Raw genomic sequence first — 56,743 nt, forward strand, 5'->3', positions numbered from 1 at the left:
GAACTGCGCCCAGAAAGCAGGCTCAAGATTGGTGTCTTCGCGCACCGCAATCGCGCCGGTGTCCGCCAGAGCAGCGCCGCAAGCTGCGGTCGCATCATCAAGCCGGTCGAGCGAGCGCTCGCGGACCAGAACAGTGAGGTGGTGATCGCCAAAGCCGACCGCGCCATTGCCCAGCGCATCGCGGGCCGCCATCATGTCTGCCCGCTCAGCCGCCGCCTCCTCATCGACCGAACGCGACCGGCGCAGCGCCAGGTCGATCCGCTCGCGCGCTGTGGTGCGCTCGTTGGGAGCATAGCTCTCGGTGACAATCATCTCATATGGCAAACGCAGCAAGCCATCGAGCAGGCCAGGAGATGTCGCTTCGGGGTAGTCTTTGAGGCCGAGGATCGCGGAGAAATCGGGCTCACCCGAACCGCGCTGCTCCATCGCATCAATGCCAAAGCTCGCGCGGCGATAAGGCAGCATGTGGCCGATGTCGGTGTCTTCGGCGGGCCGTCGAACGGGGCGCATCTCGCCATTGTAGAGCGCAGAAAGCAACTCAAGCATTTCCGAATTGGTGCCATCGCTGCCCGACGCTTCGTAATCGCCGAGGATGCTCGCGCCATAGGCGGAAAGCGAGGCAACCAAGCCCGTGACCGCCGCCTTCAGACTGCGCACATCTTTCGGATCGGCTTCAAGCTCTCGCCCTGCGCGGCTGAACACTTTGGAGAACCGCTCGGCCAGACCAGCCTTGCCGCGCGCGGGGCGCCGGATCAGCGTTACGAATTGGTCGTTGATGAAGATCGAGCCGCCCGCAAGCCGCTCTTTCCAGCGCGCATCGATGTGGCGCGACAGCGCATCGTCAAACTCCGCATCCAGCTCCACCTCGACCCGCCGCCGGATCACGTGATGATACAGCACAAAGCGCGCATCAAGCGTTGAACGCAGCATCACTTCACGCGTTGCCGCATGAGCGTTGAGCGCGTCGGAATCCTCGGTCTCGAACAGCAGGCCGGGCACCTGGATCGCGGTCATGACCGAGCCATCGCGCAGCAGCACGGTGCTTTCGTCGATCAGCCGCTCATAGGGCAGGCGATCGCCAGCCAGCGCTTCTTTCGCGCTCCAGCTCGCTGCTCCAATCCATTTGACCATACCTGGCCCTCCTTATCAGGCCTGCTCGAAATTCTTACGGGGCGTAGCTGTTGCAGCCCCAATGTTTGTAATTCTTGATCCGGGGGCACTTCGACACCTTGGTGATCCAGAGATCGAAGATCCGCGGCTCTCTCAGCGAGGAGAAATATCCGATCACATGCACCACCACGGGCACGATCATGATCCACCAGTTTTTCAGAATCAGGAACGCAATCGTCGTCACCATCAAATTGATGATGAAGAAGTTCATCGTCACGCCGGCGAACATTTGCGGGCGGGTCAATGCGCGGTGAACAGGATGGCGAACGAGATTGCTCATTGCATCTGCTCTATGCCGAAGCCGCCTGAATTCCGGCGACGATTGTCGATGCGCCGAACAGGATGAAGACACCGATGATGACAGTCGCGCCAAAGCGCCAGTTCATCCGCCCTGTTAGCATCATGAAGCCGACAGCCGCCACAGCCATAACAGCGATTGCGGTCGCGACATTACCCAGCAAAGTGCCCTGCAGCCAGCCCAATGCGGCAACGATTGGACCCGAACCTTGCGGGTCGGCAACCTGTTGCTGTGCCCAAGCTGCGCTCGGCGCCATCAGCAGCGCAAAAGCGGCTGCAATGCGAGCGGTAAGGCGAGATAACGAAAGGTTGGATTTGTTCATCAAGTCTCTGCTTTTGTCCGATGATGTTTGTGAATTACTGCCCGTAGGCGATTGTTTCTACGCGTGAATGACTGGCAAGCCGCCCCATGATGGCCGCGACGTAATTGCGGGTCTCACGAATGTTGGGAATTCCGTTTGCACGAATCACGCGGCCCGGCCCGGCATTGTAGGCAGCGAGCGCTTTTTCCAAGTCGCCATCAAAGCGGTCGAGTTGCTCGCGAAGATAGCGCGCTCCCCCTTCGAGATTTTGGAACGGATCGTCGGGATCGACACCCAGGTAGCGCGCCGTTCCCGGCATCAATTGCGCAAGGCCGCGCGCGCCAGCATGGGAAACAGCGTTGGGGCGCCAGCGACTTTCCTGCCAAACGAGGGCTTCAAGCAAGGCAGGGCTGAGATCATAACGCGCGGCAAGTTCGTGCACCTTCCCGGCATAGACGGCCGGAATGGCGGCAGCATGTTGCTGAGTGTTTGCAATGATCACCTCAGGCACGACCATGCCATCAAGGTTCGCGGCCTCGCCCGAAGCCGCGATGCTTGGCGCACCCGCGACCACCGCTGCGCGATCACCTGCGATCCAGCGCGCTCCGCCATCAGCGTCGATTTCCATCACATCTGCTCTCGCCGGAGCAGCCATCAGGATCAGGGCAGACATCAAGCCAACCGATCCCGTACGTACAGTGATCATCATCCCTCCAGTAACGTCGCCAAACCAGTCAACCTGCGGCAGGCTAGTGGCGAACGCCAAATGCTACGCCAATTAACCCCAATTATTACGTAGCAGTGACGGTATAGCACTATGGTTAACCGGAAGATAACACTTGCCGCAATCCCGTATAGCTCCGGTCGGAAGGAATCAGGCTCATATCGCCGAATTGTGCGGCCAAACGTTGCCTTGGCACGCCATTAGGCCTCTACACGGCATGACTTTTCCGAACAGATGCCGCCCTTAAAGGCGCTCTGGCGCGGCATATTAGGAGAGCGTCAGCCCGCCATCCACTTTCAGCGTTTGCCCAGTCATGTAAGCGGATAGCGGCGAGGCGAGGAATAGGGCCGCGCCGGCCATTTCCTCCGGCGTGCCGAAGCGGCGCATGGGAATCATCTTCAGCGCCCCCTCGCGGCGCTCGGGATGTTCGGTAGTCACCGTGGTCATTTTCGTGGGCACAAAGCCGGGCGCGATGCCGTTCACCCGGATCCCATCGCGCGCCCATGCCTGACCGAGTGATTTCACCAGATGCGCAGCGCCCGCTTTCGAGGCGCCATAGGCCGGGTTACCAGGCGCGGCGATAAAGGCCATGACAGATGAGACGACGATCATCATTCCGTCAGTTTCAGAAAGCCCCGCATGAAACGCGCGGGAGATATCCATCAGCGAGTTGAGATTGACGTCGATCACATCATCCCATCCCTCGCGGTACGAATTCCTGCGAGTTGTAACGCACGATACCCTGACACTGGACCAACACATTAAGCGCGCCGATCTCTTGCGCAAACGCGTCCGCCGCCTCGCGATCCGTTACGTCGATCTGGTGATAGGTCAGTCCGGTAAAGTCGCTGTCTTCGGCCTCAAGATAGTCGCCCTCGTCAGGCCGGGTTCCGGTGACAATCACCTCCGCCCCGCGCTCTTTAAATCCGTGCGCGATGCCGTTGCCGATACCGCTCGATCCGCCGATGACGACGACGCGCTTGCCGGAAAAATCGAGTGGGTCGGTCATCGCAATGGGCTCCTTCAAATCGCGCGGCTGATCACTTCTTTCATGATCTCGCTGGTGCCGCCATAGATGCGCTGCACACGTGCATCACGCCAAAGCCGGGCAATCGCATATTCGTTCATATAGCCCGCCCCGCCGTGCAATTGCAGACAGGCATCGACCATCTCCCATTGCATTTCGGTGTGCCATAGCTTGGCGGCGCTGGCCTCATCCGTGGTCAACTCACCGCGCAAATGGAGGGCAATCGCCCAATCGAGATGCGCCCAGCCAACCTGCAATTTCGCCTGTAAATCTGCGAGCGTAAACTTTGTGTTCTGAAACTCAAAAATGGTAGTGCCGAAGGCCTTGCGATCTTTGGTGAATTTCACCGCTTCATCGAAGGCGCGCTGCGCACCGCCCTGCGCGGAAACCGCGATGCTCAGGCGTTCCTGCGGTAGCTCTTCCATCAAGTGCACAAAGCCGCTGCCCTCACCGCCGAGGATATTGGTCTTGGGCACGCGGCAATCGGCGAAGAACAGCTCGGAGGTATCGGCCGAATGCTGGCCGATCTTGTCGAGATTGCGCCCCCGCTCAAAGCCAGGCGTGTCGGCATCGACCAGCACCAGCGAAGTGCCTTTCGCGCCCATGCTCGGATCGGTTTTGGCGACGACGATCACGACATCGGCATTTTGCCCGTTGGTAATGTAGGTCTTCGAGCCGTTGACGACGAGATGATTGCCATCTTCGACCGCCGTGGTGCGGATGCCCTGCAAGTCGCTGCCCGTGCCCGGCTCAGTCATCGCGATGGCGGTGATGATATCGCCGCTGATCATGCCGGGCAGATATTTCGCCTTCTGCTCGGGGCTGCCGAGCCGCTCGAAATAATTGACCGTGATGTCATTCTGGAGCGTGAAACCGGCTGACGTGCCGATATAGGCAAGTTCTTCTGCTAGCACGCAGTTGAACCCGAAATCGAGGCCCAGCCCGCCATTCTCTTCCTTCACGGTAGGACACAACATGCCCGCCTCGCCCAAGGCCTTCCACGCCTTGCGCGGCACGATGCCCTCGGCCTCATGCTCATCGAGGTAGGGCACCATATGCTCACCAAGAACCTTGCGTACCGTGTCGCGAAACGCCTCGTGATCTTCATTGTAGGCGGTGCGATGGGATGTATCGAGCATTCGGGGTCTCTCCGGGAAGAAGTGTGCAATCAGGTCTTCATTTGCAATTCATGGCCAGTGCGCGCGTTTTGTAAAGCCCGTGAATGCGGTCAACGCGTAAGAAATTCGCTTGGGACGCCTGCAATGCTTGCAAATTGGCCGGGTGAGACGCACATGCGCATCACACATGCGTTCACCCAATCACACCGAATACCGCTCCGGCTCTGACCCGCGCATTTTGCGCGATGCGATGGGCATGTTCGCGACCGGAGTAACGGTGGTAACGTCGCTGGGTGAAAATGGTGAGCCGGTGGGGCTTACTGCCAACAGCTTTACCTCGGTCAGTCTGGACCCGCCTTTGCTGCTGGTCTGCCCGGCGCGCAGCGCGTCAACGACGGCAGCGCTAGAGACATGCGAGCACTTCGCCGTCAACGTCCTGCGCAGCGATCAGGAAGGCATCTCGACCCTGTTCGCGACCAAAGGTACAGACCGCTTTTCGGAAATCGCGTTCGACACATGCGAGAATGGCATTCCGATCCTGCACGATGCGCTCGCCAATTTCGAATGCCGGACGCACGGCGTGCACGATGGCGGTGATCATCTGATCCTGATTGGTGAGATCACCCGCGCGCGCTTCACGCAGGATCACAAGCCGCTGCTCTATTACCAAGGGCAGTATCGCGACATCTCGCCGCAGAGCTGACCCAAGCGTCGTAACTTATCCGACGAATGCGCGTTCAATCACAAACTGGTTGGGCTGTGAATTGCTGCCTTCGGTAAAGCCGCGTTCCTCGAGGTCGGCGGCGTGATCCTTGATCATCGCCATGCTGCCGCACAGCATCACGCGATCTTCATCGGGCACGAAATGCTGCGGGCCTTTGCTCTTCTCGAACAATTTGCCGCTTTCGATCAACGTCCCGATCCGGCCCGTGGTGTGAAAGTCTTCGCGGGTGACAGTCGGCACGTAGTGGAAGCGCGCGCGGTCTTCATCCTCGATCAGCGGATCGCCTTCAAGCTGGCTTTCGAGCAATTCGCGATAGGCAAGCTCTTCGACCTGACGCACCGAATGCACGATGAAAATCTCGTCATAGAGATTGTAAATTTCAGGGTCGCGAACGAGGCTCATAAACGGAGCAAGACCAGTGCCGGTCGACAGCATAAACAGGCGCTTGCCTGGCAACAGCGCGTCAGTGACGAGCGTGCCGGTCGGCTTCTTGCCGAGATAGATCGGATCGCCCACCTTGATGTGTTGTAGCCGCGAGGTGAGCGGGCCGTCCTGCACCTTGATCGAGAGGAATTCGAGCTCTTCGGCATAGCTGGGGCTCGCCATCGAATAGGCGCGCAGCAGCGGCTTTCCATTATCGCCCGGCAGGCCGATCATGATGAACTCGCCCGAACGGAAACGGAAAGAAGACGGGCGCGTGATGCGCAGCGTGAAGAGGCTGTCAGTCCAGTGATGGACATAGGTGACCGTCTCGACTGAGAGAGCGCCGCTCTCGGTAAACTGGTCGCGATCAAGTACTAGCTCGGTCAAATCGTGCCTCGGTCAATTCATCTGGAATGGCCCAATCGCCGGATTGGCTGAGCCTTTGTCTATCGCGGCGCATGTGGCGGTTTGGCGCATTTTCTTCAAGACAGTTTCGCGTTTGCGTTTGAAAGCGCGCCTTGGGCAAAGACAGCAGGGCTTGCGTCGTGATGCGCGCTGCGCCAGTCACTGCGCCCATGATTTTGACCATTGCAGCCATCACCGACCAAACCGTTCTTGCGGGCCTTGCCGGCCAGATCCAAGCCTTATCCTGGAAGGATGGGCGCCAGACGGCAGGCGCGACTGCCAAAGCTGTGAAAGACAATCAGCAGGCGGTGATGAACGACGCCGCGGGACAAGCCTTGCGTGACACGATTATGCCTTCGATCGCTCAAAATCCGGTCATCAACAGCGCCGCGCGGCCTCGCCGTTTCTCGCACATAATGGTGAGCAAGACCGCAGATGGCGGGCATTATGGCACACATGTCGACAATGCACTGATGGGCGCTGGCGATGGGCGGATGCGCAGCGACCTCTCCTTTACGCTCTTTCTCTCGCCGCGCGACGGCTATGAAGGCGGCGAGCTCGTGATCCACGGCGCGGGCGGCACGCAGGAAATCGCGGGCGGACAGGGGCAGTTGGTGCTCTACCCGTCGACCAGCATCCACGAGGTTCGTCCTGTCACTTCAGGGGAGCGTCATGTCGCGGTCGGCTGGATCGAGAGCCTGATCCCGGACGGTGGAAAGCGCGAAGTGCTGTTCGATCTCGATAACACCCGCAGCACCTTGCGCGCTTCAGGCAATGTCGATCCGGCGGCGATGCTCACGTTGGACAAGAGCATCGCCAATCTGCTGCGGATGTGGGCCCAGATCTAGTTCCAGCCGGCGCGGTCGAAGATCCGCACCGCTTCTGCCTGGTTCTTGCCAATTTCCGCTGCGTTGAGCGTGTCGGGGATGAATTCTCCGAGGCTCTCCACCGCTGAGGATGCCTTCACACCGCTGACAGCCGGGTATTCATTGTTGCCATTGGCGAAATATTGCTGAGCCAGTTCCTCGGTCAGATATTCGAGGAAGCGGATCGCGTTTTCACGATTGGGAGCTGTTTTGAGCAAGCCCGCACCGCTAATATTGATATGTGTGCCATTGCCGTCCTGATCGGGAAAGATGATGCCGATTGCATCGAGCAATTCTGGGTTCTCGGCATCCTCCTTCGCATAGCGCGCAAGATAATAGGAATTGACGATTGAGATGCGGCACTCGCCAGCGGCGACCGCCTCAATCTGCGCGGTGTCATTGCCCTGTGGTGTCCGAGCGAAGTTGCGCACGATGCCGCGCGCCCAGCTTTCCGCAGCATCCGCGCCCTGATTGGCGATGATGCTGGAAAGCAGCGAAATGTTGTAGATGTTAGACGAGGACCGGACACAGATTGCGCCGCGCAGGCTTGGATCGGTCAGGTCGGCATAGGTGGTGAGACCTTCCGGCTCGCCCGCTGCCTTATTGTAAATGATGACGCGCGCACGGGTCGACAGTCCGAACCACAAGCCGTCAGGATGGCGCAGATAGTCAGGCAGACGCGCTGTTAGCAATTCGGATTCGACCGGAGCGAGAATGCCCGCCTCCTCTGCTCGCCATAACCGCCCCGCATCAACCGTGATCAGCAAGTCAGCGGGCGAGAACTCGCCTTCACTCTGAATGCGTTCGATCAACGCGTCAGCGTCGGCCTCGATCCGATTGACCCGAATGCCGGTTTCGCGAGTGAAATCTTCGTAGAGCGCCAGGTCGGTGTCGTAGTGCCGCGAGGAATAGAGGTTCACCTCGCCGATGATTTCTACGCCGTCTGTGCCTTCGCCGCTTTCGCCCGCAGGAGAACATGAGGCTAGCACGCCAGCCATTACCGCAGCGATGGCGCTGCGTGCAAAATTCAATGTCATTACGATTCCTTGAAATGTCTTATTGCGAATGATTAGCATTATTATTGGATGGCGCAAGCACTGCGTCTTTCACGCTGAAAAGGCGCGCTATTTTCAGTTCAATCGGCTGCAGACGCGGCAGGGAAAGCAAGGATACTGGCAGGGCGCGGCATTATTGCGATTCGTGTGCCAATGTCCAAAGCCTTTGCCGAGGCGCTTTCGACCACCAGCTCTTCGCCCGCGTCATTGGCGAGCACGATCTGCGCCTTCGCGCCGGTCCGACGAACATCGCGCACTGTCAGACCATTCTCTGCCGGAGAGATTTCAAACGCGTCTGCGCGCAGCAGCAATTCGAGATGCAGACTATGGGGCGGATCACCAGCGATAGCTTCGAGCGGGAATACTCCGAATGCGGTCTGCAATCCCCCCTCAACCCGCTCAGCCGCGATAACCTTAACCCCGCCGAAAATCGCACCCACAGATGCGCTGCTTGGCATATCGTAGAGCTCTTGCGGTGTGCCGTATTGCGCAATCCGGTCGCGATCCATCACCGCAATCCGATCGGCGATATCGAGCGCTTCTTCCGGATCGTGGGTGACGAGGATCACCGTTGCCCCGCGCGCCTTCAACACCGCACGGCACTCTCGGCGCAGGCTCCGGCGAAGCACGATGTCGACGCTAGCGAAGGGCTCATCCATCAACAGGACTTGCGGCTCAGGTGCCATCGCCCGCGCCAAGGCTGCGCGCTGCTGCTGACCGCCTGAAAGCTCGTGCGGATAGCGTCCACCCAGTCCGGATAAGCCGACGCGCTCCAGCCATTCCTCAACCAGCGCATCACGCCCGCCACCCTTAGCCAGGCCAAAGGCGACGTTCTGCGCAATCGTCATATGCGGAAACAGCGCTCCGTCCTGAAACACTAGCCCCACCGGGCGTTTCTCCGGCGGCGGTGATTGCGCTTGATCAGCGAGCAGTTCGCCGCCCAGATAAACGCTGCCCTGCTGCACTGGCAGCAATCCAGCGGTGAGGTTCAACAGGGTTGACTTGCCACACCCTGACGAACCAAGCAGACAGGTGATCTCTCCTTGGGGCGCGATGAAGCTAATGTCATTCAACGCCCTGTTGGTACCGTAAGCATGGGCGATATGGCGAAATTCGAGGCTCAAATCTCAGTTCCGGGCCAATTGTGTTGAGCCGCCTTAGGCTCAATGCTTTGCCGCGCGCAACCGGCAAAACTCGCGTAAGCGCGCCGGGGCTTGCGGCGCGCGGTCTGGATCGCTGGACGATTGCCGCCTGGCTAATCGCGGCATTGGCCGCCGTGCCGATTATCGCGATTGTGGTCTCCGCACCTAGCGGAGGATTGGCATCGCTCGCAGAGATGGCGCGCAGCATCCTGCCGCAATATGTGCTTAATACAAGCGTACTTATGCTGATGGCCGGAGCGCTCGCGAGCGTGATCGGCATTGGAACAGCATGGATGGTGAGTGCGGCTCGCTTTCCCGGCAGGCGCGTGCTGGCATGGGCGCTGGTGCTGCCGCTCGCCGTGCCCGCCTATATCGCAGCCTATATCTATGCCGACCTGTTGAGCGTCACCGGACCAGTGCAGGAAGGGCTGCGTAGCGTAACTGGCTGGGCCATCGGTAGCTATTATTTCCCGCAAGTCCGTTCACTACCCGGTGCAGCGCTAATCCTCGCCCTTGTGCTCTATCCCTACATCTATTTGCTCGCCCGCGGGGCGTTTGCCGCGCAGAGTCTCGGCCAGTTTCGCGCCGCGCGCAGTCTGGGAGCAACGCCTTCCCGCGCCTTCACCCGTGTCGCTCTGCCCGCTGCGCGCCCAGCAATTGCAGGAGGATTGGCGCTGGTTCTGATGGAGACGCTCGCCGATTTCGGCGTCGCTGAATACTTCGCCATTCCCACTTTCAGCACAGGCATTTTCCGCAGTTGGCTGGCGATGGGTGACAAGCAATTGGCACTGAAGCTTGCAGCGTTCATGCTGATTTTCGTGATTGCGCTGGTCGCGCTCGAGGCGACGAGCCGCAAAGGGCGGACTGAGAGCAAAGACGCGGTCACCGGCGATGCCGCACTGATCGAATTGTCGCCCGCGCAGCAATGGGGCGCGACGATCCTGTGCGCGCTGCCGGTATTGCTCGGCTTTGGCATTCCGGCGCTGCACTTGGGATTGCTCGCAATTGAGACCGGCGATGGACAAAGCGCCGCAAACCTCTGGAGCTATACGACCAACAGCTTGTGGCTAGGTCTGGCGGCAGCCGCCGTGTGCATCGTCGCTGCGCTAGTGCTTGCCTTTGCGCAGCGCCGCTCATCGAGCACAGCGACCCGCGCAGCCATCCGCGTCGCAACCTTGGGTTATGCTTTGCCCGGCGCGCTTCTGGCGGTCGGACTGCTCGCGCCACTCGGCGCGTTCGACCAAGCAATCACGCGCTTCTCCCGCGACACCCTTGGCGGCACGCATGGCCTCCTGCTCACCGGCACGGCCGCGATCCTGATCTACGCGCTGTCGGTGCGCTTCCTCACGGTCGCGTTCAATTCGGTGAGCGGAGGCTTCGCCAAAGTGCCGCCTTCCCTGGATGCCGCCGCGCGCTCGCTCGGCGCCGGACCGGGCGCTGTCATGCGGCGCATCCATATCCCGCTGCTCACGCCCAGCATTGCCGCCGCCGCAGCGCTTGTCTTCATCGACACTTTGCGCGAACTGCCCGCGACTCTCATCTTGCGCCCGTTCAACCTCGAGACTTTGGCAACGCGCGTTTATCGGCTCGCAAGCGATGAGAAGCTGGCCGAAGCCTCGACCGCGGGCCTCATGATCCTCGCCGCCGGGCTGATCCCGGTATTGATGCTGAACCGCGCGGCCAAGCGCTAATCGCCTAACTGTCAGGCAAAATTGTCACTTTTACTTGTCCAAGCCGTCCGGCTCGTCCACAACGCGCGGTAATGGCACGCTTTCCCTTTTCAGCCATCGTCGGCCAAGACGAAATGAAGCAGGCGCTGTTGATCGCTGCCATTGAGCCAGCGATTGGCGGGGTGATGGTGTTCGGCGACCGGGGGACCGGCAAATCGACCGCTGCGCGCGCGCTGGCGAGCCTGTTGCCGCCCATATCTGCGGTCGAGGACTGCCGCTATGGCTGCACCGGCGATCAGCGCGGCACGTGCCCTGACCCGTGCACATCGGGACGCGTGCGCAAACGCGCCGTGCCGTTCGTCGACCTGCCTTTGGGCGCAACCGAGGACCGCGTGATCGGCGCGCTTGACCTGGAAAAAGCATTGCGTGCAGGCGAAAAGAGCTTCGAACCCGGCTTGCTGGCCAAGGCACATCGCGGGTTCCTCTACATCGACGAGATCAACCTGCTCGAAGATCATCTGGTCGACCTGCTGCTTGACGTCGCTGCATCGGGCGAAAACGTGGTCGAGCGTGAGGGACTGTCTGTCCGCCACCGCGCCAAATTCGTGCTGATCGGCAGCGGCAATCCCGAAGAGGGCGAATTGCGTCCGCAATTGCTTGACCGGTTCGGCCTATCGGTCGAAGTCTCAACGCCAACCGCGATTGATGAGCGCGTCGAGATCATGCGCCGCTGCGCTGACCAAGAACGTGATGCTGAGGCCTTCGCCGAAAGCTGGGCCGACGAAGAAGCGAAGATCCTGCGCAAAGTCGCGCGCGGCAAGACCAAGCTTGCGAAGATGGAAACGCCCGACAGCGTTATGCAGGACGCTGCGGAATTGTGCCTCGCAGTGGGCGCGGATGGCCTGCGCGGAGAGCTTACCTTGATGCGCGCCGCGCGGGCGCAAGCGGCGCTGGCGGGCGCCAAGAAGGTCGGGCGCAACCACCTGATCGAAGTCGCGCCCTCGTCCCTGCGGCACCGGCTGCGGCGCGACGTGCTCGATGAAACCGGATCGACCGTGCGGATCGCCCGCGCGATTGACGAACTCTTCGGATGACCAGCGCGGGTCTGGATCATGACCCGCTGGCTGATGCGCTGCTCGCCGCCCGGCTGTTCCTGATTGCACCTGAGACGCTTGGCGGCTTGCGATTGCGTGGCGGTGGACCGGCGCGCGATGCGGTGATCGCCGCGCTCGAAGTGGATGGCGCGCGGCTCAGACGATTGCCCAGCCACATCGATGATGAGAGGTTGCTTGGCGGTGTTGATATCGCCGCGAGCCTTGCCGCTGGACGCGCGATCAGCCAGCGCGGCATTCTTGCCGAAGCAGCAGAGGCAGGCGCGATTCTGCAGATCCCGATGGCCGAGCGCATGAGCGACGCGTTGGCCGGCAGAGCTGGTCCAGGCAAGCGAAGGTGAAACCGGCAAGCGATGTGGGTGGATCTTGCTGGATGACGGGATTGAGGCGGAAGAGGAACCGCCAAAGGCGCTGTTAGAGCGCAGCGCGTTGCACTGCGATCTTTCGAGCGCCCTGAGCGCCGATGAGGCGATCCTGCCAAAACCGCGCAAGGCGGTCACGATTAATAAGGTTCATGCGCTCGACGAGGACGCCCTCGCTGCGCTTGCCCATACCGCAGCAGCGCTCGGAATTCACGGCCTGCGTCCGCTGCTCTTCGCTCAAAACGCATCGCGCGCGCATGCCGCGCTCAAAGGTCGGACGCGCGTCACCGACGAGGACCTGACCATTGCGGCACGTCTGGTTCTGGCACCGCGCGCAACGCAATTGCCACAAATGGAAGAGGACGCCGCGCACCCACCTCCGCCGCCGGACAACACCAGTTCCGACGACCAAAATGATGACAGCACCAATCCCAGTGACCGTCCGCTGGAGGATGTGCTGGTTGACGCAGCGCAGGCCGCGATCCCGGCTGATCTGCTCGCGCAGCTTTCAAGCGGGAAGGCCAAGCGCCAAGCACAAGGCAGTGGCACAGGGCAAAAGCGCAAGTCGGCGCTTCGGGGCAAACCGCTCGGCACTCGGCCTGGCCTTCCGCGCGGAGGCGCACGCCTCGCGCTGATCGACAGCCTACGCGCCGCCGTCCCATGGCAGGCTTTGCGCCGCAAGGAACTCGCCGAGGCCGCGCCCGGCTCATCCATCATCATGCGCAAGGAAGACTTGCGCGTGAAGCGCTTTGAGGAGCGCACCGGACGCGTCACGATCTTTTGCGTCGATGCTTCGGGGTCAGCCGCCGCCGCGCGCCTTGCTGAAGCAAAAGGCGCGGTCGAGCTTATGCTGGCGCAGGTCTATGTCACCCGCAGCGAGGTCGCGCTGATCGCGTTTCGCGGCGAAGGCGCAGAATTGCTGTTGCCGCCCACGCGCTCGCTCACCCGCGCACGTCGTTCTCTCGCTGAACTTCCGGGTGGAGGCGGCACCCCTCTCGCAAGCGGGCTCAACATGGCGCTCGAACTGGCTGACATGATCGCCGCACGCGGGCGCACGCCCAGCCTTGTGGTGCTGACCGACGGGCGCGGCAATATCGCCGCCGACGGCACGCCGGGACGCAAGCAGGCGGGCGAAGACGCGGAAGCAGCCGCGAAGCGGGTTGCCCGCGCTGGCTATGAAGCATTGGTGGTCGATATCGCCGCACGTCCTGGCCCGCATGCACCCGATCTCGCCGCCATGATGGGCGCGCGCTTCCTAGCGCTGCCGATGGCCGATGCAAAAATGCTGCACGCCGCAGTCGCCGCCGCGACCTCCGCCAAACCCGCCCAAGCCGCAGCATGAGCCGTCCGCTCGATTGGCAGCGCGAGGGCCTGATCTGGCCGCACCGCGATGCGAGCGAATTTGTCCACGTGGGAGCGGCGCGTTGGCATGTGCAGCGCATGGGGAGCGGGCCTGCTCTGCTCTTGCTCCACGGCACAGGCGCCTCGTGCCATTCCTGGCGCGACGTCATGCCGCCGCTAGCTGACCGATTCACCGTGATCGCGCCCGACCTGCCGCGCCACGCTTTCACCAGCGGTCATCCGCCCGAAGCGATGTCGCTGCCCGCGATGGCGCGCGCACTGGTGCAATTGCTCGATACGCTGGAAGCGGAGCCGGCAATGATTGTCGGGCACTCTGCGGGCGTCGCGCTCGCGCTGCAAACTGCGCTTGAACGAAGGCTCAGCGTGCCGATTGTCGGGTTCAATGCGGCCCTGCGCCCCTTTCCCGGCCTCGCCGCGCAGCTCTTCCCCGCCTTTGCCAAGATGCTGTTCGTCAATCCACTTGTCCCGCGGTTCTTTTCAAAGAGCGTTGCACGGCCTGAAGACGCAGAGAGGTTCCTGAAACGCGCGACAAACTCGGCAATCGATGCCGCCGGAATGCGGTGTTACGCGGCGCTGCTCGCAAACAGCCGCCATACGAAGGGCGCACTGGCGATGATGGCGAATTGGGATTTGCCCGCGCTGCAATCGCGGCTCCGCTCGGTCAGCAATCCGGTGCAATTGGTGCATTCCGCGCGCGACAACGCCGTGCCGCTTACCGCGGCGCGAGAAGCCGCTGAGGCACTTCCCAATGCCAGCCTTCAGGAATGGCCATCGCTTGGTCACCTCGCGCATGAAGAGGACCCGGCGGCGGCTGCTCGCGTGATTGCCGCCTTTGCCGATGCGCATGTTATAGGTGCCTAGGCAATCCAGACGAGGCGGCGATGGACGGACACAATTTTGGCTGGATCGAGATCGTGTTTTTCTACGGGATCGCGCTCGGCTTTGCCGGTTGGCAATATTGGTCGGTCAGCAAATCGCTCGAAGAAGATCGCGCGAAACGCCGCGCCAAAGAGGCGGAAAAAGCAGAAAAAAATTCTGCCGATGAAGGCGACTAGAACGCGCGGCGCGGCATCCGGAACGGCAACATAAACTGCACCACCGGCGAGGCAAAGCGCCGCAGATCGAGACTTTCCTGCACCGCTATCACCGGCTCGCCGTATATTCGCGAAGAGACTGTCGAGCGCGCGTAGAATGGGGTGTCCTCCCATGTCTTCGCCACCTTCGCTTCGCCGCTATCCGCGCGCGTTCGGCGCGCAACGCACCATTTGCTGCGCGGCAGTTTAGCCATCATCGGCAAGTCGTGGTGCTCGGGAACGCCCGCATGATCAAAGCGGATGGCGCTAGCAAAGCGCGACCCATCGCCGCGCTCGCCTTCATAAGACACCACCGCCCCATCGGAGAGATGCGCGCGCGACCAATGCCATGAGCGAAAGCCGTTTTCGAGCGGTTCGCCGCCGCGATTGTGATCGATATATCCGCTGCCGCTCCACGAAACATCAGGCTCATTCATTTCGACCACAACACGGGCGCGCGGCGCCAGGCAATGCCAGATGTGCTTCTCCTCCGGATCGAGCGCAAAGCCGACAGGATTGAGCATTTCCGGAACGATCCGGACCCGGCCTCGCACAGGCCTGCGCCAGGGGATGCCGAGCCTTTTGTCGCGCTCGACAATGTCGATCTCCAAAGCCTCACTAGTCCAGCGAACCGCGCTCGGACCGATCGACAGCGTTTTAGCATCGCGGGTCACATTCTCCGCCGGGCGCTCGGTCATCGCCCAGCGCGCATCGGGACCATAAAGCGCGACATTAAGCGATGCGTGATCCTCGGGATCGCCCCGCCCGCTCGCCTTGTAATAGGGTGAGAAAACGCTCCCCAAAAACGCGATGATCGTCAGGCCGTGCCTTCCGTCGTCGCTGATCGCGTCGATGTACCACCACGTATACCCACCCGGTGGAATCGCCGCATCGAAGCGAGGTCCGAGCACAGTGTGTTCGCAGCCAGTTGCCCGCTTAATGCGGCCATCGGCACGCCCGCGCCCGGATGGGTCGCTCCGCCCGTGCAGTAAAGCCCCGGTATCCGCGTTTTGGGCCCCTGCCGCTGAAACGAGGCCGCCCATCCGTGCGATGCCCGACCGTAGAGCGCCCCGCCCGTCGACGGGAACAGCTTCGCCCAGTCCTGCGGGGTTGCCAGCTGATGCGGCATCTCGTGTTCCAGTTGAAGTCCGCAGCGCGTCAGGCTGTTCCTCATCTGATCGGTGCATTGCGCGATCTCCTCTTGGGTATAGCTGTAGGTGTCACCATTGGCGGGCGCGTTTACGATAATCTGAATGCGCTCTCGTCCCTCTGGCGGTGGGCCGGATTGGGCAGCGGCGCTGCGGTCCTGCGCGCAGACATAGGTGGTGGGATCTGTGGGCACTTCGCCGCGCGCGATCTGGCCGAATTCGCGCTCGTAATCGGGCGAGAAAAAGACGTTGTGATGCTGCAACGGAAAGCCAGAAGCCCTAGCATGCGCAAACCAGACAAAAGCCGATAGCGAGCGCTTGTTTGCAGGCATCTTCGGCACAGCATGCGCTGCCTGCGCGCCAAACTTTCCATAGGCGAGCGCCGCCGGATCAGCGTTGCAGATCACCCGGTCCGCTTCGATCTTTTCACCACAGACGAGCCGCACACCGCTCACCGCGTGCCTCTCGGTCAGGATCTCCGCCACGGGCGTCTCAAAGCGATAGGTCGCGCCCTTGCTCTCACCCAGCTTTCGCAGGGCGTTGGCGAGCGCGTTCATCCCGCCGTCGATCAGCCACACGCCGGTCGCCTCGACATGCGCGATCAGCATTAGGGTCGCAGGCGCCTCGAACGGCGAAGAACCGCAATAGGTCGCGTAGCGGCCAAACAATTGCCTGAGACGTGGATCGTCGAAATGTTTGCCGAGCGCGTGCCACATCGTCTCGAACGGCTTCATCGCGGCCATTTCCGGTAGGCGGGTAAGCCCGATCCTCGCCATCATCGGCAGCGGTGTGCTCGCCTTGGGTCCGCGCATAAAGGGTTCGTTGAGCACATCATAGATGCGCGCAGCCTCGGTGCGAAAAGCGCGATAGCCATAAGCTGCCTCCAGCCCGGCGAAATCACCGATTGCCTCTTCGCTGCGAAGCGGATCGGCAAACAGATCGAGATGCGTCTCGTCATCCCAGGCATGGCGCGCGAGGACTTCTGCCCGGCGCGCGTCGACGTGATCGTCAAGCTTCGCGCCGCATTCGTGGAAGATGCCATCGAAGACATCGCGCATCGTGAAAACGGTCGGCCCTGCGTCGATCGGCTGTCCATCAACCTCGACCCGCCGCGCCTTGCCGCCGGTCCATGACTCTTTCTCAAAAACCGTAACCTCGTGCCCGCGCGAAGCCAGCAAGGCGGCGCTGGCCAGCCCGCCGATCCCGCTTCCGATAATGGCGACTCGCGCACTCAAAGGCATATCTCCCACCCAAGATGATTGACCTTTACAAACAAGATGTCCAATCTTTTGGACAGATGCATCGCGATAGACACCCGAACTGATGGTCAAACCCACCTTGAAAGAGCGATGGGTGACGCGCCGCAATGCGGTGATTGGCAGCCCCAAATTTCAGGCATGGGCCGCGCGGGTTCCGATAATGCGAGGGGTGGCCCGCAGACGGGCTACAGGCATGCTCGATCTGATGGTCGGCTTTGCTTATTCAAAAGTGCTCTACGCCATGGTCGAGAGCGATCTGATCGACTTTATCAGTGCTGGTGCGCGCGAGCCTCCCGAAATCGCTGAGGCAGCGCAACTTGATCCCGTCGCGACGGAAAGGCTGCTACGCGCGGCGGCAGCGCTAGACCTGGTTGAAGAGGTTGCACCTGCGCGCTGGATGTTGGGCGAACAAGGCGCAGCGCTGCATTCCAATCGCGGGGCGAAGGCGATGATCCGACATCACCGACTGCTCTATCGCGACCTTGATGATCCGATGGGACTGTTGAGACGCAATCGCGCCGAGCCAACCGAGCTTTCGAAGTATTGGTCTTATGCGGGTGCGCTGCGCGGCCATGCCGAGCGGGGATCAGAAACAGCGGAATATTCCGAGCTGATGGCGACATCGCAGCACTTTGTCGCTGAACAGGTACTCGCCTCGTTCAATTTCAAAGGGGTGGACGCGCTGCTCGATGTTGGTGGCGGAAGCGGAGCGTTTGTCCGGGCAATTGGAGCGCAGCATACGATCTCAAGACTTGCCGTGTTCGATCTGCCTGAAGTCGCGCAGCGAGCCGAGGAAGCTCTGAAAGCAGCCCTCGGCGAAACCCGCGCAAAAACACATGGCGGCAATTTCTTCAGCGACTCGATCCCCTCTGGATACGATCTCATCACGCTCAGCCGCATCCTGCATGATCATGATGACGGACCAGCGCTCGACCTGCTCAAGAATATCCACAAGTCGCTCGCGCCAGGAAAACGCCTCCTGATCGCAGAACCCATGGCCGGCATTTCCGGCGCTGAACGCATGGGGGATACATTTTTCGGCCTGTATTTGTGGGCGATGGGCTCCGGCAGGCCGCGCACCGTGGATGAGATCAAGGCGATGCTAGGCGCAGCCGGATTCTCCCAGTCGCGCACGGTTGCCACACCGCAGCCGGTGGTCGCCAGCCTAATTGTCGCGACTGCCTGACAACTAACTGTCCGATTTATTTGACACCTCTATTTGTTAGGCGTAGCTGACATGTGGGGAATGACCCCCTGACCAGGGACCGCATCAAAGCGGCGGAGGGGCAGAGGACACGAGATGGATGCATTGGCCGTAATCCTTAGGGGGCCTGAGCGCTTGGCGCTGGGGCAGCTTGAATTACGCGCGCCAGAAGCTTCCGATGTCCTTGTCGAAACGGCCTTCAGTGGGATCAGCAGCGGCACGGAAAAGCTGCTTTGGACCGGGCAAATGCCTGAATTTCCTGGGATGGGTTACCCATTAGTGCCCGGATACGAATCGGTTGGTCGCGTGGTTGACGCTGGCCTTGAAGCCAGAAATCGCATCGGCGATTGGGTCTTCGTTCCTGGCGCGAATTGCTACAAGGACGCGCGCGGATTGTTCGGTGGAACATCGCAGCGATTGCTCGTGCCATCGGAGCGTGCGCTGCCCGTTTCCGAGTCGCTTGGCGAGTCGGGAGTGCTGTTCGCACTCGCCGCTACGGCACTGCATGCAATCAATGGCGGGAAAGCACCTGAACTGATTGTCGGTCACGGCGTATTGGGCCGTTTGCTCGCACGAATCACGATAGCATTGGGTGCGCCCGCTCCTACTGTCTGGGAAACACAGGCAAGCAGGCGCCATGGTGCGCAAGGCTATAACGTGATCGCGCCTAGCGGCGATGAGCGCCGCGATTACACGGCAATCTACGATGCGAGCGGCGATGCAGACCTGATCGACGCGCTGGTCCCGCACCTTGCCAAAGGCGGAGAGATCACGCTCGCTGGCTTCTATTCCAAGCGCTTGGGCTTTGACTTCGCGCCTGCCTTCATGGCCGAGGCGCGGCTGCGCATCGCGGCTGAATGGCAGCCCGATGATCTCGCGCAGACCAGCGCCCTGATTGAAAGCGGCAAGCTCGATCTGTCTGGGCTCATCACCGACCGGCGCTCAGCCGAAGAGGCTGGCTCTGCCTATCCCCGTGCTTTCGGCGATCCCGATTGCCTCAAAATGGTACTCGATTGGAGAGGCTGCGCATGACGATGCTTGACGTAGACGCACTACGCGATGAAGCGAGCCAGGAGCCTGATCCGGTTCACACCGGAGAAGTGACCAAGGAAACGCAGGTCATCGCGATCTATGGCAAAGGTGGTTCGGGCAAGAGCTTTGCGCTCTCCAACCTCAGCTACATGATGGCGCAGCAAGGCAAGCGCGTGCTGCTGATCGGCTGCGATCCGAAGTCCGATACGACCAGCCTGCTGTTCGGCGGCAAATCTTGCCCGACGATCATCGAAACCTCTTCGAAGAAGAAGCTCGCGGGCGAGGAAGTCACGATCGAAGACGTGTGCTTCCAGCGTGACGGCGTGTTCGCGATGGAGCTTGGCGGACCCGAAGTCGGTCGCGGCTGCGGTGGACGCGGGATCATCCACGGCTTCGAGCTGCTCGAAAAGCTAGGCTTCCACGAATGGGGCTTCGATTACGTCCTGCTGGATTTCCTCGGCGACGTGGTCTGCGGCGGGTTCGGCCTGCCGATCGCGCGCGACATGTGCCAGAAAGTGATCGTGGTCGGATCGAACGACCTGCAATCGCTCTATGTCGCCAACAATGTCTGCCACGCGGTTGAATACTTCCGCAAGATGGGCGGCAATGTCGGCGTTGCTGGCATGATCGTGAACAAAGATGACAGCACCGGCGAAGCTCAGGCCTTTGCCAAAGCCGTCGATATTCCTGTGCTCACGGCGATCCCTGCGAATGAGGACATTCGCCGCAAATCGGCCAACTACCAGATCATCGGAACGCCCGGCGGTGAATGGGCAAGCCTGTTTGAAGAGCTTGCGGTGAATGTCGCCGAAGCCCCCCGTCAGCCAACACCGCTCGATCAGGATGGCCTGCTCGATCTGTTCAGCCCCGAAGATACGGGCGGCAACGTCGAGCTCGTGCCTGCAACGCAAGCCGATATGCGCGGCGGTGTTTATGAAGAGAAGCCTTCATTGGAGGTCATTTACGACGACGCCTGATGACCGATTTGCACACCTCTGACGCGGCACGCACCCCGGATACGCTGGACCTCGATTCTAGCGAAGGCGGCTGCTCGAGTGGAGAGACCTTAAAGGATGCAGCTCGCGCAGCGGGCAAGAGCGAGATCCTCGATCAATATGCGGCTGATTATCCGGTCGGACCACACGACCAGCCGCAAAGCATGTGTCCAGCCTTTGGTTCGCTTCGGGTCGGCTTGCGGATGCGGCGCACCGCAACGGTGCTGTCAGGCAGCGCATGCTGCGTTTACGGCCTCACCTTCACCTCGCATTTCTACGGTGCGCGGCGCACAGTCGGCTACGTACCCTTCTCTTCTGAAACGCTTGTCACCGGCAAACTATTCGAAGACATCAAGGAGGCGGTCGAAGGACTCGCCGACCCAGAGAAATACGACACAATAATCGTCACAAATCTGTGCGTGCCGACCGCGAGCGGCGTGCCGCTGCGGCTATTGCCCGACCAGATCAACGGCGTTCGCATCATCGGCATCGACGTGCCAGGCTTTGGCATTCCCACGCATGCCGAGGCGAAAGACGTGCTCGCTGGCGCGATGCTCAAATATGCGCGCGAGGAAGTGGCCGCTGGCCCCGTTGCTGCGCCTGCTGAGCGATCAGACAAGCCGACAGTCACCTTGCTCGGCGAGATGTTCCCGGCTGACCCTGTGGTGATCGGTCAAATGCTGGAGCCGCTTGGCCTTGCCGCTGGACCGGTTGTTCCGACGCGCGAATGGCGCGAACTTTATTCCGCGCTCGATTGCTCAATCGCCGCAGCGATCCACCCATTCTACACCGCCAGCATTCGCGAATTCGAGGCCGCCGGAAGGCCGGTGATCGGCTCCGCTCCGGTCGGAGCGGACGGAACTGCCGCATGGCTCCAATCGATCGGCGACACGCTCGGCCTACCGCAAGCGCAAGTCGACGGCGTTAAGAACGCCATGATCGGCGCAATCCAAGGCGCGCTCGCGTCGCAGCCGATTTCAGGCCGCATCACCGTCTCCGGCTATGAAGGCTCAGAGCTGTTGGTTGCCCGCCTTCTGGTCGAAAGCGGCGCGGAAGTGCCCTATGTCGGCAGCGCCTGCCCCAAAACCCGCTGGTCTGATCCGGACCGCGAATGGCTTGAAGCGCGCGGTGTCAAAGTGAACTTCCGCGCGAGCCTTGAAGAAGACATCGCGGCGGTCGAAGAATACGGGCCTGATCTAGCGATTGGCACGACTCCAGTTGTGCAGCACGCCAAGGCCAAGGCAATCCCGGCGCTCTACTTCACCAACCTCATTTCAGCGCGCCCCCTGATGGGGCCAGCCGGGGCAGGAAGCCTCGCAACTGTAATCAACGCGGCTATGAGCAACAAAGCGCGCTTCGACAGAATGCGCGACTTTTTCGAAGGTGTCGGCGCAGAGCACACCGCTGGCGTGTGGGAAGACACTCCCGTCGACCGGCCCAAATTCCGCAAGAAATATGCGGCCTTGAACGAAGCGGCGCGCAAGGCGAGTCGAGGCGGTGGGCACATGACCCTGATCCTCGATCATGATCGGGCCGGTGGCTATTGGGGTGCGACCTACGTCTTCACCGCGGTCAAAGGGCTTCAAGTCATCATCGATGGTCCGGTGGGCTGTGAAAACCTGCCTGTGACCAGCGTGCTGCACTACACTGACGGCCTGCCCCCGCATGAATTACCCATAGTGGTGACGGGCCTAGGCGAAGAAGAGCTCGGTAAGACAGGCACCGAGGGCGCAATGAAGCGCGCTTGGGAAACGCTCGATCCGGAACTGCCCGCCGTGGTGGTGACCGGTTCTATCGCGGAGATGATCGGCGGCGGTGTCACGCCAGAAGGCACGAACATCAAACGCTTCCTGCCGCGCACGATCGATGAGGATCAGTGGGAAAGCGCCGACCGCGCGCTGACCTGGCTGTGGACCGAATTCGGGCCGAAAAAGATGCCCAAACCGCGCGAGCGCAAAGAAGGCGAAAAGCCGCGAGTCAATATCATCGGCCCCAGCTATGGCATGTTCAACATGGCGAGCGACTTGGCGGAGATCCGCCGGCTGGTCGAAGGGATCGGCGCAGAAGTAGGCGTGGTCTTCCCGCTCGGCTGTCACCTGGCCGATATTCGCCAGCTCGGTATGTCGGACGCCAATGTCTGCATGTACCGCGAGTTCGGTCGCAATCTGTGTGAGACGCTGGAGCGCCCCTATTTCCAAGCGCCGGTCGGGCTCAATTCCACCACCAAGTTCCTGCGCGCACTTGGCGAAGAGCTGGGCCTTGATCCAGAGCCGTTCATCGAGCGCGAGAAGCACACCACGATCAAGCCGCTATGGGACCTATGGCGCTCCGTCACGCAGGACTTCTTTGGCACGGCGAATTTCGGCATTGTCGCGAACGAAACCTATGCGCGCGGCGTGCGCGCTTTCCTCGAGGGCGATCTGGGCCTGCCTTGCGCCTTTGCGCATTCGCGCAGCGCAGGCGTGAAGCCCGATAACGAGCAAGTGCGCGCCGACATTGCCGAAAAAGCACCGCTGGTCGTGTTCGGCAGCTATAATGAGCGCATGTATATGGCCGAAAGCGCAGGGAGCGGCTTTGGCCCGCGCGGGATCTACATTCCGGCGAGCTTCCCGGGCGCAGCGATCCGCCGCCACACCGGAACGCCCTTCATGGGATATTCGGGCGCGACCTATCTGGTGCAGGAAGTGTGCAATGCGCTGTTCGATGCGCTGTTTAACATCCTGCCGCTCGGCACCGAGCTCGACAAGACGCCCGCGACGCCCGCGCGCGACCTTGCCGAATTGAGCTGGGACGAAGCAGCCAAGATCAAGCTTGATCAGCTGGTTGAAGCGCAGCCCGTGCTGGTCCGAATTTCCGCTGCCAAGAAGCTGCGCGACGCCGCCGAGCGCGCCGCGCGCGCACGCGGCGACACGATCGTAACGGCAGACTGCCTGGCCGATGCCATCCTCGCAGGGGAAAGCGCATGATGAGCCAAGCGACCAAGAGTTTCACAAGATTGCCCGGACACCGGGCTCAGCAATCCACGTGGGGGATCACGCGGGGATATCGTCGAGGGCATTACGTCCTCACTTCATCAACGGAATACGGAGAATACCAATGAACGATCCGGCTGATCGCCCGAGCGTTGGCACGTATCTGACCGATGAGGAGGCCAAGGAGATCCATAAAGCATTTATGGGCACCTTCGCACTCTATGTCGGCATTGCGGTTGTCGCTCATATCCTGCTTTGGGCCAACAAGCCCTGGCTTCCGATCCTCTGATCCTCAAAAGATAGGAATTACCTATGTGGAGAATTTGGCATCAATTCGATGTACGCAGGGTGCTTGTCGCGCTGCACGTAGGGCTGGCAGTGCTAGCTTTCACCATCCACTTCATCCTGCTCAGCACGGACCGTTACAACTGGCTCGATGGGCCTAGTTCGGGGACGTCACAAGCAGCTGCAGTGATCGAGAGCTCGGAAGCCTCCGGCTAGCCGAGCCCTCAATAGTGCGTGGAGGCAGGTTCGCCTGCCTCCAACAACTCATTCTGTAACGAGAGTAACCTGCCCTAACCGGCGGGGAGGATGGACTTATGCTCCTTAGTTTCGAGCGCAAATACCGCGTGCGTGGCGGCACCTTGGTCGGAGGGGACCTCTTCGATTTCTGGGTCGGGCCATTTTACGTCGGATTTTTCGGAGTAACGACCGCGATTGCCGCGCTGATGGGGACGATGTTGATCTTCGCGGCGGCGGCTCAGGGCCCAACCCTGAACCCGTGGCTTATCTCTATCGATCCGCCAGCGATTGAAGCTGGCCTTAAATTCATGCCGCTTAACGAAGGCGGGTACTGGCAAGTCATAACCGGCTGCGCGATTGTCGCGTTCGGGTCATGGGCGCTGCGACAGGTGGAAATCTCTCGCAAGCTTGGCATGGGGCTGCACGTGCCCTTCGCCTTCAGCTTTGCGGTTTTGGCCTATGTGACGCTGGTGGTGATCCGCCCGGTCCTGATGGGCGCATGGGGACATGGTTTCCCATACGGCATCTGGACGCACCTCGATTGGGTGTCGAACATCGGGTATCAGTATGTGAACTTCCACTACAATCCGGCGCACATGATCGCGATCACGTTCTTCTTTACGACGTGTCTCGCGCTCGCACTGCATGGCGGATTGGTGCTTTCGGCGGTTAATCCGGGCAAGGATCAAGAGGTTCGTTCGCCCGAATATGAAGACACCTATTTCCGCGATTTCATCGGCTATTCGGTCGGCACTTTGGGCATTCACCGGGTCGGCTTGATCCTGGCGCTCAATGCCGGGTTCTGGAGCGCCGTATGCATCGTGATTTCCGGTCCACTCTATGTCGGCAGCTGGCCAGAATTCTGGGAATTCTGGAAAGCCATTCCGATCTGGTCGTGAAGGAGCAATTGGCAATGTTTCAGATATTTCCAACACTACGCTATCAAAACATCTTCACGCAGATCCAGGTAAAGGCCGAGCCGGAAATGGGCATTGCCCTTCCCGCTGGCGATGAAGATCGGATCAATTCGACCTTCTACAGCTATTGGATGGGTAAGATCGGCCAGTCGCAGATCGGTCCTTTCTATCTCGGCTGGCTGGGCATGATCAGCCTCGCTTTCGGCACGGCTGCTATCCTGATCATCGGGTTTAACTTCTGGGCTCAGGTGAATTGGAGTCCACAAGGGTTCATGCGCGAATTCTTCTGGCTTTCTCTCAACCCGCCCGGCCCTGAATATGGCTTCAGCCCGTTTGTCCCACTGAACGAAGGCGGCTGGTTCATCATGGCCGGCGCATTCCTCACCATCTCAGTTCTGTGCTGGTGGGCAAGGACATATCAGCGGGCCAAGTCGCTGGGCATGGGGATGCACATTCCGTGGGCCTTTGCGAGCGCGATCTGGCTGTTTCTGGTCTTGGGCTTTATCCGCCCGATGCTGCTCGGCAGCTGGAATGAAGCGGTCCCTTACGGCGTGTTCTCGCACCTCGATTGGACCAACAACTTCTCGCTGATTTACGGCAACTTGTTCTACAATCCGTTCCACGCACTTTCGATCGTGTTCCTTTATGGCTCGGCCCTGCTGTTCGCCATGCACGGCGCGACGATCCTTGCGGTGGGCCGTTATGGCGGCGAGCGGGAGATCGAGCAGATCACCGATCGCGGCACAGCCTCTGAGCGTGCAGCCCTGTTCTGGCGCTGGACGATGGGCTTCAACGCCACGATGGAATCGATCCACCGCTGGGCGTGGTGGTTTGCAGTGCTGACCACGCTGACCGGCGGCATCGGCATCCTGCTGACCGGCACCGTGGTCGATAACTGGTACGTCTGGGCGCAGGAGCATCACTACGCACCCATGTGACAGACAGGCTAACGCTTGATGGCGCTCCGCTGTTGTCCACTCTCCCGGACAGAACTGGCGCGCTGAATTGAAAACCCGGTCTCTCCCCAGGAGGCCGGGTTTTCCTTTGTGCGAGTTGAGTTCGGGCGCGCCAGGCTAGCGTTGGCGCTGCGCAAAGCGCGTTCGCAAATCCAGGAGGTGCAAAGGCAGCGACAGGGCCAAAGGCGTTGCGATCCACGGCCAGGCTGCTCCGGTCAGAGCCCCGCGCAAACCCAGCACGATGAGCGCTGCCGGCCCCAGCAATCCCACGATTTCCATGGTGCGCCAACCGCGCAGCTTGAGCCACACCGCCTCGCCAACCAGAACAGCCAGAATGACGTCCGCGGCGTTACCGGACTGGAAAAAGTCTGTTAGCATCACGCGTTCCGGCGTCCGTTCAACCGAACGGGCCGTTAAGCTCAATCACCTGCCAGTTGAGCGCGCCAGCAATCGTGACCCAGATCAGGTATGGCACCAGCAGCACGCTCGCCGCCTTCGAATAGCGGTACGAGTAGATGATCAGCGCGAGGATCGAGAGCCACAGCAGCAGCAATTCGATGAAGGCGAGATCCGGTACGCTGGATGCGGAAGAAGATTAGGCTCCACGTGATGTTGAGAAACGCGTTGAGCGAGAACAGGCAGATCAGCACGTCCGATACCCGGCGTGTCGGCGCGGCGAGCCAGGCTGTCACCGCCGATGCAGTCACGAATGCAAAGATGATGGTCCAGACGATCGGAAACAGCTGATCAGGCGGGTTCCAGCTCGGCTTTTCGAGCGATTGATACCACGGGCCGAGATCGGTGATCGTCGCGCCCATGACAGCAACCGCGATCGCTGCGAGGCTCGCAACAATCACCGGCAATACCCACATTTTGCCCATTAGGCGGCTGCCCTCAATCCCAGCAAATGCGCGCAGTCTTTGAGGAATATCTTGACGTGCGCCATCGGTTTTGCCCGAACCAGCTTCTTGTTCATGTACGCCTGCCAGGTAAGCTGCTGCACGTCCTTGTCGTCACACATCGTCACGAAGCGTTCGCGTCGCTTGTCGCTCGAATACCAGAAATACTGCATCATCCCGAGCACCCAGAAGACCTTGCCGTGCTCCTTCATGAAGCGTTTGCGCGCGCGGCGCAGCGCCTTCACTTCGCCGGTCGCAAGGCATTCGGCTGCGGCCTCAGCGACATAGCGCCCACCGATCATGGCGTAGTAGATCCCCTCGCCTGATGCGGGAGCGACGATGCCGGCAGCATCACCCGCCACGATAACATCGCGGCTAGTTGTCCCAGCGCTTTAGCGGCTTCAAGGGGATCGGCGCGCCCTCGCGACGCACCGTCTGGCAGGTGGACAGGCCCAAGTCGTCGCGCATCGTGCTGACCGCGCCGCGCAGGGAAAAGCCCTTATTCGCGCTGCCGACGCCGATGCTAGCTGTCTTCCCATGCGGGAAAACCCAGGCGTAGAAATCGGGCGAGAGCCTGCCTTGGTAGAAAACGTCGCAGCGCGATGGGTCGTAATTGTCGCCGGAATGATCCGGACTTTCGATGATCTCGTGATAAGCGAAGACGCACGGAATTTTCTCCGCGCCTGCGATGTTCTGCTTGGCCACTGCCGAGCGCGCACCGTCCGCGCCGATTACCAGTTTGGCCCGGATTTTTTCGATCTCACCACCACGCTCACGCCGGAAGCATACCAGCGCGCCGGGCCGATCATCGCGCTCGATCCGGTCGAAGGTCGCCGAGAGCCGCTCTGCGCCGCTGCTCGCCGCGCGCTCACGGAGCCATTCGTCAAAGTGCTCGCGGTCAACCATGCCGACATAGCCGATCTCGCCAACCGGCATATCAACCGCGCGATTGGAGGGTGCGATCATGCGGGCAGAGCGGGCACGCGCCACCAGAAGGCTTTGCGGAATGTCGAAATCTTCCATCAGCCGCGGAGGTACCGCGCCGCCACATGGCTTGATCCGCCCACCGCGCTCCATCAGCAGCACGGAATGGCCCGCGCGGGCAAGGTCGTCGGCTGCGGTTGCTCCGGTCGGGCCGCCGCCAATCACCGCGACGTCATAGATTTTCTCACTCATGCGAATACCTCAGCTTCCCTCTCTATGGGCTCTCGCCCCACGCGATCATTTGTGGCCCGAACCGGTGCCAAACCCTTGGCCGTCGCTCGAATGGCGAGCCAAGCTGCGACAACGAACAGCGCGGCCTCGACCGCGAAGACGAACTGGAACGCGCGGCCTTGATCGCCCAGCACAGCCAGCGCCGCATCGCGCCCCGCCGCGCCCAGAAATCCGCCGAGGCCAAATGCAATCGCCTGCGCCGCGCCCCACACGCCCATGCGCACGCCTTCGCGCGTTTTTGCGCCTGCCCCTGCGAGGCCCATCATCGCCCCGATGGCTGCGACAGCGAACAATCCATTGCAAAAGCCCAGCGCCATCACATTGGCGTGGATCGGCCAACCCGGCCCGACGACCGCGCCCATAGCGAGGCCCGCCAGCGCCAGGGCTGAGCCAAGACAGCCGAACACAATCCAATGTCTCAACTCGCCCGGCATCCGCCCTGCAAAGGCGCTTCCCGCGATCCCGGCAACGATCATTCCGAGTAGCACGCCGCCATTTTGCATACCCCCGAGCCCCGTAGACTCGCCTGGTGTCATGGCAAAAACGATGCCTGCAAACGGCTCGAGGATGAGGTCTTGCATGTTGAAGGCCATCATCGAAGCGAAGATAAAAAGTGTGAAACGGCGCGCGGCTTTCTCGGCGAAAATCTCGGCGATGGCGGCCCGGAAATCGGGCGGCGGATCGTTCTTGGCGGTCTCGGCGAATTGCACCGTTTCGCGCGGCTCAAGCCGGAAGACGGCAAGACCTGCAATGATCAGGCAGACCGCCAGCAATCCACTTGACACCCTCACCAGCCGTGCTGGCGAAAACGGGTCGATCAATTGGCTTACGATGATCGCGGATACGACAATGCCGGCGATCATCATGATCCAAGTGACAGCCGCTGCCGGTGCGCGGCGATCAGGCGCAACACCCGAGGCCAGCAAAGCGAGCGCTGAAGTCCCACTCGCGCCGACACCCACACCGATCAGCGCATAGGCAAGAACACCAAGCGTGATGCCGAGCGCGAAACTGTTCGCCGTCATCAATGTGACTTGGACGGCGAGCAAGGCTCCAGCGGCAAGGACGGCGAGCCCACCCATGATCCACAAGGCGCGGCTTCCGCCTTTGTCCGATCCGTGCCCCCAGATTGGGCGGCACAGTTGCACAGCATAATGCCAGCCGACCAGACCTGCCGGGATAGCAGCGGCAAGCGCATATTCGACCACCATTAACCGGTTGAGCACGGTGGTCGTCAGCATCACCATCCCGCCGATCGAGGCCTGGACGAGCCCAATCCGGATAATCGCAAACCAGCTGAGACCTTTGGGGGCGGCAGGGTTTGCGGCGCGCATCAGATATAGCCCCCGAGGCCGAGCGCTGCGGCGAGCATGCCCAACACATAGAGCGTAACACCGACAGCATTGTACCACGGCGCGAACTTGGCTGGGTTTCTAAGCAGGCGAGGCATTGCGGCGATCTGCGCGATCAGCACGAAAGTCACCGCCAAGGCCGAAAGCAACAGGCCCCATTGCCACAGCAAGAGGATCACGACCGCCTGCGCTGACGCCATGACGCCGCAAGCAAAGCGCGCCGCTTTGCTGATGCCAAGCGTCACCGGCAGCGATTTGAGGCCGGTCGCGCGGTCACCCTCGACCGCCTTGAAATCGTTCAATGTCATGATGCCGTGCGCGCCGATGCTGTAGAGCACCAGCACAACCAGCACTTGTGTCGATGGCAAGCCGCCCGTCATCACGCTCGCACCGGTGAACCAGCTCAACCCTTCGTAAGTCAGGCCGACCACCGCCGGCCCGGCCCAGCCGCTTTGCTTCAGGCGAAAAGGCGGCGCACTATAGGCCCATGCCAGCGCCAGCCCGACCAGCCCCGCAACAAACACCCATATGCCGAGGCTCCACGCGACAATCGCCGACACGACCGTCCCGATGATTGCAATGTAGAGGCCCCACCGCCCGGCAATGCGGCCAGATGGGATTGGTCGATCAGGCTCGTTGATCGCATCGACATGACGGTCGAACCAGTCATTGACGGCCTGGCTGGTCCCGCAAACCAAAGGCCCAGCAAGCAGCACGCCTGCTGCTACGAACAGCCAGCGTCCATCAAGGCTCGCGCCGGACGAAACCGCGCCGCACATAAAGGCCCACATGGGCGGAAACCAGGTGATCGGTTTGAGAAGCTGGACGACATCGCGGAGCGCCGGAATCGGCGACGAGCGAGTCGTGGCTGCTGTCCTCTCCATTTGCGCAAGCTATGCCTGACACTGGCATGCGTCAAACTAAATTGACACTATGGCTAGTCGCTTGCGGATTTTGCAATGAATCAGTCGTTGTCGCCGTCCAAATTGCCCAATCCGTGCCGGTGAAGCTTGGAATAAAGGCTCTGGCGAGAAAGACCGAGAATCTCGGCTGCCGATGCGCGATTGTCCGAGGTGTAGGAAAGGGCCGCTTCGATACAGAGCCGCTCAATCATGTCGGTGCTTTCGCGCACAATATCCTTCAGCGACATGCGTCCGACCAGATCGGTGAGCTGCTCAACCGAGCGCGGCGTGTCGGCAGCGCCCGCCGGGATATCGCGCAGACGCCGCGCAATCGGACGGATGACAAAGCCATAAAGCTGGGTGTCAGCCCCGGTCCGCACGGCAGAAAGTTCAACCTGCTCGCCCTGATCTTCTTCATGCGCGCGCAGAACAGTGCTGACATTTCGGGCCGCACCGTGCTGTTCAATCTGGTTCTCGATCAGGTCGAGATCGATGCCGGGCCGTCCGATCCATCGCGACAAATGCTGTCCACGCACCTGATCGACACTGCCAGCCTGGACCAGCTCGATGAAAGAGGCGTTGGCGCTCACCAGCTCCAGATCCTTGTTCGCAACCACGAAGGCATCAGGCATAGTATCAACGAGCGCGGGCAAAGCGTTGTCTTCGCGCGGTTCGTCCGGTTCGCCGATGAGTGAGCAGCGAAGCAGCAGATAACGGTTGCGGTCTTGCGTAAAAGCAGAAGCAGAGAGCTTCGCAGACTTTGAACCCTTCGCGATTGCCACCTCGATTGGTGCGACATCACCTGCCGCTTGCACCGCGCCAAGCAGCGTCAGGACATCGGCGTGCGATGCGCGATCGAACAGCGCCGAGAGCTTCTTTCCGACCAGAGCGCCTTTGCGCAGGCCGAACATATCATGCGCCGCCGGGTTTGCCTCACGCACACGCTGAGCCGCCGCATCGACGATCACTACCGGTTCGCTCGAAGCATCGAACAGCATGCGATAACGCGTTTCCAGCTGACGAAGGCGCAGATAGTCCCGCTCAAGCGATTGTTGCACTTGCAACAGGCGCTGTTGAAGCTTCGCCGCCTCGCGCAGATCGCGGCCAAACGCGATCCGATGCTGACCGCCATTCACGCTGATTAGAACATAGCGGATCGGCACATCGCCATCGCCCGCAAGGTGGTTGACCTGGCGCCAATGCTGCACTTCACCGCGCCGTGCAGCTGCGAGCATCTCCATGATCTTGGGACGGCTCTCAATCGTGACGGTATCGAGCCAGTTCTGGCCGGTCAGATTCTCAATTCCAGGAAAGAGGTCAGGATCGTAAGCGGTATCTAGGATCGTGCCAGTGTCATCGAGTACGAGCGTGATATCGCCCGCCACCATGGCGAGCTTCATCGCAGCATCGGCATCCAGCGAGTCGAACAACTCCGCCGCCTGTCCAAAGGGGTTCTTACCCTCAATGCTGTGCTTGCGTGTCAGCATCCGCGTTCTGCCTTACTCTGCGGGCTGTTCGCTCGAAATCGCATTCTGCACCAGCTCTTCAGCCACATTAACCGCTGCCCTGGCATCCAACGCTGTTCCATCTGCTCCGACCTCTGAAACGAGGTCCGTATTCTCATTGACCACTCGGCCACCAATCATGATCTGCATGTGCGGATTTGCGGCCACGCTGCGCATCGCATTGATGATCTGTGCGATGGCGGAGCTAGGACAATCGCGGGTGATGGTCAACGCCGCCACATCGAAGGGTCTCTCCGCCATTCTTCGCAGCAAATCGCCGCGGCTTGGCTCCACCAGAACTTCGCTCGCCCACCCTGAGCGCGCGAACATATCCTCGACCATGATCGGTCCGAAACTGTGCTGATCGCCCGGCATTGGTGCGACCAGAATGCGCCGCTCGCCCGAGACCGCAGCAACCAAAGGCGGACAGCGATGCGCGACCTCGCGCATTACTTCCTGCAAACGCCACAAACCCATTGTAACGTCGACAAAATCGCACTCATCCGCTTCCCAAAGCTCACCCAGCTTGCGGGCAGCGGGAGCGAGCAGATCGACGTAGATTGCTTCTACGCTGACGCCTTTATCCAAGTGAGCCTGCACTATATCCAAAAGGTCGGCAGCCTCTGCATGCAACGGAAGCGTTGCAAAATGGCTCGCATCGAAGGGATCAATCTCGGATTTGCTCCCCTTTGCGGGCGAGGCTTTCTCCGGCGTGTGCGCCATCAGCAATCTGGGGATAATCTCCCCCTCGATGATCGAGCCGATGGCAGCGCTGTCGAGCGTAGCCGGGCTGCCGTCGTCATCATCGCTGAGCGCGATCCGCTTCAGACGTGAAAAAGGGTCTCCGATCACTTTGCGTAATGCAGCTGATCCAGTGCCAATCACAGATGCCATTCGTCAGACTCTCCCAGTCTGCCGGGTCAAACAGGCCCGGATGTGGCGCGGATTGCGTCATCGTTGATGAGAATGGCGGAGGCTGCGCGACTCCGGAATCATCAACGGAAACCGCCGTACGCCTATTTTGACACATTAGCAAATTGACACCCGGGTTTGTGTCAATTTTATTTGTCGTCCACTTTGATTGACACTTCACCCTGACTCGGCGTAAGCCCCTGATTGGAGAGCGGAGGCAGTTCGCAACGAATGGGACGGGATACCCAACACAAAGACAAGGCATTTCCAGGTGGGAAATCAGCGGGGCTCTACACCGCGGAAGAGCGCCAGCGCCGCGACGACTCGGCCTGGACCGTTGTTCAAGGTGTCCTTGCTCCTCTCCAGTTTATCGTTTTTCTGGTCAGTCTCGGCCTCGTCCTGAGGTTCATAATTGAAGGCGAAGGCGCGGTCGCCGCTGACACCTCGATCGTCATCAAGACATTGATACTCTACACAATTATGATCACCGGATCGATCTGGGAAAAGGTCGTATTCGGCAAATGGTTGTTCGCGCCTGCCTTCTTCTGGGAAGACGTGTTCTCAATGCTGGTGCTCGCGCTGCACACGCTTTACCTCGTGATGCTGTTTGGCGGCTTGGGATCGGTCGAAAGCCGGATGTTCGTCGCGCTCGCGGCTTACGCGGCCTATGTCATCAATGCTGGACAGTTTCTGCTCAAATTGCGCGCAGCGCGGCTTGAAGCGAGTCGTTTTGAGGCGGTCACAGCATGAACGCGCTGCCTCCCACCAGCGGATGCGGTTCCGATCTTGCGCTTAAAGAGCGTCCCAAAAATGAACGCCCGGTTTTGCGCGAGCGCGGTCAACGCGAAGTCTTCTGCGGGTTGACCGGGATCATCTGGCTGCACCGCAAAATGCAGGACGCCTTCTTCCTCGTAGTCGGCTCACGTACCTGCGCGCACCTGCTGCAATCCGCCGCTGGCGTGATGATTTTTGCCGAACCGCGCTTTGCCACGGCCATTATGGAAGAGCGCGATCTAGCCGGTATGGTCGATGCGCAGGACGAATTGGACCGGGTCGTGGGCCGTCTGCTCGAACGGCGCCCCGATATTGCGACCCTGTTTCTCGTCGGATCTTGCCCATCGGAAGTGATCAAGCTCGACCTTGCCAAGGCTGCCGAGCGGCTCGGTGCAAAACATGCCGGTCAGGTTCGTATACTCAACTATTCGGGCAGCGGGATCGAGACGACCTTCACACAAGGCGAAGATGCATGCCTCGCATCGCTCGTGCCCGAAATGCCGAGCGCGCCCGTCGATACGCCGCAAGAACTACTGATCGTCGGCTCACTGCCAGATATCGTCGAGGACCAATTCCTGCGTCTGTTTACGCAGCTCGGCATTGAGCGCGTTGGCGTACTGCCTGCGCGCAAGAGCGGCGAATTGCCTGCCGTCGGCCCAAATACACGCTACCTTCTCGCGCAACCTTTCCTCAGCGACACCGCCATGGCGCTTGAGGATCGCGGGGCCAAGCGGCTTGATGCTCTATTCCCGTTCGGGGTCGAAGGCACCACATCTTGGCTGCGCGCGGCGGCTGAGGCTTTCGGCGTCGAAGATGAGCATTTCGAACGCGTCATTGCCAGTCCGCGCGAACGCGCGAAACGCGCCATCGAACACAGTCGCGCATTGCTCGAAGGCAAAAGCATCAGCTTCCTGCCAGACTCACAACTCGAAGTGCCCCTCGCCCGGTTCCTCGCGCAGGAGCTAGCCATGGAACCGGTCGAGGTTGGCACGCCCTATCTGCACCGCACGCATCTTGCGCGCGAGCTGGAGCTGCTGCCCGATACCGCGCGCCTTTCCGAAGGCCAGCATGTCGACAAGCAGCTCGATAGGGTGCGCCGGGATAAGCCCGACCTCACCGTATGCGGACTTGGCCTCGCCAACCCGCTCGAAGCGGAAGGGTTCTCGACCAAATGGGCAATCGAGCTCGTCTTCTCACCCATTCACGGGTTCGAGCAGGCGGGCGACCTTGCCGAGCTTTTCGCCCGTCCCTTGCGCCGCCGCGACGTGTTGAGGGTATAGGTCATGCAGCTATCCGTCTGGACCTATGAAGGACCGCCCCATGTCGGGGCCATGCGGATCGCGACCGCGATGGAGGAGATGCACTATCTGCTCCACGCACCGCAGGGTGATACCTATGCGGATCTGCTCTTCACCATGATCGAACGGCGGAGCAAGCGTCCGCCCGTTACCTACACCACATTCGAAGCGCGCGATTTGGGCAAGGATACCGCGCAATTGTTTCAGGATGCCGCGCGCGAAGCTGCCGAGCGCTTCCAGCCGCAGGCGATGATTGTCGGCGCGTCTTGCACTGCGGAGCTGATCCAAGATGATCCCGCTGGCTTGTCGGAAGCGATGGACCTGCCCTGCCCGGTCATCCCGCTTGAATTGCCAAGCTATCAGCGCAAGGAAAACTGGGGCGCAGCAGAGACGTTCTACCAGATTGTCCGCAGCCTTGCCGATCGCACCCTAAGGCCTGCCCCGCGCGAAGGGCGCCGTCCACTCGTCAACATACTTGGCCCCACTGCGCTCGGCTTTCGCCACCGCGATGATCTGGTCGAAATCCGCAAGATTCTTGACTGCCTCGGCGTCGACGTAAACCTTGTCGCACCTTTGGGCGCCAGCCCGCAGGACATCACGCGGATCGGCGCAGCCGATTTCAACGTGGTCCTCTATCCCGAAATCGCAGAAGAAGCGGCCCGTTGGCTTGAGCGCGAGTTCAAGCAGCCGGCCGTTCGCACGGTCCCGATAGGCGTGAACGCAACGCGCACGTTTATCGCGGAAGTCGCCGAGTTAGCAGAGGTTGATCCCACCTCTGCGCTCGGCGACTATTCCTCACGGATGCCGTGGTGGAGCCGTTCGGTCGATTCCAACTATCTGACCGGAAAACGCGTATTCATCTTTGGCGACGCGACCCATGCGGTCGCCGCTGCGCGGATCGCGCATGAAGAGCTTGGCTTCGAGGTGTGCGGGCTCGGTTGTTACAACCGCGAATTTGCCCGCGATGTGCGCGCTGCTGCCGAAAAATATGGCGTTGAACCGCTCGTCACCGACGATCATCTCGCGGTCGAAGATGCGATTATCGCGGCTCAACCAGAAATGGTGCTCGGCACGCAGATGGAGCGGCATATCGCCAAGCGGCTGGGCATGCCCTGCGCGGTGATTTCGGCGCCGGTGCATGTGCAGGATTTCCCTGCGCGCCATTCCCCGCAAATGGGTTTTGAGGGCGCGAATGTAATCTTCGACACCTGGGTGCATCCGCTCGTGATGGGCCTGGAAGAGCACCTGCTCACCATGTTTCGCGACGACTTCGAGTTTTCCGATGAGAACGGGCCCTCGCACCACGCCGCTCACGCGCCCAAAATGTCACAAGGGCGCGCTCCTACGATAGATGCAGAAGTGCCCGAAGAGCCGGTTGTGCCCGCCGATAGCGGGTCGATCTGGACCGCCGAGGCCGAGCGTGAACTGAAGAAGATACCGTTCTTTGTGCGCGGCAAAGCGCGCCGTAACACCGAACTTTACGCCGCCGACCAGGGCCGCGCCGAAATCGACGTTGAAACGCTCTACGACGCGAAGGCGCATTATGCCCGGTAGCGCGCCCCACCCAGTGCGCGTGGCCATCGTCACGCTCGACAATCACCTGAAAGGGGCGGTTGAGCGCGCGGGCGATGAACTGGCGCGCGACGGCATTTCGCTTTCGCTGCACGCGGTCGCCGATTGGGACCGCAACGCCAAGCATTTGGACACGACCAAGGCTGCGATCGCCGATGCGGACATCGTCATCGCGACCATGCTGTTCCTTGACGACCATGTGCGCGCGATCCTGCCTGCGCTGGAAGAGCGCCGCGAGAATTGCGATGCAATGCTCGGCCTGATGTCGGCAGGCGAAATCGTGAAGCTCACCCGGCTCGGCGGATACCGCATGGATGCGCCGGCCAAAGGCCCGCTGGCGCTGCTAAAGAAGCTGCGCGGATCATCCAAGAGAAACGCGAGCTCTGGCGCAGGGCAGATGAAGATGCTGCGCCGTCTGCCCAAGATTTTGCGCTTTATCCCCGGCACCGCGCAGGATGTACGCGCATACTTCCTGACGCTGCAATATTGGCTCGCCGGATCGGACGAAAACGTCGTTGCGATGGTGCGCGGCCTGATCGACCGCTACGCCTCAGGCGAGCGCGAGGCGAGGCGCGGCGAGACCCCGGCAGAACCGCCGCGCGAATATCCCGAGGTTGGTGTCTATCACCCGGCGACCGATCAGCTGATTTCCGAAGGGCTGCGACTGCTTCCACGCAAAAAGGGCAAAAACGGCACCGTCGGCGTGCTGCTGCTGCGCTCTTACCTGCTGGGCCGCGACACCGGCCATTATGATGGCGCGATTGCGGCCTTCGAAGCGGCAGGTCTTAAAGTCATTCCGGCCTTTGCCAGCGGATTGGATGCGCGCCCGGCGATCGAGAAATTCTTCATGGAGCGCGGCAAGCCCACGGTCGATGCGATCGTCAACCTGACAGGTTTCTCGCTGGTCGGCGGCCCCGCTTACAACGACAGCGAAGCCGCTATCGAGATCCTGACCGAGCTCGACACTCCCTATATCGCCGCGCACGCAATCGAGTTTCAGACCCTCGAAGAATGGCGCGGACGTGATCAGGGCTTGCTCCCACTCGAAGCGACCATGATGGTTGCCTTGCCAGAACTTGATGGCGCGATTGCACCAAGCGTGTTCGGCGGACGGGCCGGTGCGGGCGAAACCTGCCAAGGCTGCGAGCGCCATTGCGAGCAGCCCAAATCACAAAATGTCCGTGCGATGATGGGCTGTCCAGAACGCGCAGAGGCGCTGGCGGACAAGACCCTAAAGCTGATCCAATTGCGCAAGGCCGAGCGCGCCGACCGCAAACTCGCGGTAGTACTGTTCAACTTCCCGCCCAATGCCGGCGCTATGGGCACAGCCGCCTTCCTTTCAGTGTTTGAGTCGCTCCATGCGACGCTCAAAAGGCTTGCGAGCGAAGGCTATGAAGTCGACGTGCCCGAAAGCGTCGACGCGCTGCGCGATGCCATCATTGAAGGCAACTCTACGCAGTTCGGCAGCGATGCCAATGTCGCAGCCCGCATTCCCGCCGATGAGCATGTGCGGCGCGAACCGCACCTCGCCGAGATCGAAGCGCAATGGGGACCCGCGCCCGGCAAGGCGCAGAGCGATGGCGCCAATATTCAAGTGCTGGGCGCGCATTTCGGCAATGTGTTTGTCGGCGTCCAACCTGCCTTCGGATATGAGGGCGATCCGATACGCCTGTTGTTTGAAGGCACTTTCGCCCCGACCCACGCCTTCAGCGCTTTCTACCGCTGGATCCGCGAAGATTTCGGCGCGCATTCGGTGCTGCATTTCGGGACGCATGGCGCGCTCGAATTCATGCCGGGCAAGCAAGCGGGCATGACCGGTGATTGCTGGCCAGAGCGCCTGATCGGCGACCTGCCCAATTACTACCTCTACGCCGCGAACAATCCATCCGAAGGTCTGCTCGCGAAACGCCGCTCGGGCGCGACGCTCGTCAGCTATCTGACCCCGCCGCTCGCGCAGGCGGGACTTTACAAGGGCTTCATCGAACTCAAGCAGACGGTCGAACGCTGGCGCGGCGCAGCCGAGGATGACGAGCGGACCGATCTCGAAACACTGATCGCCGACCAGTGCGACGCGCTGGACATTGACTCCACCGATATCAGCAAGCTCGCGAGCCACCTCTACGAGCTCGAGCAAACGCTAATCCCGCACGGCCTGCATGTGCTCGGAAAGCCCCCAGCAGGCAACGCGCGCGAGGAAATGCTCGATGCGATGGTCGAAGCGGCAGGTGATGATGCCAATCGCGATGCACTGGGCGAAAAACTCGACGCTTGCGATGAACTCACCGCGCTAATCCACGCGCTCGACGGCGGCTATGTGAAGCCTGCTCCGGGCGGCGATGTCATCGCCAATCCGGAAGTGCTACCCACAGGTCGCAACATTCACGGCTTCGACCCTTTCCGCATCCCGTCTGCCTATGCCTGCGAGCAAGGGCGGATGCAGGCCGAGGAGCTAATCGCGCGCCATGTGAACGGCGGCGCGCCCTTCCCCGAAAGCCTAGCCATGGTGCTGTGGGGCACCGACAACATGAAGAGCGAAGGCGTGCAGATCGCGCAGGCGATGACGCTGATCGGCGCACGCCCCCGCCGCGATGGCTATGGCCGGCTGTGCGGCGCAGAGCTGATACCGCTCGAAGAATTGGGCCGCCCGCGCATTGACGTAGTCGCAACTCTCTCAGGCATTTTCCGCGACCTCCTGCCGCTGCAGACCCGCATGCTCGCCGAAGCCGCCCTGCTCGCCAGCCAGGCGGACGAGCCAGCCGAAGCCAACTTCGTACGCAAGCACACACTCGCTCATATGAAGGCGCAAGATTGCGACCTCGAAACTGCCGCCTTGCGCGTCTTCTCCAATGCCGAGGGGGCCTATGGCGCCAACGTCAACCAGATGATCGAAGGCGGCGTCTGGGCCGATCCTGACGAGCTAGCCAACGCGTTCGAGACCCACAAGGGCTATGCCTACGGGGTTAAAGGCGAGCCAGTGCAGCGCCGCGAGCTCCTCCAACGCGCGCTCGCAGAAGTCGAATTCACATATCAGAACCTCGAAAGCGTCGAAGTCGGCGTCACCGATCTCGATCAATATGTCGACGGGCTTGGCGGGGTCAGCCGCTCGGTCGCCAAGGCCAAGGGCAAGGACGCGCCAGTCTACATTCTCGATGCGACGCGCGGCAATGCGAAGGTTCGCACGCTCGCCGAACAGATCGACCTTGAGACCCGCAGCCGCACACTCAACCCCAAATGGTATGAGGGCATGCTCGACCACGGTTATGAAGGCGTGCGCCATATCGAAGGCCACGTGACCAACACGATGGGCTGGTCGGCAACTACGGGCCAGGTCGCGCCTTGGGTCTACCAGAAGATCAGCGAAACATTCGTGCTCGACGAAGAGATGCGCCGCCGCCTCTCCGAGCTCAATCCGAAAAGCTCCGCCCGTGTGGCAAATCGCTTGCTCGAAGCCTGCGACCGCCAGCTGTGGGAACCCGATGACGAAACCCTCGCCGCTCTGCGCGAGGCCAGCGACGAACTCGAGGATCGGCTCGAGGGCGTGTTCGCGGCGGAATGATGTGATGAGGAAACCAGACCAATGAACCTGCTCGATCCAAAGACCCGCTTCAGCAAGCCCGATGGCGAAGGCTCGGTGCAGGTGCAGCTTGACCCGCGCGACCAGATCAAGGGCGCGAAAGTGTTCGCGGTCTATGGCAAAGGCGGGATCGGCAAATCGACCACCTCGTCGAACCTGTCCGCCGCCTTTTCAAAGCTCGGCCACCGGGTGCTTCAGATCGGCTGCGACCCGAAGCATGACAGCACGTTCACACTCACCAAAAAGCTGATGCCGACCGTGATCGACGTGCTCGAGACGGTCGAATTCCACTCGGAAGAATTGCGGCCCGACGACTATATGTTCGAAGGCTATAACGGCGTGATGTGCGTTGAGGCTGGCGGGCCGCCCGCGGGCACAGGCTGCGGCGGCTATGTCGTCGGCCAGACCGTCAAACTGCTCAAGCAGCACCATCTGCTCGAAGACACCGATGTCGTCATCTTTGACGTGCTCGGCGACGTCGTGTGCGGCGGCTTTGCAGCGCCGCTGCAACATGCCGAGCGCGCATTGGTGGTCGCGGCCAACGACTTTGACAGCATCTTCGCGATGAACCGCATTGTCGCCGCCATCGGCGCGAAATCGAAGAATTATGATGTGCGGCTCGCCGGCGTGGTCGCCAATCGCAGCCGCGAGACCGACGAGATCGACCGGTTCTGCGACAAGATCGGAATGGAACGGCTTGCGCACTTCCGCGATGTCGATGCGATCCGCCGCTCGCGCCTCAAGAAATGCACCCTGTTTGAAATGGAAGATTCGCTTGAAGTCATCGCGGCACAGGACGAATATCTGCGGCTCGCCGCAATGCTGTGGGCGGGTGTTGAACCGTCAACCGCCAGCCCGATGAAAGACCGCGATATCTTCGACTTTCTGGGGTTTGAGTGATGGCTACACGTTCTCCCTCTGGCTACGACATGCAGCGTGACCGGCTGGCGACCTATTTCGACAGCACCGCGCGCAAGGCATGGATTGACCTTACCTCCGACGCGAAGGTCAGCGGCATTCGCGCGACCGTTCGCGCGGGACGTGAAGAGATGCGCCGCACTTTGCTCGGCTGGCTGCCGGCGGACCTGCGCCGCACGCGCGTGCTTGATGCGGGATGCGGCACTGGCGCGCTCAGCATCGAAGCCGCCTGCCTTGGCGCGGAAGTCACCGGCATCGACGTCGCCGCAGGGCTGGTGGACGTTGCGAGGGACCGCACACCGAGCTTTATCGGACACGGTAAGATTTACTGGCGCGCGGGCGATATGCTCGACCCTGCGCTGGGAGAGTTCGCGCATGTCGTCGCGATGGACTCCCTCATCCATTACAGCGCAGGCGATCTCGTCAGCGCGCTTTCGCAACTGGGCGAGCAATGCAGCGGATCGATATTGTTCACTTTCGCGCCGCACACGCGGATGCTCGGCGCGATGCACACGGTCGGCAAATTCTTCCCGAAAAGTGACCGTTCCCCAGCGATCGTGCCGGTCAACGAAGATGAGCTGCGCGCGCGCCTCACCCGGCTTGACGGCTGGCAGATTGGCCGCACGCATCGCGTTTCCAGCGGGTTCTACACTTCGCAAGCGATGGAGCTGGTGAGAGCCTGATGAGCAAGCCCCTCGCCCCTTCTGTCAAATGGGTCCAGGCGATGTCTGCCTGGTTGCCGTTCGCGGATGCGGCGAGTGCTGATTTGCCCTTGTCACGCCTGTTGCGTCTCGCGCTATTCCAGGTGAGCGTCGGCATGGCGATGGTGCTGCTCAACGGCACGCTCAACCGAGTGCTGATCGTAGAGCTGGGAACACCTGCATGGGTGATCGCGGTGCTGATCGCCGTGCCACTGCTGGTGGCGCCATTCCGCGCGCTGATTGGCCACAAATCTGACACCCACCGCTCGGTCCTTGGCTGGAGGCGTGTACCCTACATCTGGTTCGGCACGATGGCGCAATTCGGTGGCCTTGCAATCATGCCGTTTGCCTTGCTGTTGCTGGGCAAGCCTGAGACTTTCACCCTGGGTCTGGTGAGCGCTGGCGTCGCCTTCCTTCTGACGGGCGGGGGCATTCACACGACGCAAACCGCGGGCCTCGCACTGGCGACTGATCTTGCGCCTGAGGACAAGCGCCCACGCGCGGTCGCTCTGCTTTATGTCATGCTGCTGGTCGGCATGATGATCTCGGCATTTGTGATCGGAGGCCTTTTGGTCGACTTTACTTCGACGCGGCTTGTGCAAGTAATCCAGGGCGCGGCGGTGATCACTCTCTGGCTCAATGTGGTCGCCCTGTGGAAGCAGGAGCCGCGCAACAAGGAACTGACCGCGCCTGACCGTGAGACGCCCGCCTTTGGCGATCTGTGGCGTTCCTTCGTGCGCGATGGTCGCAACGCACGGCTGCTCACCGCGATCGGTATCGGCGCAGCGGGCTTTGCCATGCAGGACGTGCTGCTTGAACCCTATGGCGGGGAAATTCTCGGGCTTTCTGTCGGCGCGACGACCGCGCTGACCGGAGCATGGGCGGCGGGCGCATTGCTCGGCTTCGTCTTGTCAGGCCGCTGGCTGACTCGCGGCGATGATCCGCTGCGCGTTGCGGGCCTTGGGCTTGTGACGGGCGTCGCCGCCTTCCTTCTTATCCTGTTCGCCTCTCCCTTCGCTTCCGTCGCCATGCTGTTTGGCGGAGCCTTCGCCATCGGGCTTGGCCTCGGCCTTTTCTCGGTCGGCACGCTGATCGAAGCGATGAGCATCGCAAAGAGTGACACCGCCGGCCTCGCGCTCGGCGCATGGGGCGCTGTGCAAGCAAGCTGCGCCGGCCTCGCCATCGCTTTGGGCGGAGCGGTGCGCGATATCGCCGCTGCGCTGGCTGGCGGGACCGAAGCGGCGCGCGCGACCGGCTACACCGCTGTTTATTCCATCGAGATCCTGCTGCTGCTGATCGGCCTTGTCGCCATCGGGCCGCTGGTTGGTCGCAATCGCAAAACGCAAGAAGATGCGTCTGCTCCGTTCGAGCTGCGCGAATTTCCGACCTGAATTTGAATGAGAGGAGTGTAAGATGAATGCGGCATACATAGTGGGCACGTTCGACGTGGCCGAACTGGTCTTTTTGACCTTCTTCGTGTTCTTCATCGGGCTCGTGATCTACCTCAACCGCGAAAGCCGGCGAGAAGGCTATCCGCTTGAGGAAGAACTGGGCGACCGGGTCGATCCATCGGGCAAGAAACTGTCTGACGGGCCGGACAAGGTGTTCAAGCTGCCGCATGGCCGCGGTGAATACATTCCCGAGGCGGTTCCACGCGATGCGGTCGATGTGCCAGGCACGCGCACCTTCGGCTCGGCAGGCGCTCCTTACGAGCCAACCGGTGACGGCATGAAGTCAGGCATGGGTCCGGGCGCATATGCTAAGCGCGCGACCTATCCCGATCTCACTGCCGATGGCCGTCCGCGCATAGTGCCGATTGGCGCTGCGCACGAGATCGCGATTGCGCCCGGTGACATGGATCCGGTTGGCCTGCCAGTCTACGACGCGGACAAAAAGCTCGCCGGCAAGGTAAGCGATGTCTGGGTCGATCAGTCCGAGCACATCATCCGCTATCTCGAAGTGACAACCAATTCGGGCAAGAAAGTGCTCGCGCCGATGCCAATGGCAAAGGTGCAGACACCCGGCCTGCTCGGCGATCTGAAGCCGCTGATCGATATCGACGCGATCACGGTCGAGCAGTTCGACGATGTGCCGGCTTTGTCGACACCCGGTCAAATCACTCGCGATGAGGAAGAGCGCGTCCAAGCCTATTTTGGCGGCGGCTATTTCTACGCCAAGCCTGAGCGGACAGAGCCATGGATCTGAACAACGCACCCGAGTTGCCCGCTTATCCATCCGCGCAGGACGATCCGATGGGTACGCCTGCCAAGGATGAGCGCGTGCTGTGGCAGGGCCGGCCCGATCTTCGCGTTCTGGCGCGCACCGCGTTTCACACGCGCCTGATCGGCATCTACTTCGCGGTGCTGGCCTTGATCGCCCTGTCGATGGGCAGCCCGGATACCGCAGCATTGGCGGTTGGCTTTGGCGCATTCGTCCTCGCGCTGCTGTATGGCGCCGCGTGGCTGACGGTGAAGAACACGCTCTACATCATCACCGATGCCCGCGTGATGATGCGGATCGGCATGGCCGTCGACAAGCGCGTGAACATCCCGCTCAAGAAAGTGTCCGCTGCGCATCTCGCTCCGCGCGGCAAGGGCTTTGGCGATATCGCGCTGGAACTCGGCGGAGAGCGGACTGTGCTCGGCTTCCTCCTCTTGTGGCCGCACGCCCGCCCGTGGCAGCTTTCGCGCCCGCAACCGATGCTGCGTGCCCTGCCCGATGTCGATCAAGTCGCGAAAAAGCTCGCCGACGCTTCGGCGCAGTTCAACGCGATTGAGCGCGGCGATTTCGCTCCTCAAGCGCCTGTCCGCGACCCCAGCGAAGGCCTGACGGGAGCAGCCGCATGAACGCTCCAGCCCATTACGAATACGACCACGAACACGGCGATGTTCACAAAGGTCCGATCATCATGATGGGCGCAGTGATGGCGATCTCTGTCGCGCTGACCGCCGCAGTCAGCTTCGGCTGGTTCGACCGCGTGGCTGTTCCGAGCGAAGTGCGCGCGGAGGCGGGCGTGGAGCCCACTGCGAGCCGCCAGCTTAACTTCTTCGACGCGGACGAAGGCGCGGTCAGCATCGTCGATGCGGAAAGCGGCGCAGAGATTGCCCGCTACGAAGCAGGCACGGGCGGCTTCATCCGCTCGACTGTGCGCAGCCTAGCGCAAGCGCGCCAAGTGCGCGGTATCGGGGCGCAGCCGCCGTTTGATTTAACTCAATGGGATGATGGCTCACTTTCGCTAACCGATTTGACGACCGGGAAAAGCGTGGAGCTGGGATCATTTGGCGCGACCAACCGCGCCGTTTTCGCTGCATTGCTGGAAAGGGATCAAAGCTAATGCCAACCAACTCGTTTGAAACGCCGTGCCGAATATCGGTCGAGCAAAGTTCCGAGCACTTCCATGCTCACGTCGAACTGGCCGAAGGCATAGAGATGGAGCCGGGCGACAAGGTGCGCGTGCATGGCGACCCGATCAGCATCCCGTTCGGCAGCAAGCAGATTTTCGACCGCACCGCCACGGTGACCCGCGCCGGCCCGGTCAAACGCGCGGCCATCCGCTTCGCCGCCTATTTCGACTTGGCCGAGCTCTACGAAGTCAGCTTCAACGCCGGGAGGATCAAATGAACGCTCCATCCAAAATCACCGCCGCACATGGCGGCAAAACTATGACCAGCGACGAAGCGATGGCCCTCGCCACGCAGGACACGATCCTGACCCCGCGTTTCTACACCACCGATTTCGATGCGCTGGACGCGATTGATGTATCGCTGGTGCGCGAGGAATGGGACCAGTTGATCGCCGACATGAAAGGCGACCCAAACAAGACCCACTTCCGCCACAAGAATGATTTTGCCGGCATCATCGAAGGACTCGAGCCGGAACTGCGCGCGGAGTTTACCGACTTTCTCGTCAGTTCGATGACATCGGAATTTTCCGGCTGCGTGCTCTATGCCGAAATCGCGCGGCGCACCAAAAACCCCGATGTGAAGCAGCTGTTCAAACTGCTCGCTCGCGATGAAAGTCGCCACGCCGGTTTCATCAATGAAAGCCTGAAAGATGCAGGTATCGGGGTCGATCTGGGATTCCTGACCAAGACCAAGAAATACACATTCTTCAAACCCAAATTCATCTGGTACGCGGTCTATCTGTCAGAAAAGATCGGTTATGCGCGCTACATTGCGATCTACCGCCATCTGGCCGCCAATCCGCAGAACAAATTTCACCCGATTTTCGACTGGTTTGAAGAGTGGTGCAATGACGAGTTCCGCCATGGCGAGGCGTTCGCCATGCTTATGCGGGCGGATCCCAAGCTGCTGAAAGGCCACAACAAGCTGTGGATCCGGTTCTTCCTGCTTTCGGTCTACGCCACGATGTATGTGCGCGATCACGCCCGCCCCGTCTTTCACAAGGCGCTGGGGGTCGATCCGACCGAATATGACTACAAGGTCTTCGGCATCTGCAACCAGATCAGCCGTCAGGTCTTCCCGGTCGAGCTCGATATCGATGATCCCAAGTTCCGGGCCCGGATGGAAGCGCTGCGTCAGGCATCGCTCAAAATCGAGGACGGCAAGGAACAGGGCGGTATTGGCGGCCTCGCCAAGCGCATCAGCGGTATGGCAGGCGCGGGATATAACTTCGCGCGGATGTATTTCCATCGGACCAAGCCAAACGCTCTGCCTGAAACCATTCGGCTGCAGCCTGCATGGTAAGCTGGAGCGGCCATATCGTCCCGTTCGCGGTGACATTGGCGATCTGGTTTTTCGCCACAGGGCTGATCGCCTGGGCGGACAATCGCGACCGCGCGACCTTCACTAAGAGCCTGCTTGTCGCAGGTGGTGTGGGGATCGCGGGCTTGATCGCAATCTTTTTCTCCTTGCAGTCAACCAGCGTGCTCTCTGTCTATTGCGCGTTCGCAGGTGCGCTAATGGTTTGGGGCTGGCACGAAGTCGGCTTCCTGACCGGAGCGGTCGCTGGCCCTCGCCGCGAACCGAGCGATCCCACCTTGTGCGGGTTTGACCGGTTCGCGCAAGCGAGCGCCACCGTCATCTATCACGAGATTGCGCTGGCGCTGACCGCGCTCACCCTGATTTCGCTCAGCTGGAATGCCGCCAATCAGATCGGCGCGACCGTGTTCGTCCTGCTGTTCATCATGCGCCTGTCGACCAAGCTCAACATGTTTGTCGGCGTGCCCAATACCAGCCTTGAAATCCTGCCGCCGCATCTGGGCTATTTGAAGAGCTATTTCGGGCGCAACCGGATGACCGTGATGCTCGCTTTATCGGCCATTGCCATAGCGCTTGTCGCGGCATGGTTTGCTTCGCTCGCAATTGCCGCACCTATGGGCAGCGCGGCGATGATCGGCGCGAGCCTGCTGTTCGCGCTGTGCCTGCTCGGCGCGCTGGAGCACATATTTCTCGCCCTGCCCTTCCGCGACGGGATGTTGTGGGGCTGGGCCGTACCGCAGCTGCGGGTGAACGCTGCAACCGCAAATACAAAAAATACAATCAAGACAGAGGGATCCAGCCATGGACTATGAAGCCTATTTCAAGAGCGAGTTGGACAGCGTTCGCGAAGAAGGCCGCTACAGGGTTTTCACGGATATCAAGCGGCACAAGGGTTCCTTCCCGCAGGCGACCCGCTTCATCGATGATGAGACGCGGGCGGTAACCGTGTGGTGCTCGAACGACTATCTTGGCATGGGCCAGCATCCCGACGTGATCGACGCGATGCACGATTGCCTCGAAGAATGCGGCGCAGGCGCAGGCGGCACGCGCAATATTTCTGGCACGAACCACTATCACGTCGAGCTGGAGGCGGAGCTTGCGGACTTGCATGGCAAGGAATCGGCGCTGCTGTTCACCTCGGGCTATGTGTCGAACTGGGCGGGCCTCGGCACGCTCGCGAACAAGATCCCTGATTGCGTGGTGTTTTCTGACGCGCTCAACCATGCCAGCATGATCGAAGGTATCCGGCACAGCCGCGCGCCCTACAAGATCTGGCGCCACAATGATGTCGAGCATCTTGATGAGCTGCTTTCCGAATATGGCCCGGACGTGCCCAAGCTGGTCGCGTTTGAGAGCGTCTATTCAATGGATGGCGACATCGCGCCGATCGCGGACATTCTCGACGTGTGCGAGAAGCACGGCGCCATGACCTACATCGATGAAGTGCACGCGGTGGGCCTCTACGGTCCGCGCGGCGGCGGCATTGCCGAGCAGGAAGGCCTGATGGACCGGATCACCGTGATCGAGGGCACGCTCGGTAAGGCCTATGGCGTGATGGGCGGCTATATCGCGGCGAGCCGAAATCTGGTCGACTTCGTGCGTAGCTTTGCCAGCGGTTTCATCTTCTCAACCGCCCTGCCCCCTGCCGTGGCAGCAGGCGCGGCGGCCAGCATCCGGCACTTGAAGACGAGCAATGCCGAGCGCGACTTGCAGAAGGAGCGGGTGAAGGAAGTACGCCGTCAGCTCGACACGATGGGCATCCCGCATCTCGACAATCCCAGCCACATCATTCCGGTGATGGTGGGTGATGCGAAGAAGTGCAAAATGATCAGCGATTGGCTGATGGATAATCACGGCATCTATGTGCAGCCGATCAACTATCCGACTGTGCCTGTGGGTACGGAGCGGCTGCGTCTCACTCCATCACCCGTGCACGATACAGGCGACATAACGCGCCTGATCAATGCGCTTTCCGAAATTTGGTCGCAATGCGAGCTCGCGCGGATGTCTGTGGCGGCCTGATCCCTGCTGCCAGCGAGGGCGCCCGCGCAAAACTCGCAGCGACCAAGAGAAAGGGCGGCGTGGCCAAAACCACACCGCCCTTTATTCTGTCAGTTACCTAAGCGGCTTAGAGGCCGGCTTCGGTGAACAGCTCTTCAAAGACCCGGCCAGCGAGACCTGGGTGTGAGACAGCCTTGGCAGCTTCAACATTGGCGTCCTGACCTTCGCCTTCGACGATGATCATGCCAACCATGCCAGCGGCGTAGTGCGGTACGCACTGATAGCCGTAAACGCCTGGCTTCGGCAGGACGTAGGAAACGGACTGGTTGATCTCACCTTCCCAGCCGCGTGTGCCTTCTGGGATCATGCCTTCAATCGAAGAAGACTGGTGGGTTGGGTCGGTTGGAACGAAGGTGACGGTGTCGCCAACTTTCGCGGTGACCAGCTTGGGCTTGAACACTTGCATGCCGCTGCCGCCATCCGGGTCACGGGTGTACATTTGAACTTCGATGACAGTGCCGTTGGCTTCGACTTCTGGTTCTGCTGGAGCAGCCGCTTCTGCAGTAGTTTCTTCCGCTGCAACGGGTGCTTCGACTTCTGCTTCGGCAGGAGCCGCCGTCGTATCGTCTGCTTCGCGGCCGCCGCATGCCGAAAGGGCAAACAGGCCGACCAGGGCAATCGAGCCCATCAGTGCGTTACGCTTCATAATTCGTATTCCTCTCTAACGCTTGAACTTCGTCGATCCCATGGGCGCTGCCTAGACGAGAATCGCCATCGTGCCTAGCCGCAAGGAAAGCTCCGTCGGAAGTGAAAAGCTTGTCGCGCGAGAGGGTTCCGAAAAAAGGTGAGAGTGGCGGGAGCGTTTCCCGCCGCTCCCTCAATCGTCAAGCGGGATAAAGCGCACCGCCACACCGCCCGACGACGCCAGCGAAAACGCCATATCAGCGCCGCCTTCGACTGCGACCTCTTCGATCACATAGTCGTACGGGTTCGTGTCCCAATGCGCGTCTGCGCCATCGCGATAGACCTGCGCGGTGTAGCGTTTGCCAGCTTCTAGGAAGTCCAGCGTCACAGAGATGTCGCGCGGGGTCCCATCGGTGACCGCGCCGAGGAACCATTCCTCGCTGCCGCGCCCCTGACGCGCAATCGCGACATACTCGCCAACCTCGCCCGCCAGCGCCACGCTCTCTTCCCAATCTGCCGGCACATCCTTGATGAACTGAAAGGCATCCATCCGTTCTTCGTAGTGCTCCGGCAGATCCGCTGCCATCTGCAGCGGCGAATAGAGAACCACATAGAGCGCCAATTGCTTGGCCAAAGTCGTTTGCGGACGATTCGAAGGATCGCCGCGCTGCATATCCTCGCGCACCGGCGGCTTCTCGTTCGGGCGCAGGTTGAAGATGCCCGGCGTGTAATCCATCGGGCCGCTCAGCATCCGCGTGTAAGCGAGGATCGAGATGTGCTCGACAGGATTGGGCGGCGTGCCCCATGCGTTGAATTCCATGCCCCGAGCGCCTTCGCGAGTCATCCAATTGGGATAGGTGCGGCGGAGCCCCGTATCCTTCACCGGCTCGTGCGCGTTGATCGAGATTTTGCGCTTCGCCGCTGACTCCACCACGCGCATGTGGTGACCAACCTGAAACTGGCTGTCGTGCCACTCATATTGCTTCACGCCGTTTGCGTCATAGCGAACCAGATCGCCCGCATCCGCGACATAGCCCGTCTTCACCTGCCGCACGCCGACCCGCTCATAGAGGTCGAACGCGTCCTCCATTTGCGCTTCGTAATTAGCAATATTGCCGCTGGTCTCGTGGTGACCGATCAGCCGCACGCCCTTTGACTGGGCATAGGCGCCCAGTTCCTCGATATCGAAATCGGGATAGGCTTCGGTGAATTTGAACAGCTCGCCATTGTTGAACCAGTCGCCGTCCCAGCCGATATTCCAACCTTCGACCAGCACGCCGGCAAAGCCATGTTCGGCGGCGAAGTCGATATAGCGCTTGGTCTCTTCGTTGGTTGCGCCGTGAATGCCATCATTGCCCCAGGTGCGCTCGCGAATATGCATTGCCCACCAGATGCCGACATATTTGCCCGGCTCCACCCATGAAACATCATCCAGCTTGTTTGGCTCGTTGAGGTTGAGGATGATGTCGGAATTGATGAGGCCTGGCGCGTCCGGAGCAATCTGGATCGTGCGCCATGGCGATTTGAACGGGGCCTTCGTGTGAACCTTGATCCCGTCAGATCCGGGGCGCAAAGCCGCTTCAAAATTGCCGGGACGCAGTGCGAGCAGCGACATGCCCGAATAATCGACCAGCGCCGCCTCGTGGATGGAAATGTGCAAGCCATCAGGCTGGCGGAAAGTCACCGGAGTGTGCGCATCGTCAACGATCGCCGCTTTGCCGGTGCGATAGATATATTCGTAGCGGTTGAACTGGCGGCTCGGCGTCCACCACGCATCGGCTTCGCCGCCAATGTTGAACTGCGTCAACTCATCGGTGATGCGGATATCGCCTTGCAACGCCTCTTGCTCCGCCAATTCGTAGCGGAAGCCGAGCCCGCTATCGAAAACGCGAAACACTACCGTTAACCGGCGCTCTGGCCCTGTGGTGGAAGAGAAGTCAGCGATCAGTTCATTGTGGTTGTCGCGGACCAATCGGCGCTCGCCCCAGGGTTGCTCCCACGTCTTGTCGGTCGAGGACCGAAGGCTGACTGTTGAAAGCTCCAAGCCATCTTCAAACCCGTGATGGTCCGCAAAAAGGAGGCCCAGTCGTGCAGGCTCCATCACCACTTCGCCATCGTAGCTGACCGCATAAGTAGCGTGGCCGCCATCATCGCTGACAGTTACGGTGATGTCGCCATCGGGCGATGAGACCTGCAAAGTCTCTGCATGCAGCGGCACCGCTGCAAACATCAACCCGGCGCCAAATGTCGCCAGTTTCACGCCCAAATTCGCCATTATGCTCTCCCGATCCGTTCGCCATTTAGTTGCACACCGCGCAAGCGCATGCAAATTTCTGCAAAAAATATTCTCTCCTACCCACTATATTAAGAATTACGGGGTTTTCTCCAAGTCAATTTTTTGCAAAACTGCGCATAACCGCTGAGTATTGCCTCGGCGGCGGGGAGGATACGACATGACAATCCGGACCGCCAAATTGGCGTTGGGCATCGCCTGCTGCGCGGCATTATCCGCTTGCGGTGGAGGCGACGGCTCGTCTTCCCAAGCGCAATCCGGCGGCGCGACCGGGGGCACCCCTACCCCGCCACCAAGCTCCGGCAGTGGCTCGGCAACTTTGCCTGCTGGAGCGCTCACGACATTTTCCGACATGACCAGCGCGATGCAGATCACGCATGATTTCGGATTTTCCGCCGGGCTCAATCCGATGGTCGCGCAGTTTGCAGGGGGCGCAGCATCGGGCGATGTCGATGGTGACGGCGATCTCGACGTGTTCGTTGCGCGCGGGGATAGCGGACCAAACCTGCTCTATTTGAACCAGGGCGGCACCGGCTTTGTCGAAAGTGCAGCGGCAGCGGGGCTCGCCTACAGCCTTGGCGGCACCAGTAATGGCCGCCACAGCGGGCCAACCTTTGGCGATCTGGACGGTGATGGCGATCTCGACCTGCTGCTGGGCGGCTTGGAGAGCGGGCCGACCAAGCTGTTCATCAATGATGGCTCAGGCCGCTTCACCGATGCGACGGCAGGATCGGGTTTTGACACCGCCAGTTCCGCGCAGACCATCTCTATGGCGCTGGGTGATTATGACGCGGACGGCGATCTGGATGTGCTGATGGCGCATTGGGGCACACCGCGCGATCCCAACCTGCCCGGCGAAACCGAGAGCTTGTGGCGCAATGATAGCAGCGCGGGCACACTTGCCTTCACTCCGGTCAGTCAGCAAAGCGGCGTCGCGAGCCTGCTCGCCTTTGATTTGCCGCAAGGCGTGCTGGGCGCGAACTACGACTATACATTCTCGCCCGCCTTTGCCGATATTGATGGCGACCGCGATCTCGACATTCTGATGGTTTCGGATTTTCGCGGATCGCGCGTGCTGGTGAACAACGGCAATGGCACATTCAGCGGCGCCACATTCATCCCCGATGATGAGAACGGAATGGGCGCGGCGGTTGGCGATTTCGACAACGATGGCGATTTCGACTGGTTCATTTCCTCGATCAACGGCAACCGCCTGTTCGAAAACCGGGGCGCACTCAGCTTTGTGCGCAACTCAGCATCAGGCGTGGAGCCGGGCGGCTGGGGCTGGGGATCGTGCTTTGCCGATTTCAACGCCGATGGCTGGCTCGATATCTACCAGACCAATGGCTGGGAAGCGGGCAAGGATCCATCCGCCTCGCTCTACGTAAACGACACCAGCCGGTTGTGGATGAGCCAGGGCGACGGGACGTTCACCGATGAGGCGCAAAGCTCCTCGATCCTCGACACCGATCAGGGGCGCGGCGTGGTGTGCGACGACTTCGACAATGATGGCGATGTCGATGTGTTGCTGCTCACGGCTGAGCCGCAAAACGCCGCCTATTACTGGCGCAACGACCTGTCTGGCGCGAACACGCTGAAGGTGCGTCTGCGCGGGAGGGCGCCCAACACGCAGGCTATCGGCGCGATCGTGGAACTGACGATCAATGACACGGTTCAGCGGCGGATGGTGGCCGTGAACAGCAATTTCACATCGCACAATTCAACCGAGCAAATGTTCGGCATGGGATCGCATAGCTCTGCTCGGCCTGCGGATCATCTGGCCTGATGGTGCCGAGACAATCCAGCCATCGGTCGCCGCTGGCCAGACGCTGGTGATTGACCAGCCGTAAAGCGGAAGGCGGGTTATTCGGCCTGCTGGTTCGACTGCGACTGGGTCTCACGGAAGATACGATAGCCCCACGGCGGGAGCGCGAGGCCGTATGCTTCGCCTTCGTCAGCTCCGAATGTAGCAGCCTCGCCGCTGATCACATCGTTATAGGTTCCGGTGTGACGGGAGAGCGTGAACTCGACTTCGCGAGGATCTGGAGAGAGGTTGAAGACAGCAAAGACGCGCTCACCCTCTTCGCCGCGAACGAAGCTGAAGACATGCTCGCTTGCCGTGTTTGGAACCTCGACCATGGGCGCGCCATAGCGGCCGTTCCACAATGCGGGTGTGGTTGTCTTCAGGTCGATAAGCGTGCGGAAGAGGCCATCGTAAGCGCCTGTTTTCCAGATGATTTCATCCTTCTCGAAAAATTCGAGCTGCTTGTCGAGATCGGCTTCCTGACCGTTGTAAATCAGGGGAATACCAGTGCCGGTGAAGGATAAGGCGATGGCTGCTTCATAGGCCGGGCCGTAGATTTCCGAGGCCACGCCGTCCCACGAGTTCTGATCGTGATTGTCGGTGTAAACCATGCGGTAGGCGTCTGATGGCCAGGTGGTCGCCTGGGCTGCGTAATAGCCGCGGATCGGGCCTGCTCCGCCGCCTTGCGCGACTATGTCCTGCATCGCCTCTTTCCAACCCCAGGCATAGGTCGCATCGAAGGCATTGCGGTGGAGATCGCGGGTCTCCCACTCGGCCAGCATGAAGATCGGTTTGATGCTGTTTAGCTCCGCGCGAGCGGTCTCCCAGAAGTCGAGCGGTACATATCCAGCTACATCAGCACGATAGCCGTCAATATCGAATTCGCGGACCCAGTAGGCGAGATCGTCCGTCATCATCTCGCGAACTTGCGGGTTTTCGAAATTGAGATCGGCAACGTCGGACCAGTCGGTCCCTTGCGGAGCGATCCGTTCACCTTCGGGATTGAGGGCGTAGAAGTTTTTGCCGCCCTTTTCGAAATACACGCTGTCCCAAGCGGTGTGGTTGGCCACCCAGTCGAGGATGACTTTCAGGCCTAGCCCATGCGCTTCATCGACGAAGGCGCGAAACTCTTCCTCCGTCCCTAAATCGGGATTGACCGCGCGATAGTCTTTAACCGCATAGGGGCTGCCCATCGTGCCTTTGCGCTTTTCCTCGCCAATTGGGTGGATCGGCATCAGCCAGACAATGTCCACGCCCATTTCGGCAAGGCGCGGAAGCTGCTCCTGCGCAGCCGCGAAAGTGCCCTCTTTCGTGAACTGCCGCGTGTTCATCTGATAGATCACCGCATCGCGGGTCCATTCGGCGTTTTCGAACTGGACGTAGCTTTCAGGCTCATATCCACCCTGTTGTTGAGCGCCTTCGCACCCGGTCAGTGTAAGCGCGCAACCAACAACTATCGACGTCAGAGACTTCTTCATCAATCAAGCCTCCTGCGCAGCAGCTTGTTGCTTCAGCGCACTGGCACCATCGGTCACAAACAAAGTCGCAATGGAGGCCAAAGCAAACGAAACTGCTCCGATGGCCATTGCATAGATTGATGCACCATCGAACAACGCTTTAACCAAGAAGCCGAGCAGAGTTGCCGCAATCAGCTGTGGCACGACGATGAAGATGTTAAAAATGCCCATGTAAATGCCCATCTTCTTGGCGGGTACAGATCCCGCGAGAATCGCATAAGGCAGCGAAACGATCGAGGCCCATGCGATGCCGAGCCCGATTTGCGACACCCACAGCAGCGCCGGGTCGCTGATCACGATCATCAAAGCAAAGCCGATTGCGCCAACCGCCATATTAAAACTGTGAAGTTTGCGACGATCAATTTTCGCGGCGATGATGATAAAACCTAGTGCTGCGGCGGCGGCCAAACCGTTGCGAACAGAACCCATGAGGCTCCACCAATCTGCCCCGTCCTGGTAAGCCGAAGTGGTCGTATCAGTTGCACCAAAGTGATATTCGGTGACGCCCGGCGTGCCGTAAATCCAAAGCGCGAACATGGCGAACCAGCTGAAGAATTGCACGACGGCAAGCTGACGCATCGTGGTTGGCATTGCGAAAAGGTCGTTCACGACTTCCATAAAGCCGTTGTCGTCCTTGCCGCTGTTGCGCAGCATTCCTGCGATGATTTGAATGACGCCGAAAGACGCGATCAATCCGGCGAGGATGTAGAGCTCCTTGCCAATTTCGATCTCGATTTCGCTCGCCCGCCCCCACGCGACAAGCACTGCGACTGCGGCGCCTGCGACGAGCCAAACAGCGCTGCCGGAGAAAAACTGAGACGTCGTGCGCCTGACGGTCTCGACTGATTGCTCGACGATACCCAGCGCTTCTCTGCGCGCCTTATCGAATGCCGCCAGCTGTTCAGGACTGTATTCTGTGCTGCGGAAAACGGTCCACAACACCGCGAGCAATAGCGCTCCACCTCCGATGTAGAAGGCCCACTGCACAGTCTCAGGAATCTGTCCGGCTGGGGCAGTGTTGGAGAGCCCCAACCAATTGGTCATCACGTAAGGCAATGCACCCGCGATGACCGCTCCGAGCCCGATGAAGAAGCTCTGCATCGCATAGCCGCGCGTCCTCTGTCGATCAGGCAGATTATCACCGACGAAAGCGCGGAAAGGTTCCATCGTGATGTTGAGCGATGCATCCATAATCCACAACATGCCGGCAGCGAACCACCATGTCGGCGAATTCGGCATAATGAAGAGCGCAATGCTGGCAAGGATCGCACCGATGAGAAAAAACGGACGACGACGCCCGAAACGACCCCATGTGTTGTCAGACATGTGTCCGATAATCGGTTGAACAATCAGGCCGGTCATCGGAGCTGCAATCCAAAGAATCGCGAGCTCGTTCTTGTCGACACCAAGCGTCTGGAAAATGCGGCTCATGTTGCCGTTCTGAAGTTCGAAGCCGATCTGGATACCCAGAAAGCCGAAACTCATGTTCCAGATTTGCATTGGATTCATCGCAGGCTTACGCCCAGCCACGGCGATCTTATCGCTCATTGTAATGCCTCTCTCCCTCACAGAATCCGATGACCACTAGCGCCCGATGGCGCAAGACGCCGGATTCCGTGCATTCACTTTATCCAGCAAAGGCTTCCTGCTGGACATTGTGTGCTACCAGCCAGTGTGACGCTAATGCAAAAATTTGCAAGAAACTTTCTAGGACGCTCTCTATTTCCGGTGTGATATTCAGAGAAACCTTGCCGAATAGAAGAAATTACAGTGGGATAACCGCCTGACTGATAGATCCAAAAATCACATACAAAGATTTGCAAAATTTTTGATTCAGTGTCATTCAAGTTGTTGGAGAGGGATGAAATGAAACGACATCTTGGACTGATTCTCGCAGCTTTGGGCATATTGGCTGCGCCTGCCCAGGCTCATGAAGCTGAAGCAAAACCTCAAGATCGTCCGCCTGAGGACGAAGTTGTCTATTTCGTTCTGCCTGACCGGTTCGAAAATGGCGACACAACCAATGACCGTGGAGGCCTTAGCGGAGGCCCGCTCGACCACGGATTCGATCCAACGCATAAGGGTTTCTACCATGGCGGTGACCTAAGGGGGCTCACCGATCGTCTTGATTACATTCAGGGCATGGGTGTCACCGCAATCTGGTTTGCTCCGGTCTTCAAGAACAAACCGGTGCAAGGCGGCCCTGGACAGGAGAGCGCTGGCTATCACGGCTACTGGGTGACGGACTTCACCAGCATTGATCC

General features: G+C 60.5%; 51 protein-coding genes and 5 pseudogenes (2 of these 56 running past the window's edge). 33 read left to right on the forward strand and 23 right to left on the reverse strand.

Features of this window, described 5'->3' with window-relative positions; genetic code table 11:
- From ACZ1GU_RS11320 to ACZ1GU_RS11345, 6 genes and pseudogenes are all read right to left on the reverse strand, one after another.
- Positions 1 to 1,131, reverse strand: partial view of a VirB4 family type IV secretion/conjugal transfer ATPase gene (locus ACZ1GU_RS11320; RefSeq protein ID WP_472648090.1) — the beginning only. Its footprint begins 1,311 nt before the window's first position; only the first 1,131 of its 2,442 coding nucleotides appear in the window; its start codon is at positions 1,129 to 1,131; its stop codon lies beyond the left edge, outside the window.
- 34 nt (positions 1,132 to 1,165) lie between these two features.
- A complete protein-coding gene (locus tag ACZ1GU_RS11325; RefSeq protein ID WP_472648091.1) occupies positions 1,166 to 1,450 on the reverse strand; it encodes a VirB3 family type IV secretion system protein in 285 nt (94 codons plus the stop codon).
- Between the two features lie 10 nt (positions 1,451 to 1,460).
- A complete protein-coding gene (locus ACZ1GU_RS11330) occupies positions 1,461 to 1,790 on the reverse strand; it encodes a TrbC/VirB2 family type IV secretion system protein (protein ID WP_472648092.1) in 330 nt (109 codons plus the stop codon).
- Positions 1,791 to 1,824: 34 nt separating this feature from the next.
- Positions 1,825 to 2,478: a lytic transglycosylase domain-containing protein gene (locus ACZ1GU_RS11335; RefSeq protein ID WP_472648771.1), complete on the reverse strand. Its 654-nt coding sequence runs from the start codon at positions 2,476 to 2,478 to the stop codon at positions 1,825 to 1,827.
- Positions 2,479 to 2,760: 282 nt separating this feature from the next.
- A pseudogene (locus tag ACZ1GU_RS11340) lies at positions 2,761 to 3,502 on the reverse strand (SDR family NAD(P)-dependent oxidoreductase).
- A 14-nt stretch (positions 3,503 to 3,516) separates the two neighbouring features.
- Positions 3,517 to 4,659, reverse strand: coding sequence for an acyl-CoA dehydrogenase family protein (locus ACZ1GU_RS11345; RefSeq protein WP_472648093.1), 1,143 nt, complete (start codon positions 4,657 to 4,659; stop codon positions 3,517 to 3,519).
- 166 nt (positions 4,660 to 4,825) lie between these two features.
- On the opposite strand from ACZ1GU_RS11345, the gene ACZ1GU_RS11350 reads away from it, so the two are divergent.
- Positions 4,826 to 5,341, forward strand: a complete 516-nt coding sequence (locus ACZ1GU_RS11350; protein ID WP_472648094.1) for a flavin reductase family protein — start codon at positions 4,826 to 4,828, stop codon at positions 5,339 to 5,341.
- A 15-nt stretch (positions 5,342 to 5,356) separates the two neighbouring features.
- Here the strand turns inward: ACZ1GU_RS11350 and ACZ1GU_RS11355 are convergent, their stop codons facing one another.
- Positions 5,357 to 6,172, reverse strand: coding sequence for a ferredoxin--NADP reductase (locus ACZ1GU_RS11355; RefSeq protein WP_472648095.1), 816 nt, complete (start codon positions 6,170 to 6,172; stop codon positions 5,357 to 5,359).
- Positions 6,173 to 6,333: 161 nt separating this feature from the next.
- Between ACZ1GU_RS11355 and ACZ1GU_RS11360 the strand changes: the two genes are divergently transcribed.
- Positions 6,334 to 7,038, forward strand: coding sequence for a Fe2+-dependent dioxygenase (locus tag ACZ1GU_RS11360; protein ID WP_472648096.1), 705 nt, complete (start codon positions 6,334 to 6,336; stop codon positions 7,036 to 7,038).
- Here the strand turns inward: ACZ1GU_RS11360 and ACZ1GU_RS11365 are convergent.
- Together ACZ1GU_RS11365 and ACZ1GU_RS11370 are read right to left on the reverse strand one after the other, a co-directional pair.
- Positions 7,035 to 8,093, reverse strand: coding sequence for a Fe(3+) ABC transporter substrate-binding protein (locus ACZ1GU_RS11365; protein WP_472648097.1), 1,059 nt, complete (start codon positions 8,091 to 8,093; stop codon positions 7,035 to 7,037). The two genes, ACZ1GU_RS11360 and ACZ1GU_RS11365, sit on opposite strands and share 4 nt — an antisense overlap.
- 98 nt (positions 8,094 to 8,191) lie before the next feature.
- On the reverse strand, positions 8,192 to 9,235 hold the full coding sequence (locus ACZ1GU_RS11370; RefSeq protein ID WP_472648098.1) for an ABC transporter ATP-binding protein: 1,044 nt from the start codon (positions 9,233 to 9,235) through the stop codon (positions 8,192 to 8,194).
- 23 nt (positions 9,236 to 9,258) lie between these two features.
- On the opposite strand from ACZ1GU_RS11370, the gene ACZ1GU_RS11375 reads away from it, so the two are divergent.
- The 6 genes from ACZ1GU_RS11375 to ACZ1GU_RS11400 all read left to right on the forward strand — a co-directional run bounded on the left by ACZ1GU_RS11375 (position 9,259) and on the right by ACZ1GU_RS11400 (position 14,814).
- Positions 9,259 to 10,944, forward strand: coding sequence for an ABC transporter permease (locus ACZ1GU_RS11375; RefSeq protein ID WP_472648099.1), 1,686 nt, complete (start codon positions 9,259 to 9,261; stop codon positions 10,942 to 10,944).
- Positions 10,945 to 11,015: 71 nt separating this feature from the next.
- On the forward strand, positions 11,016 to 12,017 hold the full coding sequence (bchI, locus tag ACZ1GU_RS11380) for a magnesium chelatase ATPase subunit I (protein WP_472648100.1): 1,002 nt from the start codon (positions 11,016 to 11,018) through the stop codon (positions 12,015 to 12,017).
- Positions 12,014 to 12,376, forward strand: a complete 363-nt coding sequence (locus ACZ1GU_RS11385) for a hypothetical protein (RefSeq protein ID WP_472648101.1) — start codon at positions 12,014 to 12,016, stop codon at positions 12,374 to 12,376. Before bchI ends, ACZ1GU_RS11385 begins: the two co-directional genes overlap by 4 nt.
- Positions 12,377 to 12,401: 25 nt before the next feature.
- Positions 12,402 to 13,739: a VWA domain-containing protein gene (locus ACZ1GU_RS11390; RefSeq protein ID WP_472648102.1), complete on the forward strand. Its 1,338-nt coding sequence runs from the start codon at positions 12,402 to 12,404 to the stop codon at positions 13,737 to 13,739.
- On the forward strand, positions 13,736 to 14,620 hold the full coding sequence (gene bchO, locus ACZ1GU_RS11395; protein WP_472648103.1) for an alpha/beta fold hydrolase BchO: 885 nt from the start codon (positions 13,736 to 13,738) through the stop codon (positions 14,618 to 14,620). The genes ACZ1GU_RS11390 and bchO overlap by 4 nt, the downstream gene beginning before the upstream one ends.
- A 20-nt stretch (positions 14,621 to 14,640) precedes the next feature.
- Complete coding sequence (locus ACZ1GU_RS11400; protein WP_472648105.1) at positions 14,641 to 14,814, forward strand: hypothetical protein; 174 nt, start codon at positions 14,641 to 14,643, stop codon at positions 14,812 to 14,814.
- On the opposite strand, the gene ACZ1GU_RS11405 is transcribed toward ACZ1GU_RS11400, so the two are convergent.
- Both ACZ1GU_RS11405 and crtD read right to left on the reverse strand, forming a co-directional pair.
- Entirely contained in the window at positions 14,811 to 15,743 is a 933-nt protein-coding gene (locus ACZ1GU_RS11405; protein ID WP_472648106.1) for a hydroxyneurosporene dehydrogenase, read from the reverse strand. The two genes, ACZ1GU_RS11400 and ACZ1GU_RS11405, sit on opposite strands and share 4 nt — an antisense overlap.
- On the reverse strand, positions 15,650 to 17,221 hold the full coding sequence (crtD, locus tag ACZ1GU_RS11410) for a 1-hydroxycarotenoid 3,4-desaturase CrtD (RefSeq protein WP_472648107.1): 1,572 nt from the start codon (positions 17,219 to 17,221) through the stop codon (positions 15,650 to 15,652). Before crtD ends, ACZ1GU_RS11405 begins: the two co-directional genes overlap by 94 nt.
- A gap of 82 nt (positions 17,222 to 17,303) precedes the next feature.
- Between crtD and ACZ1GU_RS11415 the strand changes: the two genes are divergently transcribed.
- The 9 genes and pseudogenes from ACZ1GU_RS11415 to pufM all read left to right on the forward strand — a co-directional run bounded on the left by ACZ1GU_RS11415 (position 17,304) and on the right by pufM (position 25,819).
- A complete protein-coding gene (locus tag ACZ1GU_RS11415; RefSeq protein WP_472648108.1) occupies positions 17,304 to 18,425 on the forward strand; it encodes a methyltransferase in 1,122 nt (373 codons plus the stop codon).
- A gap of 114 nt (positions 18,426 to 18,539) precedes the next feature.
- Positions 18,540 to 19,475: a chlorophyll synthesis pathway protein BchC gene (gene bchC / locus ACZ1GU_RS11420; protein ID WP_472648110.1), complete on the forward strand. Its 936-nt coding sequence runs from the start codon at positions 18,540 to 18,542 to the stop codon at positions 19,473 to 19,475.
- Positions 19,472 to 20,452, forward strand: a complete 981-nt coding sequence (locus ACZ1GU_RS11425; RefSeq protein ID WP_472648111.1) for a chlorophyllide a reductase iron protein subunit X — start codon at positions 19,472 to 19,474, stop codon at positions 20,450 to 20,452. Before bchC ends, ACZ1GU_RS11425 begins: the two co-directional genes overlap by 4 nt.
- Positions 20,452 to 21,972: pseudogene (gene bchY, locus ACZ1GU_RS11430) on the forward strand (chlorophyllide a reductase subunit Y); the annotation flags it as partial. The gene ACZ1GU_RS11425 and the pseudogene bchY, both read left to right, overlap by 1 nt.
- 3 nt (positions 21,973 to 21,975) lie before the next feature.
- Positions 21,976 to 23,436 carry a chlorophyllide a reductase subunit Z gene (bchZ, locus tag ACZ1GU_RS11435; protein WP_472648772.1) on the forward strand — a complete coding sequence of 487 codons (1,461 nt, stop codon included), beginning with the start codon at positions 21,976 to 21,978 and terminating at the stop codon, positions 23,434 to 23,436.
- Positions 23,437 to 23,566: 130 nt separating this feature from the next.
- Positions 23,567 to 23,731 (forward strand): light-harvesting antenna LH1, beta subunit, encoded by a 165-nt coding sequence (gene pufB / locus ACZ1GU_RS11440; protein WP_472648113.1) that lies wholly within the window; start codon positions 23,567 to 23,569, stop codon positions 23,729 to 23,731.
- Between the two features lie 23 nt (positions 23,732 to 23,754).
- The gene (gene pufA / locus ACZ1GU_RS11445; protein WP_472648114.1) at positions 23,755 to 23,943 is read left to right on the forward strand and encodes a light-harvesting antenna LH1, alpha subunit; all 189 of its coding nucleotides are present in this window, start codon (positions 23,755 to 23,757) and stop codon (positions 23,941 to 23,943) included.
- A gap of 98 nt (positions 23,944 to 24,041) precedes the next feature.
- Positions 24,042 to 24,863: a photosynthetic reaction center subunit L gene (gene pufL / locus ACZ1GU_RS11450; RefSeq protein ID WP_472648115.1), complete on the forward strand. Its 822-nt coding sequence runs from the start codon at positions 24,042 to 24,044 to the stop codon at positions 24,861 to 24,863.
- A gap of 14 nt (positions 24,864 to 24,877) precedes the next feature.
- The gene (pufM, locus tag ACZ1GU_RS11455; RefSeq protein ID WP_472648116.1) at positions 24,878 to 25,819 is read left to right on the forward strand and encodes a photosynthetic reaction center subunit M; all 942 of its coding nucleotides are present in this window, start codon (positions 24,878 to 24,880) and stop codon (positions 25,817 to 25,819) included.
- 135 nt (positions 25,820 to 25,954) lie between these two features.
- Here pufM and ACZ1GU_RS11460 read toward each other — a convergent pair whose 3' ends face one another.
- From ACZ1GU_RS11460 to ACZ1GU_RS11495, 8 genes and pseudogenes are all read right to left on the reverse strand, one after another.
- Entirely contained in the window at positions 25,955 to 26,260 is a 306-nt protein-coding gene (locus tag ACZ1GU_RS11460) for a hypothetical protein (protein ID WP_472648117.1), read from the reverse strand.
- Positions 26,235 to 26,390: a tryptophan-rich sensory protein gene (locus ACZ1GU_RS11465; RefSeq protein WP_472648118.1), complete on the reverse strand. Its 156-nt coding sequence runs from the start codon at positions 26,388 to 26,390 to the stop codon at positions 26,235 to 26,237. Before ACZ1GU_RS11465 ends, ACZ1GU_RS11460 begins: the two co-directional genes overlap by 26 nt.
- A gap of 49 nt (positions 26,391 to 26,439) precedes the next feature.
- Positions 26,440 to 26,718 (reverse strand): annotated as a pseudogene (locus tag ACZ1GU_RS11470) (TspO/MBR family protein); the annotation flags it as partial.
- A pseudogene (locus tag ACZ1GU_RS11475) lies at positions 26,718 to 27,912 on the reverse strand (geranylgeranyl diphosphate reductase). The pseudogenes ACZ1GU_RS11470 and ACZ1GU_RS11475, both read right to left, overlap by 1 nt.
- The gene (locus ACZ1GU_RS11480) at positions 27,909 to 29,285 is read right to left on the reverse strand and encodes a BCD family MFS transporter (protein WP_472648119.1); all 1,377 of its coding nucleotides are present in this window, start codon (positions 29,283 to 29,285) and stop codon (positions 27,909 to 27,911) included. The pseudogene ACZ1GU_RS11475 and the gene ACZ1GU_RS11480 overlap by 4 nt, the downstream one beginning before the upstream one ends.
- Positions 29,285 to 30,187, reverse strand: coding sequence for a chlorophyll synthase ChlG (gene chlG / locus ACZ1GU_RS11485; RefSeq protein ID WP_472648120.1), 903 nt, complete (start codon positions 30,185 to 30,187; stop codon positions 29,285 to 29,287). Before chlG ends, ACZ1GU_RS11480 begins: the two co-directional genes overlap by 1 nt.
- Before the next feature lie 80 nt (positions 30,188 to 30,267).
- The gene (gene ppsR / locus ACZ1GU_RS11490) at positions 30,268 to 31,692 is read right to left on the reverse strand and encodes a transcriptional regulator PpsR (RefSeq protein ID WP_472648122.1); all 1,425 of its coding nucleotides are present in this window, start codon (positions 31,690 to 31,692) and stop codon (positions 30,268 to 30,270) included.
- Positions 31,693 to 31,704: 12 nt separating this feature from the next.
- Positions 31,705 to 32,604, reverse strand: a complete 900-nt coding sequence (locus ACZ1GU_RS11495) for a cobalamin B12-binding domain-containing protein (protein ID WP_472648123.1) — start codon at positions 32,602 to 32,604, stop codon at positions 31,705 to 31,707.
- Between the two features lie 249 nt (positions 32,605 to 32,853).
- Here ACZ1GU_RS11495 and bchF point away from each other — a divergent pair, with 249 nt between their 5' ends.
- From bchF to hemA, 14 genes are read left to right on the forward strand one after another with little or no spacing between them, the layout of a single operon-like run.
- Positions 32,854 to 33,372 (forward strand): 2-vinyl bacteriochlorophyllide hydratase, encoded by a 519-nt coding sequence (bchF, locus tag ACZ1GU_RS11500; RefSeq protein ID WP_472648124.1) that lies wholly within the window; start codon positions 32,854 to 32,856, stop codon positions 33,370 to 33,372.
- The gene (locus ACZ1GU_RS11505; RefSeq protein ID WP_472648125.1) at positions 33,369 to 34,676 is read left to right on the forward strand and encodes a ferredoxin:protochlorophyllide reductase (ATP-dependent) subunit N; all 1,308 of its coding nucleotides are present in this window, start codon (positions 33,369 to 33,371) and stop codon (positions 34,674 to 34,676) included. Before bchF ends, ACZ1GU_RS11505 begins: the two co-directional genes overlap by 4 nt.
- Positions 34,677 to 34,679: 3 nt before the next feature.
- Positions 34,680 to 36,248, forward strand: a complete 1,569-nt coding sequence (bchB, locus tag ACZ1GU_RS11510) for a ferredoxin:protochlorophyllide reductase (ATP-dependent) subunit B (protein ID WP_472648126.1) — start codon at positions 34,680 to 34,682, stop codon at positions 36,246 to 36,248.
- Positions 36,238 to 39,822, forward strand: coding sequence for a magnesium chelatase subunit H (locus tag ACZ1GU_RS11515; RefSeq protein WP_472648127.1), 3,585 nt, complete (start codon positions 36,238 to 36,240; stop codon positions 39,820 to 39,822). The genes bchB and ACZ1GU_RS11515 overlap by 11 nt, the downstream gene beginning before the upstream one ends.
- 21 nt (positions 39,823 to 39,843) lie before the next feature.
- On the forward strand, positions 39,844 to 40,740 hold the full coding sequence (bchL, locus tag ACZ1GU_RS11520) for a ferredoxin:protochlorophyllide reductase (ATP-dependent) iron-sulfur ATP-binding protein (RefSeq protein WP_472648128.1): 897 nt from the start codon (positions 39,844 to 39,846) through the stop codon (positions 40,738 to 40,740).
- Positions 40,740 to 41,441 (forward strand): magnesium protoporphyrin IX methyltransferase, encoded by a 702-nt coding sequence (bchM, locus tag ACZ1GU_RS11525; protein ID WP_472648129.1) that lies wholly within the window; start codon positions 40,740 to 40,742, stop codon positions 41,439 to 41,441. Before bchL ends, bchM begins: the two co-directional genes overlap by 1 nt.
- Entirely contained in the window at positions 41,441 to 42,850 is a 1,410-nt protein-coding gene (locus ACZ1GU_RS11530) for a BCD family MFS transporter (protein ID WP_472648130.1), read from the forward strand. The genes bchM and ACZ1GU_RS11530 overlap by 1 nt, the downstream gene beginning before the upstream one ends.
- A 22-nt stretch (positions 42,851 to 42,872) precedes the next feature.
- On the forward strand, positions 42,873 to 43,664 hold the full coding sequence (gene puhA, locus ACZ1GU_RS11535; protein ID WP_472648131.1) for a photosynthetic reaction center subunit H: 792 nt from the start codon (positions 42,873 to 42,875) through the stop codon (positions 43,662 to 43,664).
- Entirely contained in the window at positions 43,655 to 44,305 is a 651-nt protein-coding gene (gene puhB / locus ACZ1GU_RS11540; protein ID WP_472648132.1) for a photosynthetic complex putative assembly protein PuhB, read from the forward strand. The genes puhA and puhB overlap by 10 nt, the downstream gene beginning before the upstream one ends.
- Positions 44,302 to 44,793 (forward strand): photosynthetic complex assembly protein PuhC, encoded by a 492-nt coding sequence (puhC, locus tag ACZ1GU_RS11545; RefSeq protein WP_472648133.1) that lies wholly within the window; start codon positions 44,302 to 44,304, stop codon positions 44,791 to 44,793. The genes puhB and puhC overlap by 4 nt, the downstream gene beginning before the upstream one ends.
- Positions 44,793 to 45,080 carry a hypothetical protein gene (locus ACZ1GU_RS11550; protein WP_472648134.1) on the forward strand — a complete coding sequence of 96 codons (288 nt, stop codon included), beginning with the start codon at positions 44,793 to 44,795 and terminating at the stop codon, positions 45,078 to 45,080. The genes puhC and ACZ1GU_RS11550 overlap by 1 nt, the downstream gene beginning before the upstream one ends.
- Positions 45,077 to 46,165: a magnesium-protoporphyrin IX monomethyl ester (oxidative) cyclase gene (acsF, locus tag ACZ1GU_RS11555; RefSeq protein ID WP_472648135.1), complete on the forward strand. Its 1,089-nt coding sequence runs from the start codon at positions 45,077 to 45,079 to the stop codon at positions 46,163 to 46,165. Before ACZ1GU_RS11550 ends, acsF begins: the two co-directional genes overlap by 4 nt.
- On the forward strand, positions 46,159 to 46,992 hold the full coding sequence (gene puhE / locus ACZ1GU_RS11560) for a putative photosynthetic complex assembly protein PuhE (RefSeq protein ID WP_472648136.1): 834 nt from the start codon (positions 46,159 to 46,161) through the stop codon (positions 46,990 to 46,992). The genes acsF and puhE overlap by 7 nt, the downstream gene beginning before the upstream one ends.
- Positions 46,982 to 48,202: a 5-aminolevulinate synthase gene (gene hemA, locus ACZ1GU_RS11565; protein ID WP_472648137.1), complete on the forward strand. Its 1,221-nt coding sequence runs from the start codon at positions 46,982 to 46,984 to the stop codon at positions 48,200 to 48,202. The genes puhE and hemA overlap by 11 nt, the downstream gene beginning before the upstream one ends.
- 106 nt (positions 48,203 to 48,308) lie before the next feature.
- On the opposite strand, the gene ACZ1GU_RS11570 is transcribed toward hemA, so the two are convergent.
- Positions 48,309 to 48,887, reverse strand: coding sequence for a pseudoazurin (locus tag ACZ1GU_RS11570; protein WP_472648138.1), 579 nt, complete (start codon positions 48,885 to 48,887; stop codon positions 48,309 to 48,311).
- A gap of 171 nt (positions 48,888 to 49,058) precedes the next feature.
- The gene (locus ACZ1GU_RS11575; protein WP_472648139.1) at positions 49,059 to 51,140 is read right to left on the reverse strand and encodes a glycoside hydrolase family 97 protein; all 2,082 of its coding nucleotides are present in this window, start codon (positions 51,138 to 51,140) and stop codon (positions 49,059 to 49,061) included.
- A 178-nt stretch (positions 51,141 to 51,318) separates the two neighbouring features.
- Between ACZ1GU_RS11575 and ACZ1GU_RS11580 the strand changes: the two genes are divergently transcribed.
- Positions 51,319 to 52,944 (forward strand): FG-GAP repeat domain-containing protein, encoded by a 1,626-nt coding sequence (locus ACZ1GU_RS11580; RefSeq protein ID WP_472648140.1) that lies wholly within the window; start codon positions 51,319 to 51,321, stop codon positions 52,942 to 52,944.
- Between the two features lie 77 nt (positions 52,945 to 53,021).
- Here the strand turns inward: ACZ1GU_RS11580 and ACZ1GU_RS11585 are convergent, their stop codons facing one another.
- Complete coding sequence (locus ACZ1GU_RS11585) at positions 53,022 to 54,440, reverse strand: alpha-amylase family glycosyl hydrolase (protein ID WP_472648141.1); 1,419 nt, start codon at positions 54,438 to 54,440, stop codon at positions 53,022 to 53,024.
- Between the two features lie 3 nt (positions 54,441 to 54,443).
- Positions 54,444 to 56,027: an MFS transporter gene (locus tag ACZ1GU_RS11590; protein WP_472648142.1), complete on the reverse strand. Its 1,584-nt coding sequence runs from the start codon at positions 56,025 to 56,027 to the stop codon at positions 54,444 to 54,446.
- Positions 56,028 to 56,345: 318 nt separating this feature from the next.
- On the opposite strand from ACZ1GU_RS11590, the pseudogene ACZ1GU_RS11595 reads away from it, so the two are divergent.
- A pseudogene (locus ACZ1GU_RS11595) lies at positions 56,346 to 56,743 on the forward strand (alpha-amylase family glycosyl hydrolase); it runs 1,439 nt beyond the window's last position.

The organism is Erythrobacter sp. HA7-11 (assembly GCF_055693605.1).

Excerpts from the sequence above, each read along its gene's own strand:
- ACZ1GU_RS11325 (WP_472648091.1), bottom strand. The coding sequence starts at position 1,450 with ATGAGCAATCTCGTTCGCCATCCTGTTCACCGCGCATTGACCCGCCCG.
- ACZ1GU_RS11330 (WP_472648092.1), bottom strand. The coding sequence starts at position 1,790 with ATGAACAAATCCAACCTTTCGTTATCTCGCCTTACCGCTCGCATTGCA.
- ACZ1GU_RS11335 (WP_472648771.1), bottom strand. The coding sequence starts at position 2,478 with ATGATGATCACTGTACGTACGGGATCGGTTGGCTTGATGTCTGCCCTG.
- ACZ1GU_RS11345 (WP_472648093.1), bottom strand. The coding sequence starts at position 4,659 with ATGCTCGATACATCCCATCGCACCGCCTACAATGAAGATCACGAGGCG.
- ACZ1GU_RS11350 (WP_472648094.1), top strand. The coding sequence starts at position 4,826 with ATGCGTTCACCCAATCACACCGAATACCGCTCCGGCTCTGACCCGCGC.
- ACZ1GU_RS11360 (WP_472648096.1), top strand. The coding sequence starts at position 6,334 with ATGCGCGCTGCGCCAGTCACTGCGCCCATGATTTTGACCATTGCAGCC.
- ACZ1GU_RS11365 (WP_472648097.1), bottom strand. The coding sequence starts at position 8,093 with ATGACATTGAATTTTGCACGCAGCGCCATCGCTGCGGTAATGGCTGGC.
- bchI (WP_472648100.1), top strand. The coding sequence starts at position 11,016 with ATGGCACGCTTTCCCTTTTCAGCCATCGTCGGCCAAGACGAAATGAAG.
- ACZ1GU_RS11385 (WP_472648101.1), top strand. The coding sequence starts at position 12,014 with ATGACCAGCGCGGGTCTGGATCATGACCCGCTGGCTGATGCGCTGCTC.
- bchO (WP_472648103.1), top strand. The coding sequence starts at position 13,736 with ATGAGCCGTCCGCTCGATTGGCAGCGCGAGGGCCTGATCTGGCCGCAC.
- ACZ1GU_RS11400 (WP_472648105.1), top strand. The coding sequence starts at position 14,641 with ATGGACGGACACAATTTTGGCTGGATCGAGATCGTGTTTTTCTACGGG.
- crtD (WP_472648107.1), bottom strand. The coding sequence starts at position 17,221 with ATGCCTTTGAGTGCGCGAGTCGCCATTATCGGAAGCGGGATCGGCGGG.
- ACZ1GU_RS11415 (WP_472648108.1), top strand. The coding sequence starts at position 17,304 with ATGGTCAAACCCACCTTGAAAGAGCGATGGGTGACGCGCCGCAATGCG.
- bchC (WP_472648110.1), top strand. The coding sequence starts at position 18,540 with ATGGATGCATTGGCCGTAATCCTTAGGGGGCCTGAGCGCTTGGCGCTG.
- ACZ1GU_RS11425 (WP_472648111.1), top strand. The coding sequence starts at position 19,472 with ATGACGATGCTTGACGTAGACGCACTACGCGATGAAGCGAGCCAGGAG.
- bchZ (WP_472648772.1), top strand. The coding sequence starts at position 21,976 with ATGACCCTGATCCTCGATCATGATCGGGCCGGTGGCTATTGGGGTGCG.
- pufB (WP_472648113.1), top strand. The coding sequence starts at position 23,567 with ATGAACGATCCGGCTGATCGCCCGAGCGTTGGCACGTATCTGACCGAT.
- pufA (WP_472648114.1), top strand. The coding sequence starts at position 23,755 with ATGTGGAGAATTTGGCATCAATTCGATGTACGCAGGGTGCTTGTCGCG.
- pufL (WP_472648115.1), top strand. The coding sequence starts at position 24,042 with ATGCTCCTTAGTTTCGAGCGCAAATACCGCGTGCGTGGCGGCACCTTG.
- pufM (WP_472648116.1), top strand. The coding sequence starts at position 24,878 with ATGTTTCAGATATTTCCAACACTACGCTATCAAAACATCTTCACGCAG.
- ACZ1GU_RS11480 (WP_472648119.1), bottom strand. The coding sequence starts at position 29,285 with ATGCGCGCCGCAAACCCTGCCGCCCCCAAAGGTCTCAGCTGGTTTGCG.
- chlG (WP_472648120.1), bottom strand. The coding sequence starts at position 30,187 with ATGGAGAGGACAGCAGCCACGACTCGCTCGTCGCCGATTCCGGCGCTC.
- ppsR (WP_472648122.1), bottom strand. The coding sequence starts at position 31,692 with ATGCTGACACGCAAGCACAGCATTGAGGGTAAGAACCCCTTTGGACAG.
- ACZ1GU_RS11495 (WP_472648123.1), bottom strand. The coding sequence starts at position 32,604 with ATGGCATCTGTGATTGGCACTGGATCAGCTGCATTACGCAAAGTGATC.
- bchF (WP_472648124.1), top strand. The coding sequence starts at position 32,854 with ATGGGACGGGATACCCAACACAAAGACAAGGCATTTCCAGGTGGGAAA.
- ACZ1GU_RS11505 (WP_472648125.1), top strand. The coding sequence starts at position 33,369 with ATGAACGCGCTGCCTCCCACCAGCGGATGCGGTTCCGATCTTGCGCTT.
- bchB (WP_472648126.1), top strand. The coding sequence starts at position 34,680 with ATGCAGCTATCCGTCTGGACCTATGAAGGACCGCCCCATGTCGGGGCC.
- ACZ1GU_RS11515 (WP_472648127.1), top strand. The coding sequence starts at position 36,238 with ATGCCCGGTAGCGCGCCCCACCCAGTGCGCGTGGCCATCGTCACGCTC.
- bchL (WP_472648128.1), top strand. The coding sequence starts at position 39,844 with ATGAACCTGCTCGATCCAAAGACCCGCTTCAGCAAGCCCGATGGCGAA.
- bchM (WP_472648129.1), top strand. The coding sequence starts at position 40,740 with ATGGCTACACGTTCTCCCTCTGGCTACGACATGCAGCGTGACCGGCTG.
- ACZ1GU_RS11530 (WP_472648130.1), top strand. The coding sequence starts at position 41,441 with ATGAGCAAGCCCCTCGCCCCTTCTGTCAAATGGGTCCAGGCGATGTCT.
- puhA (WP_472648131.1), top strand. The coding sequence starts at position 42,873 with ATGAATGCGGCATACATAGTGGGCACGTTCGACGTGGCCGAACTGGTC.
- puhB (WP_472648132.1), top strand. The coding sequence starts at position 43,655 with ATGGATCTGAACAACGCACCCGAGTTGCCCGCTTATCCATCCGCGCAG.
- puhC (WP_472648133.1), top strand. The coding sequence starts at position 44,302 with ATGAACGCTCCAGCCCATTACGAATACGACCACGAACACGGCGATGTT.
- ACZ1GU_RS11550 (WP_472648134.1), top strand. The coding sequence starts at position 44,793 with ATGCCAACCAACTCGTTTGAAACGCCGTGCCGAATATCGGTCGAGCAA.
- acsF (WP_472648135.1), top strand. The coding sequence starts at position 45,077 with ATGAACGCTCCATCCAAAATCACCGCCGCACATGGCGGCAAAACTATG.
- puhE (WP_472648136.1), top strand. The coding sequence starts at position 46,159 with ATGGTAAGCTGGAGCGGCCATATCGTCCCGTTCGCGGTGACATTGGCG.
- hemA (WP_472648137.1), top strand. The coding sequence starts at position 46,982 with ATGGACTATGAAGCCTATTTCAAGAGCGAGTTGGACAGCGTTCGCGAA.
- ACZ1GU_RS11570 (WP_472648138.1), bottom strand. The coding sequence starts at position 48,887 with ATGAAGCGTAACGCACTGATGGGCTCGATTGCCCTGGTCGGCCTGTTT.
- ACZ1GU_RS11575 (WP_472648139.1), bottom strand. The coding sequence starts at position 51,140 with ATGGCGAATTTGGGCGTGAAACTGGCGACATTTGGCGCCGGGTTGATG.
- ACZ1GU_RS11580 (WP_472648140.1), top strand. The coding sequence starts at position 51,319 with ATGACAATCCGGACCGCCAAATTGGCGTTGGGCATCGCCTGCTGCGCG.
- ACZ1GU_RS11585 (WP_472648141.1), bottom strand. The coding sequence starts at position 54,440 with ATGAAGAAGTCTCTGACGTCGATAGTTGTTGGTTGCGCGCTTACACTG.
- ACZ1GU_RS11590 (WP_472648142.1), bottom strand. The coding sequence starts at position 56,027 with ATGAGCGATAAGATCGCCGTGGCTGGGCGTAAGCCTGCGATGAATCCA.